Below are 57,671 nucleotides of genomic sequence, written 5' to 3'. Positions count from 1 at the left end.
GCAAATTCACAATGATCGGATAGAAGATGATAAAGAACATCCATATCGCAAGGCCGGCCAGCGCTGAAGTGGCCGCACTCCTTAACCGGACGGAAAATAATATCGCCAAGTTCAGCCAAAAAGCCACATATACAACGCTGACAAGCAGAAACAATATCATTCTTATAAATTCTTCGGGTGTCGGAACAATGCCCGTAACGATGATGCCTATCGCCATTACGAGCAGCCCCATCGCAAGAAACAACACCCCGATAACGAGCAAAGCTGCGGAAAACTTCGCGTTCAACACATAATCCCGGGGAACGGGCTGCGCGAGCGTCCTGCTTAGCGTACCCCTGTTTCGTTCGCTCTGAACGGCGTCGAATCCGAGCCCCAAACCGAGAATCGGGCCAAGGAAACCGACGAATGTGATGAAAGCGGGTACGGTCCCGTCCGTGGCGGTAAACATCTTCAAAAACAAATACTGCTTATAAGTTTCATCCGCCGATGCGGCCTCCCTCAGCCCGTTGATAACCGCATATATCGAACCTAAGCAAGTAAGGGCAAGCAACAGCAGCAAAATATTCGTTCGAAGACTTCGAATGTGATCCGACAATTCTTTATGCACCATCGCTTGAAACGGATGGAGACCGGTCTGCATTCGAATCCCTCCCCTCGAAGTAACGAAGATATATTTCGTCCAGTCCGTATTCTTTCGGATGCAGGGAATGCAAAGACGCTCCGCTCTGCACAACGGCGCTCGCAATCCCGGATGCGGCGTCTTTAGGCGCTTCGATATGAAGCGTGTTGCCGGAGAGGGTGGCTCCTCTCACCCCGGGAACGCTTCTGATCGCTTCGAGCAGCGGTTCGTCCAACGGGTCTGCCGACGCCTCGATCCATTCCGCTTCGTCTCCGAATAATTGCATGGATAAATCGCGCACCGTGCCGTCCGCAATGAGCTTCCCTTTCACGAACAGGCCGACCCGGTCGCAAATCGACTGTACTTGGTGCAGGTGATGAGAGGAGAGGAGGACTGTAATGTTTTGCTCGCGGGACAGCGTCCGGATCAAGTCCAGCAGCTGCTTCATCCCTTCGGGGTCGAGCCCGAGCGTCGGTTCGTCGAGAATCATCACTTCGGGATTTTTGATCAGCACGTCGGCCAAACCCAACCGCTGCCGCATGCCGCGTGAATACGCGCCGACCTTCTTCGATCCGGCATCCGCCAAGCCGACCCTCTCGAGCAGCCGGCCGGCCCTGTCTGCGGCCTCCGATTCGGGAATCCGGTTCAGCCTCGCCGTATAGAGCAAATTTTCCATTCCGGTCCGGTCTTCATAAAACCCGACGTCATCCGGCAAATACCCGACTTTTCGTTTCACCTGCAGCGGTTGGCGCACCGAATCGAGCCCGCAGACGCGAACCTGACCCGAGTCCGGTTCCGACAAGCCCAAGAGCATCAGTATCGTTGTGGATTTCCCGGCGCCGTTCGGTCCGAGCAAACCGAATATTTCACCTTGGTACACGGTTAAGTTCAACCGGTCGACCGCCGTCTGCTCTCCGTACGTTTTCGTGACGTCTGTAAGCGCAATAATCGGCTCGCGGTTATCCACGATTTATCGCCTCCCGTATTTGCGGAACAAGTAGAACAGGCCTCCCGCAACGGCTGCGATCATAAGAATGCCGATCCATCCCCACAATACGGACGTCTTTACGCTGACTCTGAATTGCGCATCGGACACCGCTTCCGGGGCCGACGCCTTCATTTGCACGACATAATCGCCGGCGATGGCTGATTTGGCGGAGCTGATCGTGGCGATCACTTGCTTCGATTCCCCCGGGGCAATCGTGTCGATTGTGGCGGGCTCGAACTCGACGCTCCAATCGACAGGCGTATCGGCCGTTAAATTGACGTCCGCCAATTCGGCGGTGCCGGTATTTTGCACTTGAAGCTCTAGCTTCCGCTGTCTTCCCGCCGTAATATCGGTGCTTAAAAGCCCTGAAGGCGTTGTCAGTTTGATGTCATAGCTTCCGGTTATTACGACTTGCAGGTTCAGCTTAGCGGAGGTGCCGCTTGTTTGCGCGGAGATCGGAATGTCGTATGTGCCGGCTTCCACTTGCTCCGGAGGATCCACCTCGACGGTCACCGTCTCCGATTGACCCGGCTCGACCTCTACGGAAGAAACGCGGTCGCCTCCTTTTTTAAACACGACTTCCCAGCCCTGAGCGGCCTGCGCGCGAAGCGCATATAGTTGTTTCTCGGCCGTGCGGTTGCGAAGCTCCGTGGAGAACGTAAAGTTGGAATCGGCATGGCCTTCCATATTCGATTGATCGGTCGTCAATTCCGTTTCGAACGTGCCTTGTTCCGTCACTTCCACGGCTAACGGCAGAACGTTGCCGTTGCCGGCGGATAATGTGAAACGGTATTCTCCTTTCGCAACCTTCAATGGGATCTCTACCCGCATAGATAAAGTTTCGTTCTCGCCCGGTTTGACGGAAAGCTCTTTCACTTTCCAACTTCCCGACGTGAGCTCGGTCTCCCAGCCTTCCGGCAGCCCCAAGACCGACAGACGCGCGGTTTGCACTCCGTTCGTCCGGTTGATGAGTTCGACGCTGTAGTCGATCGATTCGCCGGGGGTGACGGCGATGTAGGTTTGCGGCGTAAATAATGTCAGTTCTCCAGCCGCTTTCGCAGGGCTCACGGGAATCGCCGCATTAATCAGCAGAAGCGCGCACAATACGGCGAAACCTGCCCTTAGCACAAATGATTTCATATGGACCCTCCTTATACGGATTTGGAATTTTCCGATAAAAATCGTAGGGCGAAAACCTTAAAAAAAGCTGAAACGTTCCTTAAAAAATGATAAAATGTGACTAAAATGCGACTCTTTGTTGCGATTTCCTGGAAGCGTTTATATAATCCATATAAAGCGGTTTCATTTTTTTGTTCATAGAGAGGAGTCGGAGTAATGCAGGAAATGAATACTCAGCATGAGGTGTTGCGGAGTAAGGTAACCGATTCGAATTTGAAGTCCTATACGGAGACGTATGAACAGTTTAAGTGGGAGGATGTTCATCCCAATTTCAGTTGGCATGCGACAGGCAAGGTCAACATGGGGTACGAGTGCATCGACAAGCATACGTTAACCTCCCGCAAAGATAAGACCGCGCTCATTTACATCGACGAGCTGAGAAACGAACGATACACATTTGAAGAGATGCGAAAGCTGTCCAACAAGTTCGGCAATTTGCTTCGCTCTTTAGGGGTGGAGAAGGGCGACCGCGTGTTTTTCTTCATGCCTCGCGTTCCCGAAATTTATGCAGGTATATTGGGATCGTTAAAAATCGGAGCGATTGTCGGACCGCTGTTTGAAGCATTCATGGAAGGTGCGGTTCTCGACCGGCTGTCGGATGCCGAAGCGTCCGTTGTCGTAACGACCGCCGCGTTGAAAGGGCGCATTCCGAGAGACCAGCTGCCGAATTTGAAGCATATCGTGTTGATTGACTCGGACGGCAACCCGGGTCCGGGCGAGGTCGATTTCCGGAAAGCTTTCGATGCGGCATCGGAAGAGCTGGATATCGAATGGGTCGATTTGGAGCATCCGATGATACTGCATTATACGTCGGGCTCTACCGGCAAGCCGAAAGGCGTATTGCATGTGCACGGCGCCATGATTCAACATTACATTACCGGCCGCTGGGTGCTTGATCTGAAAGATGATGATATTTACTGGTGCACGGCGGATCCGGGTTGGGTAACGGGGACGTCTTACGGCATCTTCGCGCCGTGGTTGAACGGAGCGACGAACCTCATTCGCGGCGGAAGGTATTCCGCGGACAAGTGGTACGCTACGATCCAAGACAACGATGTCACCGTCTGGTACAGCGCGCCTACGGCGTTTCGGATGTTGATGTCCGCCGGAGACGAAGTGGTCGCAAAGTACAATTTGTCTACTTTGCGCCATGTACTCTCCGTCGGCGAGCCGTTAAATCCGGAAGTCATCCGGTGGGGGATGAAGACATACAAGCAGCGTATACACGATACTTGGTGGATGACGGAAACGGGCGCCCACATGATCGTAAACTATCCGTGCATGGATATTCGCCCGGGCTCGATGGGCAAGCCGCTGCCCGGCGTGCGCGCCGCCATAATCGACGACAACGGCAACGAACTGCCGCCTTACAGCCTCGGCAATCTGGCGATTCGCACAGGTTGGCCGTCCATGATGCGCCGCATCTGGAACAACCCTGGCAAATATAACGAGTACTTCCGTATACAAGGCTGGTATGTGTCCGGAGATTCCGCATATATGGACGAAGACGGCTACTTCTGGTTCCAGGGAAGAGTGGATGACGTTATCAACACTTCGGGGGAACGCGTCGGCCCGTTCGAAGTCGAGAGCAAGCTCGTCGAGCATCCGGCCGTGGCGGAGGCCGGCGTCATCGGCAAACCGGACCCGCTTCGCGGCGAAATTATTAAAGCGTTCGTTTCGCTGCGGGAAGGGTTCACGGCTTCGGATGCACTGTTGGAAGAACTGAAGCTGCACGTCAAGACCGGATTGGCGGCGCACGCGGCTCCGCGGGAAATCGAGGTTATCGATAAGCTGCCGAAGACGCGATCCGGCAAAATTATGCGCCGCGTACTGAAGGCGCGGGAGCTTGGCCTGCCTACAGGCGATCTCTCCACAATAGAGGACTAATACAATTATTGCTTCGGAGCGGGAACGCAGCGTCCCGCTCCGTTTGCGTTATATGGGGATGCAAGTATATTCTGAATATAACGAAGTCGCTTGAAAAGAGAGGAAGGGATATGCACTGGAGCGAAGAAAGATCAAAGAAATCGTAGCCCGTGGCGAACGAATCGTCTTCTTCGGCGGAGCGGGCACATCCACGGAAAGCGGCATTCCCGATTTTCGCTCGGCGGCCGGTTTGTACGCGCAAGAAACCGATTCCCCTTACCCGCCGGAAGTGATGCTGTCGCACTCGTTTTTCATGCGTCATACGGAATTGTTCTTTACATTTTACCGTTCGAAGATGATTTACCGGGACGCGCAGGCCAACGCGGCGCACATCGCATTGTCCAAGCTTGAACGGCAAGGACGGCTCAGCGCGGTAGTCACCCAAAACATCGACGGCCTTCATCAGGAAGCGGGCAGCCGGTCGGTGTACGAGCTGCACGGCTCCGTCCATCGCAACTATTGCATGGATTGCCGCACATCTTACGACTTGGATTATGTCGTCGCTTCCTCAAGCATCGTACCGAAGTGTTCCGGGTGCGGCGGTATCGTGAAGCCGGATGTGGTGCTGTACGAGGAGCCGCTTCATGAAGAGACGTGGGAGGGGGCGGCGCGGAAAATTTCCGAAGCCGATGTTCTCATCGTCGGCGGCACGTCGCTCACCGTGCACCCGGCAGCGCAGCTCGTTCGTTACTATCAAGGCGATTCGTTCATCATTATCAACCGGGACGAAACGCCGTACGACGCATACGCCTCGATCGTCTGCAGGGATTCAATCGGTGAAGTATTGAGGGAAGCGGTCCTTTAGGAACGATCGGCCAGCCATTTCACATGGCATTTGCGCGTGCGCGGGCCGTCAAACTCGCAGAAGTAGATTCCTTGCCATGTTCCTAAGATAAGACGGCCTTCCTGCACAAGCACCGTTTGCGACGTGCCGGTAAGCATCGCTTTCATATGCGCCGCCGTATTCCCTTCCGCGTGCCGGTCTTTCGGATGACGCCAAGGGAACAGCTCGTCCAAGCGCATAAGCGCATCCCGTTTCACATCCGGGTCGGCGTTCTCTTGAACGGCGATTCCGGCAGTCGTGTGCGGGCAATATACGATCGCCGCGCCGTCGCCATGCGCGCCTATTTCTCTCAACGCTTCCCGTACACGGTCTGTAATGTCGATCATTTCGTCCCTTCGGGACGTCTGCATAGTAAAAGTTCGGATCATGGCGCACCTTTTTTATAAATAGTATTGTACTTAACACTTTATAAGAAAAACTTCTATCGAAGTAGACTCAAGGACGAGCGACCGCGAATTTAGAGGAAGTTTTTCTTGGTAAAGAATTTACTCATTTCCTGACGAAGCAGAAAACTTATAAATTCTTTAACGTTCAGAGAGGGCGATTTCATGCAGCGCTACAGTCCCGAACGCGTGCGTCAAATGCGGCGAACCATACGGGCGCAGTTGATGGAGACGATATTTGACGATTTCGACGGCACATTGATGGAATTACCCGATGATGCCCGGGCGCTGAAGTATGCGAAAATGGCGGAAAACCCGTTTCGTTTCTTTCGGGGCAGCGCCTATTTGTTCTATTTCGACGTATCGCATTTACCGTTTCCGTATCATACTCCCCGTGAGAAACCGACTTGGATTCAAGGCGACCTTCACTTCGAAAATTTCGGCGCGTTCCAGGCGCGCGACGGACGAATCGTCTATGACATCAACGATTTCGACGAAGGGTACATGGGATCTTACCTGTACGATCTGCTCAGAATGTCGGTGAGCATCGCGCTTGTTTGCGAGACTCCGGAGTTCGACGGAAAACAAACGGAAGAGTCGATCAGGAGTTACCTTAAAGCTTATTATAAACAAATTCGCCGGTTCTCGTCCCGCAAAGACGATCCGACGTCGCTGTCGTTTACCGAAGAGAACACCTCGGGACCGATCCGTAAATTGTTGAGAAAGGTGAACAAGAAGCGCAAGACCGATTTTCTTGACGGCATTACGGAACAAACGCGCCATGCGAGGCGGTTCTCCCCGTCATCGGAAATCGTGCCGCTCGAATCGGATGAAAGCGGCCGACTTCAAGAGGTTTGGCCGGATTACTTATATTCGTTGGATGAGGAGTCGAAGCGGGAAGAGGCGTTCTACGCCATTAAAGATATTGCCGTCAAACACAGCTCCGGAACCGCTTCGATCGGATTGGACCGGTATTATGTGTTGATCGAAGGGCACCGCGATCCGGAAGGCGCCGACGATATCGTATTGGAAGCGAAGGAAGTGAGAGCTCCGGTTCCCGCGTACTTTTTGCCTGATCGGGAACTGTTCTGGAGCCGGTACGCCCATCACGGGGAACGGGTGACGGCGACACAACGGGCGATGCATCATGAGGCGGACCCGTTTCTAGGATTCTTTACCTTAGACGACCGGTGTTTTTACGTCAGGGAGCGGTCTCCGTATAAGAAGAGAGTGAAGGCGAGCCGCATACTTACGCTCGAAGATATGTGCGGCACTGTGAATCAGATGGGACGGATTACGGCGAAAATTCACGCCAGGGCGGACAACGAGCTGCAAAACGGCATCATCGATTATCATGCGGAGGATGAAATCGCGTCTGCGATGGGCGGCGATCCCGATAAATTTGCCGATACGATCTCGTTATGGGCGATGGGCTATGCGGCGCAGGTGCATCAGGACTATGAGTTGTTTGCCGAATGGGTACGGAAGCGGTTCTCGTGAGTGTACTCCGCCGCCGCCAACGCGGCGCTGCGCGCGCATGAACCGCGCGGCCAAAAGAAACCAACATCGATGGAGGGAGCGGAACCGGAATGGACGGTGCCGTAATAAGAATCGAAGATATCGTTGCCGCACACAATCGGGTGAAGGAACAAATCGTGGAAACGCCGCTGCAATATAACGAGGTGCTTTCCGACCGGTACCGGTGCAACGTGTATTTGAAGAGGGAAGACTTGCAGGTCGTACGTTCGTTTAAGATTCGGGGAGCTTACAACTTTATACGCGGTTTGCCCGAGGCGCAGTCGGAACGGGGCGTCGTCTGCGCCAGCGCCGGCAATCATGCGCAAGGAGTCGCGTATACTTGTTCCGCACTCGGCATTCCCGGCGCAATCTTTATGCCCGCGACGACGCCGAAACAGAAAGTGTCGCAGGTGGAACGGTTCGGCGGTCCGAACGTCGACATTCGGCTTGTGGGCGACACGTTCGACGATGCGCTGGCCGAGGCGCTTGCCTATGCGGAACGGGAACGGAAGACATTCGTGCACCCGTTCGATCATCCCGCGGTCATTGCCGGCCAAGGGACGCTTGGGGCGGAAATTGTGAGCGCGGCACCTGCTCCTGTCGACTATTTATTTGTCAGCGTCGGAGGAGGCGGTCTTGCCGCGGGAGTAGCGTCTTACATCAAGCGGTTAAGCCCGGACACGAAAATCATCGGCGTCGAAGCATCAGGCGCACCTACGATGAGCTCTTCTTTCGAAAAAGGGGAGATCGTTCCGCTTCAGGACATCGACCGGTTCGTCGACGGCACCGCGGTTAAACGCGCCGGAGAATGGACATACCCGATCTGCCGGAACCTGCTGGACGACATGATCGTTATTCCCGAAGGCAAAGTATGCACTACGATTCTGGAGTTGTACAATGAGAACGCCATCGTCGTGGAGCCGGCCGGCGCGCTGACCGTTTCCGCGTTGGACACCTATCGGGAACGAATCGAAGGAAAGACGGTCGTATGCATCGTCAGCGGCGGCAATAACGACATTGACAGGATGCAGGAAATAAAAGAGCGGTCGCTCATTTACGAAGGCTTGAAGCATTACTTCATCATCAATTTCCCGCAGCGTGCCGGCGCGCTGCGGGAGTTTCTCGACGGCGTGCTCGGTCCTGACGACGACATCACCCGGTTTGAGTATACGAAGAAGAGCAGCAAGGAGAACGGCCCGGCATTGGTCGGAATCGAGCTGAAACGGCGGGGAGATTATGAAGGGCTGATCGCGCGCATGCAGGACCGGAAAATCTCCTTTATGGAGCTGAGGGAGCATCCGGATCTGTTCCAATTGCTCGTTTGAGAATATTTTTAGGGAACCTTTTCCACTCCTGATGCGTTAACATTATGGAAACACAATCCAATTAGGGGTGGAAAAAGTGAAAAGTATCAGGAAATGGAGAGTTCAAACGGTCTTGCTGGTAACATCATTGGCAATGATGTTATCCGCTTGCGCTGCGACCGGTGGAGCCGAACAGGTGCTTCCGGAAATGGGGAAAGACGAGCAAGCGACGATTAAGGTCACTTATTGGGATGAAGAAAGCTTCTTTCGGGATCTAGGGAACTTGTTTCTAGTGCAGCATCCGAATATCGACATTGAAGTGGTGAGCACAAACCGCATCTATAAGGAAGGCAAAGATCCTATGGAAGCGATGAAGGAATTCATTGAAGAAGAGCAGCCGGACGTGCTGATGCTGGATACGTATAATATCAAGAAGCTCATCGATGAAGGCATGTTGTACCCGTTGGACCCGGTCATCGCTCAAGATGAATTCGACTTGGAGGGCATATTGCCCGCTGCGATCGAAGCGATCCGCAAATCCGGTGACGGAAAGCTGTATGGTTTGGCGCCGACTTTTTACAGCAGTGCGCTCTACTACAACAAATCATTGTTTGACAAGCACGGTGTTCCGTTGCCGTCCGACGGAATGACTTGGGCGGAAGTGCTGCAGCTTGCAGAGCGGTTTCCGAAGGACGGTTCCGAGAAAGACCGGATTTACGGGTTGGAATTGCCGGGATTCGGAGGCGGTAACGACTCATGGAGACTGATGCAGATGGGAGCGGAAAGAGGACTTTCGTACGTTGATCCGTCGGCCGGCAAAGTGACGTTGAACACCGATTCATGGAAAGAAGCGGCGAATCTGGTATTGAAATTATCGAAATCGGAGGCTATGTTCAAGCATGATCCGAATAAACAGTCGCAGCAATTTAAGTCGCATGAGGATTTCCTCTTGCGCGATCCGTTTATCGGCGGGCGTGTAGCGATGAAAATTGACGGCATGCATCTGATGCGCGAGTTGAGGGAAGCGACGGACGTGCTGAAGGAAAAATTCACGGTCGATTGGGATATCGTGACGGTTCCCGTCCACCCTGAAAACCCGACGGTTTCGAGTTCTTTCGGCATTCATCAAATATACGGTATCAATGCGAAGTCGCAAAATTTACGCGCGGCATGGGAATTCGTGAAATATATCAATTCGGACACAATGGCGAGAGTAACGGCGCGGGCGCCGGTCTGGGGCGGTCTCCCGGTGCGAACCGAATACATCCGAAACGAAGAAGGAAAGCATCTGGAAGCGTTCTATGCACTTGAACCAAGCACTACCGACACGTACTCGGCGTATCGTGAGTTGCCACAATCGTTCAACCAACAATTCCACGGAATCGTCTCAAAGCATTGGGAGAACGTGGTGAATGAAAAAGTGACGGTCGATGAGGCGCTGGCCTCCATCGAAACGGAAGCGCAGGCGGCTCTGGATCAAGCGTTGGAGGAAGAGGCGGCGAAGAAGGACGGGAAAGCGGATGAAGGCGGTCAAGCAGGCGGTGCGGAAGCCGAACCGGAATCTTCGGAGGATCAACCGGCAGCCGCTGAAGGTGATTCCGCAACAACGGAAGCTCAACCCGCGGCGCAATCGGAATGAGGAATCGGGCTGAATGATCCGGGATAACTTCGAAGTTTGTCAAAGTTGAGGCAATACGATGACTTGAGAGCCGTGAATGAACAATGTTCATTCGCGGTTTTTTTTGTATCCACACAGCCTGTTTGATATTTCGGAAGCCGCCTGCCGGCAATGCTTCCTGGATCCGTTTGACGGATTCCGGAACGATTATTCCAGTAGCTCGCTTCATACCCAAACAACTTCATTGTCGCTGAAAGTGCTGTACCGAGTGATGGGAAGTCGACATTGCGTTTTTTCTGCTTGTGCTCATATAAACAATATGGTAATTTGTTTAATGCAGGGCAAACATTATAATGATTTGTTGGTGGTTCGAAAGCTATGGATTTAGACCAACGGTTTTGGGGAGCAAGTGTCGAAGAACTGCAGCAAGGATATGTATCGCTTCCGGACGACGGCGGGTTTGTATGCCTCGTATGCGGCCATCATGCCGAGAACGGACGCATTTACCCGGTGCAAGACCGGTGGTATGAAGCCGAAGCATACATGCGCCGGCATATCGAGGAATTGCACCGATCCATGTTTCATTATCTTCTGGACATGGATAAAAAGTGGACCGGACTTACCGATGTACAGAGAGATGTCTTGCAAGCATATTACGAGGGAAAATCGGATGCCGAAACTGCGAAGCTGCTTGGCAGCAAGCAATCTACAGTCAGATACCACCGGTTCCATCTACGGGAAAAGGAAAAACAGGCGAAAGTGTTTTTGTCTTTGATGGGGCTGCTGGCGGAACGGTCGGAAAAGGATAGCGAGTCGTTCATGACGATTCATAGAACCGCCGCAATGGTGGACGAACGGTATGCGGTCACGAACGAAGAGAGAGAGAAGATTCTTAAAACATATTTCCCCTACGGTCTGCAAGGTCCGATGAGAGAATTTCCGTCCAAGGAGAAAAGAAAAATCGTTGTGTTAATGCATATTGCTGGACGATTTGACCGAAACCGCAAATACACGGAGAAGGAAGTCAACGATGTGCTTAAGGAAGCGCATTCCGACTATGTGACGCTGCGACGGTACATGATCGATTACGGATTTTTGGACCGGAAAGACGATTGCAGCGTGTACTGGGTGAAAGGAGAGAAGCAGAGTGATGAATAAAGAAAAGAAGAAAATGTTGTCCGCTCAATACGTCATGTCCGAACGGCCGGCCGGCGCCTTTCGCATCGTGCACCGTCCCAGCGGGAAATCGTTTGTAGGTGTGAGCCCTGACCTGAACGCGGCATGGAACAGCCAGAGATTCCAATTGACGATGGGCGTGCACCGAAACTCCAAGCTGCAGAAGGATTGGTCGGAGTATGGCCTGGACGCTTTCGAATACGAAATAATGGAGCGGTTCAAGCGTCCGGAAGACGGGCGGTACAATTTAAAGAAAGAGCTTGAACGTATGGAAACGGCATGGTTCGAGCGGCTTTCACCTTATGGTGAGAAAGGTTATCATGATCGAAAATCGGAAAATTGAGGAAGTAGAGGGTCCTATTAGCCGGTTTTTCGAGCTCTATGAGAAATAGAGGAACTGGAGGACTCTATTGCGACATAACACCGTCTCTCAGCGAGCAAAAACGCCGCATTAGGGGACTGTACTTCCTTAATTATTTTTATACGAGGCAAAACTGCGACAATAAAGGCCTGTACTTCCTCTATTTTTGACACCCATCCGGTGGAAGAGGTCAAGGTGGCGCTTACCACGAATACGGCGGCTCTCATAGAGAGCCGCCGCGTTCGTTGATCTGGTATTATATATTGTGATAGGGAGATGAGAGAAGGGGGCCGGTTATGGAGCAGTTAACGTTGCTGCTGTTGGAACGGATGGGGTTATTGCTCATCATCGCCTTTATGTTGACGCGCACTTCATTGTTCCGCCAGCTGATTGAGGGAAAACCGAACCTCCCGAACGTCTTCTATTTCTCGCTCATCTTCGGCATCTTTGGCATTGCCGGCGTGCATGCCGGCGTTGTCGTAACGCACGATCAAGTCGAATCTTCTTTTTGGGTGTATAACATCGGCGAAGATCAAGTCATTGCGAATTCCGCCCTTGTAGGGGTCGTTATCGGAGGTTTGTTGGGCGGCAGTCTTGTAGGGTTGGGAGCTGGAGTTCTCACAGGGCTTCATCTGTACCACCTGGATGGATTTGCGGCGTTGGCAATGGCGCTTTCCGCTCCTGTTACGGGTTTGGCGGCAGGCGGCATCGCGAAATTTTTTTCGGATGAACGGGTCATCTCGCCGGCAAAGGCGATGTTCGTCGGCATGTTTGCCCCGATCATTCAGATGGGTTTTATCCTCATTTTTTCTTCTCCTCCGCAACAGGCATCCGCCGCAGTTAACGCCGTCGGGATGCCGATGGTGTTAACGAACAGCATTGCTATTGCAGTGTTTACGGCAATGATCCATGTTGTGTTAAAGGAGGAGGAACGCGCTGCGGCATTTGAGACGAGGCGGGCGTTGAAGATAGCGGAGATGACGCTGCCGCATCTGAGACAAGGACTGACTCCCGCGACGGCGGACGCGGCGGCGCGTATTTTGCACAACGAGCTCAAAGCGGACGCGGTTGCCGTAACGGATACTCAGCGCATTCTCGCCCATGTCGGAATAGGGACAAGCAGCCGCATTGCCGGGGAAGAAATTCAAAGCGTATTATCACGCGAGGCGATTCGGACGGGGGAAGTGAAAATTTCATACGATAAAGCGGATTTTCAACCTCACCACCCTTCCATAGGCGCTGTCATCATCGTTCCCTTCAGTCAATCCGGCAAAGTTGCGGGACTCATTAAGCTGTACTTTAAACGCCCCGAGCAAATACGGAAAATTGAAGAAGTGTTAGCCAGCGGACTGGGCAACCTGATCACTTATCAATTGAATACGGCGTTGGCCGAAAAGATGGATAAGCTTATGAAGGATTCGGAGCTGAGGTTGCTTCAAGCGCAAATCAATCCCCACTTCTTGTTCAATACGTTAAATTCCATTGTTTCCTTGGTCCGCATCAACCCCGATCTTGCCCGTCATTTGACGGTTCAACTAGGAACGTTTATGCGCCTTAATTTAAAAATAACCCAACACCAATTGATTACGATCGCACAGGAAATACAGCATTTGACGACATACCTGGAAATTGTCAAAGTTCGTTTCGCCGATCAGTTCACGGTAAGCACGGACATTCAGGAGGGTCTGGGTTCCGTCCTCATTCCGCCTTCATGTCTTCAGCCATTGGTTGAAAACAGCATTCAGCACGGATTGAAAGGCATGACTAGCGGCGGTATCATACGAATAAATATTTATTCCTGGCGTGAAGATGTCCATATATTAATCGAAGATAACGGAACCGGGGTTCCGCCTGAAATCATCGATCAATTGGGTAAAGCTCCACTGCTCAAAAGTAGTGGCGCGGGGATTGGATTGTTCAACGTCAACCAACGATTGATCAGTATGTTCGGCCGGGGAATCGGCATTGAAAACAACACCGGCCGCGGCTGCCGGATAACTTTTTCAATACCTCTGCGAAGCGGAGAGTGAGGGAGGCAAGCAAGCATGAAAATAAAAGTGATCATTGCGGAAGATGAAAGATTTGCGCGCGAGGAGTTGATTTACCTGCTTTCCAAGGAGCGCGACATCGAGCTTCTGCCCAGCGCCGGCAATGGCCGCGAACTACTGGAATCGGTTATGCTGCATAAACCCGACGCTGTGTTTCTTGATATTCAGATGCCCGAATTGGACGGCATGGAAGCGGCCCGGCGCTTATCGATCCAAGGTAACGCCCCTTACATTGTGTTCACCACGGCCCATGAAGAATACGCGGTGGAAGCTTTTCGCATTCATGCCGTCGATTATTTATTAAAGCCTTATGATTCCGGACGATTGTCGGAGGCGTTGAACCGTATTCGACAAGCTGCGGCCCGCAATACGAAAGCTCCCAGAGTCAATAAGCTGCTGATTGACGACCGGGAAAAGTGGGTCGTTATCGATCCGAATCAGGTTATTTACGCGGTGAAAGAGGAAAAAAATACGATTATCCATCTGGCGGCCGGCGAAACCCGCTGCTCGCGGCTGACGCTTCAGGAGCTGGAGTACAAGCTTTCCGCTTATCCCTTCTTCCGTTCCCATCGCAGCTATTTGGTGAATTTGAATTATATCGACTCTATCGAGCCTTGGTTTAACGGGGCTTACAATATCATCTTGAAAGACGGCAAAAAAACGACAATCCCCGTCTCGCGCATTTCCGTCAAACCGTTGTTCAAGCATTTGAACGCGGAATAATTCATGCAGGATACGCACGAATAGTCTGATCGGTATCGTATTTTGGTTGTTTACTTCGGAATAACGACATTTCGCGACTAAAACGAAATATGTAATCAATCTTCCCGATATAATGAAAATAAAGCGCTTACAAATAGACTCCAGCCAAGGAGGCAATGTATGCAAGAACAAAAGATACGCTACCAGGAAATAGCCAAGTCTCCGGCATTCCGTCTGCTCATGGATCGGAAGAAGAGGTTCATCGTCCCAATGTCGTTGTTTTTCCTTGCATTTTATTTTGCTCTGCCTGTTCTAACGGCCTATTTCGACTTTCTGAATACGCCGGCCGTCGGATCGATTACATGGGCTTGGGTATTTGCTTTCGCGCAATTTGTCATGACGTGGTCGCTTTGCATCATTTACTCCAAGAAAGCCGAGGAGTTCGATAAAATGGTTCAACGAATTCAAGAGGATGCGAATAAGGCGGGCACGGTTGAACAGGGCACAACGGATGGAGGCAAAAGCGCATGAACACGGCATTTATACTTTTTCTTCTGATCGTGTTGGGAACATTGGTCATTACGTACTACGCCTCCAAAAAAACAAAAACGACGCATGAATTTTATACCGCGGGTGGCGGCCTCACCGGCTGGCAGAACGGATTGGCGATTGCCGGAGACTACATGTCAGCTGCATCGTTCCTTGGTATAGCCGGCATGATTGCTCTATACGGCTTCGACGGATTCTTCTACAGCATCGGATTTCTGGTCGCTTATTTGGTGGTGCTTTATTTGATCGCAGAGCCGCTGCGCAATCTCGGGAAGTATACGATGGCCGATATGATTGCCGCCCGCTTCAATAATAAGAAAATTCGGGGAGTTGCTGCTCTCAACTCCGTAACGATTTCCATCTTCTATATGATTGCCCAACTGGTCGGAGCCGGGGCGCTAATCAAGCTGTTGTTGGGGCTCGAGTATACGGCGTCCGTGTTGATTGTCGGAACCCTGATGACGGTATACGTCGTGTTCGGCGGGATGACGGCTACCAGCTGGGTGCAAATTATCAAGTGCGTTCTGCTAGTAACGGGAACGCTTATCATTTCCCTAATCGTCTTTGCAAAATTCGGCTTCAGCATCACAACCATGTTCGATCATATGAAATCGGCGACACCGTTAGGCGAAGCATTCTTGCATCCGGGGAACAGACTGAATAACGGCCTCGACAATATTTCCCTTAATCTGGCTTTGGTGTTGGGAACGGCGGGCCTGCCGCATATCTTGATCCGTTTCTTCACGGTGAAAGACGCGCCTACCGCAAGAAAATCGGTGCTGGTTGCGACATGGGTTATCGGGGCTTTTTATGTAATGACGATTTTCCTCGGGTTTGGAGCCGCCGCGTTCGTAGGCACGGAAGAAATCGTGAACGCGAACAGAGCGGGCAATATGGCGGCACCGCTGCTGGCTAAAGCTCTTGGCGGGGACATCTTGTTCGCCTTCGTGTCGGCGGTTGCTTTCGCAACAATTCTCGCGGTAGTCGCAGGCCTTGTGCTGTCGGCCGCATCGGCTTTCGCGCATGATTTCTACAGCAGCATCGTCCGGCGCGGCAAAGCGACGGAGAAGGAGCAAGTTACGGCGGCAAAATTGGCGTCCGTCGGCGTTGCGATCATCTCTATCGCCTTGGCTTTGTTTGCCCAGAAGCTGAATGTCGCGTTCTTGGTCGCTCTTGCGTTCGCCGTGGCTGCCAGCGCGAATTTGCCGGTGTTGGTCTTTACGGTGTTCTGGAAAAGATTCAATACGGCCGGGGCCGTCACCGGCATGTTGGTCGGGTTGTTCAGCTCGCTGTTTCTTGTGGCGATCAGTCCCAACGTATGGGCGCCGACAGCCGGTCAGGCCATCTTGGTAGGGGAACCGCTGTTTCCGCTGGCGAATCCCGGAATCATTTCGATTCCGATCGGGTTTCTGGCGGCATATGTCGGAACCTTGCTTTCTTCGCAAAAGGATGAAGCGAAATATTCGGAAATATTGGTCCAGGCGAATACGGGAATCAGAGACCCGCACACGGTATAGACCTTTGTTATTTACGGCCGGAGGATATCCTCCGGCTTTTAATCGTTTATAATAGGTATATTGCTGTTTACTAATATGCGAAGATGGCAGGGGCGAGCGAATGAACATATCGGGATTTGTTTTTTTTCTGGCCATTATTGCCGGCACCTTGTTCATCACTTATTCGGCGGCTCGCCGAACACATACGACCCACCAGTTTTATGCCGCCGGAAACCGGTTGACGGGATCCCAGAACGGGCTCGCGATAGCGGGCGATTATATGAGCGCGGCGTCGTTTCTGGGGATTACCGGCGCGATCTCGTTGACCGGCTTCGACGGATTTTGGTATTCGATAGGCTTTCTTGCTTCTTATTTGTTTGTGCTGTTTTTTATTGCCGAACCGGTCCATCATCTTGGGAGATTTACCGTCTCCGATTCGATTGCCGTCCGATTCGACGCGAAGCCGCTTCGCGGATGCATCGCGGTGAATACGCTTATCATCTCGATCTTATATATGATTGCGCAATTGGTCGGTGCAGGTACGCTGCTGCATGCGCTGTTGCATGTGGATTATGCCGCGGCGATCTGCATCGTAGGCGCCTTGATGACGGTGTATGTCGTATTCGGAGGCATGATAGCGGCGTCCTGGGTACAGATCATCAAGACGATTTTGCTGCTTGCAGGGACGCTTCTCGTCTCGCTGATCGTATTGGCCAGATTCGACTGGAGCTTGCTGCAGCTATTTGATCAAGCATCACAGGCCACTCCGCTGGGAGAAAAATTTCTTCTTCCGGGCAATTTGTTCGAGCATCCTCTGGAAACGTTGTCGCTTCAGCTGGCGTTATTGCTTGGTACGGCGGGACTTCCGCATATCGCCGTCCGGTTTTTCACGGTAAGTGACGCTGCCGCCGTCCGGAAATCGGTAGGCGTCGCCGTTTCGGCTATGGGCGCATTTTATTTGATGACGGTGTTCCTCGGTTTTGGCGCGGCGCTGCTGCTGAACCGGGAAGGGCCGCTAATCGGCGGCGGCACGGAAAATCTCGCGGTCATCTTTTTAGCGGAAAATTTAGGCGGGGAATTCCTAATGGCTTTTGTTTCCGCCGTCGCATTCGCAACCATCTTGGCTGTCGTTTCGGGGTTGGTCGTAACCGCGTCATCCGCTTTCGCGCACGACATTTACAGTCATATCGTACGCAAAGGCCACGCCACGGAGAAAGAACAGATGATTGCGGCGAAGTGCTCGTCGATCGGGGTCGGCGTTATTTCGATATTGCTTGCGTTAGGAGCGCAGCGCCTCAATGTAGCTTTTCTGGCTTCATTGGCTTTCGCCGTCGCCGCTTCGGTGAATGTTCCGGTCATGATTTGCACGATTTATTGGAGGAGGTTCACGTTGGCAGGGGCGATTACGGGCATGGCTACCGGATTGCTTGCATCCGTCTGTCTCGTTCTGATCAGCCCAAACGTAATGCATCCCGTAACCGGGTGGATTAAAGCGGATCCGCTGTTCCCGCTTATGAATCCGGGCCTCGTTTCGATCCCGCTGGGGTTTCTCGGAGCGATCCTCGGCTCTTTCTTCGGCCGTCCCGGCCCGGAAGCGGACGCTTCATACGATATGACCAAAGTTCAGGCGCATACCGGCATGCGGCAATAATTGCGGCGGCTCTCAAAGAGAGCCGCCGTTTTCGTTGTGACCGGCAAGGCGAAGCAATGTAAGGTGCGTGTAACCGGAGCAACTCCGGTTACAACGCTCAATTTCGACCCGTTGCACTCTCTTAGCCGGAGCAACTCCGGTTACAACCCTCAATTTCGACCCGTTGCACTCTCTTAGCCGGAGCAACTCCGGTTACAACCCTCAATTTCGACCCGCTGCACCCTTCTAGCCGGAGCAACTCCGGTTACAACGCTCAATTTCGACGCGCTGCACCCTCCTAACCGGAGTAACTCCTGTTACATAGCTTGAAACCGGCTTTTACGAGCGTTAAAGCGAACTTTTCTCGCTTACAGCTCCTGAATCCGGTTTACTGCATTTAAGTCTGTTGCTCACAATAAATCGACAGGCTCTAAATGTCCGTTAGTCAGCCGAATCGTGCAATTAGTCGGGAGAGGTCTTCTTATAAGTCAGGAAAGGCGACAAACGGGGCTTCAAAGTATATGTTCTTGAAGTAAGTGCCATGCGGATTCATAATGTGTGAGAAAATGTAACACATGATGTATTTGTGCATTATAAAATCAATTCGATTATTCATGAAATATAACCACGAGATGATGAAAGCGTTATTTTTCCGAACTATATCACGAAATATTTATAAATTCGTTCGTATTATCTATGAAATTATGTTTTCTTTATAAGAAAATAAACAAATTTTTGTTGATAAAAACGAAGACCTGAGTTACAGTAATAAAAATAGTCTATGTTAGATTACGTGACGCTAAAATAGTCCTCGTTGATGAGTTTTTATGTGTCCAAGTGAATACCTAACATAAAATGTAACAATTACATCCGACGAAGGTGCGTGAATCACTATGAAGAAAAAATTAGTTCTGATAGGAAACGGAATGGCCGGAGTCAGCTGTATCGAGCAGCTGCTTAAGCTAGCGCCGAACCGCTACGATATTACTATCTTCGGCAAAGAGCCGCATCCGAACTATAACCGCATCTTGCTTTCGTCGGTATTGGCCGGCGATGCCGATATGAAGGACATCGTCATTAACGATTGGTCTTGGTACGAAGAGAATCACATCACGCTGCATACGGGCCATACGGTTAACAAAATCGATGCGGAACGGAAGCTCGTCAGCACGGACGGCGGAATCAGCGTTCCATACGATGAATTAATTATCGCAACGGGATCGCTTCCTTTCATGCTTCCGCTGCCGGGCGCGGACAAGGAAGGCGTGATCGCCTTCCGGGACATTAAAGATTGCGAGGCGATGATCGAAGCCGCGAAGAAATACAAGAAAGCCGTAGTTATCGGCGGCGGCCTTCTAGGCCTTGAAGCGGCTCGCGGGCTGCTGAATCTTCATATGGACGTAACGGTCGTTCACATTAACGAATACTTAATGAATCTTCAGCTTGACTCGACGGCGTCTCTCATGCTGCAGCAAGAGTTGGAGCGCCAAGGCATGAAGTTTCTGCTCAAGAAAAACAGCGAAACGATTCTCGGCAAGAAGCGCGCAACCGGCCTTCGGTTCACGGACGGCTCGGAAGTCGATGCCGACCTGATAGTCATGGCGGTAGGAATCCGGCCCAACATTGCGCTTGCGAAGAGCAGCGGCATCGAGATCAACCGCGGCATTGTAGTAAATGACTACCTGGAGACGAACATACCTAACATCTACTCCATCGGCGAGTGCGCCGAGCATCGCGGCGTAGCTTACGGTTTGGTCGCTCCGCTGTACGAACAAGGGGCGGTGCTGGCCAAGCGGCTTGCCGGGGTAGAGACGGCGGGTTATCAGGGCTCCGTCGTATCGACCAAGCTGAAGGTATCGGGCGTCGACGTATTCTCGGCAGGCGAATATGCGGATAAGCCGGGCACTCGTGCCGTTCGCGTTCAAGACGATTTCGAAGGAGTATATAAGAAAGCCGTCATCAGGGACGGCAAAGTGATCGGCGCCGTATTGTTCGGCGACATCAGCGACGGTTCGCGGTTGTTTGCAATGATCCGAAGCGGCGAAGACGTTACGGGCAAAGAAAAGACGGTGCTCCTCGGAGAAGGCGGGGGCAAGGCGAAGTCCGGTGCGGAATTGGTTGCGGCAATGAGCGACGACGAGATCGTGTGCGGCTGCAACGGGGTATCGAAGGGCGCTATCGTGCAGGCTGTTCAGGAGAAGGGCTGCTCCAGCGTCAACGATATTAAAGCTTGCACCAAAGCGTCAGCTTCCTGCGGAGGCTGCAAGCCGCTGGTGGCAGACGTGCTGACTTACGTGCTCGGAGCGGACGGCGTGAAAACCGTCAAAGAAGGCATATGCGCCTGCACGACGCTCGGACGCGACGAAGTGGTGGAAGCGATCCGCAGCATGAGACTGACAACCTCGAAGGAAGTCATGAACGTGCTCGAATGGTCCAATCCGGAAGGCTGTTCCAAGTGCCGCCCGGCGCTGAACTACTACCTCGGCATGGCGTGGCCGGAAGATCATGAGGACGAAAGAGAGTCGCGCTTCGTGAACGAGCGCAATCACGCGAACATCCAGAAGGACGGCACGTACTCGGTCGTTCCGAGAATGTACGGCGGCGTGACGACACCGAAAGATTTGAAGAAAATCGCGGAAATCGCCGAGAAGTACGAGGTGCCGCTCGTGAAGGTGACGGGCGGACAGCGTATCGACCTGTTGGGCGTGAAGAAGGAAGACCTGCCCGCCATGTGGGCGGATCTCGACATGCCGTCAGGCTACGCATACGGTAAAGCGCTGCGGACGGTCAAAACATGCGTAGGCTCGACGTTTTGCCGCTTCGGCACCCAAGATTCCATCGGAATGGGCATAACGCTCGAGAAGAAGTTCGAGCGTTTGAATACTCCGGCGAAGGTGAAGATGGCCGTATCGGGCTGTCCCCGCAACTGTGCGGAAGCGACGATCAAAGACTTCGGCGTCGTGGCGATCGACGGCGGCTGGGAGCTTCATGTCGGCGGCAACGGAGGCACCAAGCTTCGCGGATCGGATTTGTTGTGCAAGGTGAAGACCGAGGAGGAAGTTCTGGAATGGTCCGCCGCCTACCTGCAGTATTACCGTGAGACGGGGAAATACAACGAACGGACATCGGAGTGGGTGGAGCGGGTCGGCTTGGATACGATAAAAGCGGCCTTGGAGAGCAAGGAAGATCGTGCGGCGCTTGTGGAACGGATCGAGAAGACGCTTTCGCTTACGAAAGATCCGTGGAAGGAAATCATTGAACAAGATGAGCTGCGCAAGACGTTCGCCCCGATGGAAGAGCAGTCGGCAGCAACGATTACAAAATAGAGGGGATGCAGGCATATGGCGAGGATCTATATCGGGAACATTTCGGAAATTGCAGAAAAGAGATCCAGAGTGATCAAGCTCGGAGCGCTGGAAATCGCGGTGTTCAAATTGACGGGAGGCGCGATCAAAGCGATTGAGAACCGATGCCCGCACAAAGCGGGTAAGCTTTCCGAAGGAATCGTCTGCGATCATCACGTATTTTGTCCGCTGCACGACTGGAAAATCAATTTGGATGACGGACTCGTTCAAGCGCCGGATGATGGTTGCGTAACGACCTTTCAGGTTGAAATCGACGAAAATAGCGGCGATATGCATCTGCATGTAGCAGAAGACAGCATTAAGGCATCCTAGCCTGAGGAGAGTGCTTGCGATGCGCCAAAATGGTTCATTCCTTGCTTTAGGGCTATCAACTATGGCTATGACGGCCTCGTTCGTAATCTGGAACGTGTTTCCTCCGATAGCCGGACATATACAAGAACTGTTCAGTCTCACCGCCACACAGAAGAGCGTGCTGATCGCCGCGCCAGTGCTGCTTGGATCGATTTTGCGAATCCCGATGGGGATCTACACGGATCGCTACGGCGGCAAACGCGTTTTCGCCGCAACGATGCTGTTCCTTATTTTTCCGCTGCTGATGGCCGGATTGACGCAATCCTATTGGATCATGCTGCTGTGCGCGCTGTTTATCGGCATGGCGGGCACAACGTTCGCCATATCCCTCACCTATGTTTCCAGGTGGTTCCCACCGGATAGACAGGGATTGGTGCTCGGATTGGCCGGACTTGGGAATGTGGGCGGCGCCGTGGCGAGCTTCACGCTGCCGACCGTGTTACACGGCTATGGCTTGCAATGGGTGTTCTGGGGCCCCGCCGTCATGATTGCGATCGTCACCGCCGTCTTCTGGATCGGAACGAAGGAGTTGCCCGCGCCGGCCAATGTGAAGACGTTCAAGCAATCTATGGTCGTGCTTCGGGAACGTTCTACCTGGTTATTGTCGGCCTATTATTTTGTCACCTTCGGAGGCTTCGTAGCATTCGGGGCTTATTTGCCGACATTCCTGCAGGAGCTGTTTCATTTGCCGGCAACGGACGCGGGGATGAGAACGGCCGGATTCGTCGTAGTCGCCACGTTCATTCGCCCATTGGGCGGATATATGGCGGACCGTTTCGGTTCGCGCAAAGTTCTCGCAATCGTATTTGCGGGAATCGTCATCGCGTCGTTGTCGATGGCGCTTTCCCTTGATCATTTCGCATTATTTAGCGCCAGTTGTCTTGCGGCCGCGGTTTTTCTGGGAACGGGGAACGGCGCCGTGTTCAAAATGGTGCCTGAGGTTTCCTCGAGCAACACGGGTGCGGTAACCGGCATCGTCGGCGCCGCGGGCGGCGTGGGCGGGTTCTTTCCGCCGATCGTACTCGGCATTATTAAAGATTTGTCCGGCGCGTATACGCTTGGATTCGTGCTGCTTACTCTCTTTGCATTCGTTTGTCTTTGTGTAAATCACGCGACCGAACGAGCAGCCATCCGCAAACAAGAGGCGGCTGCATGAACGGATAGGCATCGGCGGCAGGACGGAACTTCAGCATGGGAACAAGGCAACCGCAGGTTGTCCGCGATAACTAAATAATTGGCAGAGGGGGGTCGAGCATACATGGGGAAACAAAAGCTTGTCTTAATAGGGAACGGTATGGCCGGAGTGCGCTGTGTGGAAGAGATTTTGGCGATTGATCCGGACCGGTTCGAGATAACGATATTTGGCGCGGAACCGCACCCGAACTATAACCGGATCATGCTGTCGAAGGTGCTGCAGGGCGATACGGCTGTGAATGACATTACGATTAATGACTGGCAGTGGTACAAAGACAATAACATTACCCTGCATGCAGGCGATCCGGTTGTCGGCATCGACACGGCGGAGCGCAAGGTCATAAGCGAAAAGGGGCTTGCCGTCAAATACGATAAACTCATCCTCGCCACAGGCTCATTGCCGTTCATGCTCCCGCTGCCCGGAGCCGATAAGCCGGGAGTGACGGCATTCCGGAATATTAACGATTGCAACACATTGCTGGAAGCGTCCAAATCGTATAAGAAAGCCGCCGTCATCGGCGGCGGGCTGCTCGGCTTGGAGGCGGCGCGCGGTTTACTGAATCTGGGCATGGAAGTTCATGTGGTGCATATTTTCGATTACTTGATGGAGCGGCAGCTGGACCCTACGGCAGCGAGCATGCTGCGAAGGGATTTGGAAAAGCAGGGCATGCGGTTTTTGCTCGAAAAACATACGGAGAAAATTATCGGCAAGAAGCGGGCGGAAGGGCTCCTGTTCAAAGACGGAAGCAAGCTGGAAGCCGATTTGGTCGTCATTGCTGTCGGCGTGCGCCCGAACGTCAAGCTGGCTGCGGACAGCGGCATAGAGGTCAACCGTGCCATTGTCGTTAACGATTTCTTGGAGACGAGCGTGCCCGGGGTTTATGCGGTCGGGGAGTGCGCGGAGCATCGCGGCATGGTGTACGGTCTGGTGGCGCCGTTATACGAACAGGGTAAAGTGCTGGCGAACAAAATTTGCGGCGTCGAAACCGAAGGTTATCAAGGCTCGACCCTGTATTCGCAATTGAAAGTATCCGGCGTAGAGGTGTTCTCGGCCGGAGAAATTCGCGATTCGGAAATTGCGACATCTCTGAAAGTGTACGACGGCATCCATAACAAGTATAAGAAGATTTCCATTCGCGACAACAAAATCGTCGGCGCCGTGTTGTACGGCGATACCAGCGAGGGCAACAAGCTGCTTGGTTATATCAAGCAGCAACAGGATGTTTCCGTGCTGGAGGAAGAGGCGGCGCCGGGCGGCGGAGCGGATGAATCGTACGCGGCATCGCTTTCTCCGAATGCAACCGTGTGTTCCTGCAACGGCGTTACGAAAGGCGCGATTATGGACGCGGTCGCTTCAAGCGGCTGCGAGACGGTCGAAGACGTGCGCGCTTGCACGCGGGCGTCGAGTACGTGCGGCGGCTGCAAGCCGCTCGTGGCCGCGATGCTGCAGCTGGCGCTTCAGAGCAAGGATGCGCCGGCGGCGCCGAAAGAGACGGTGTGCGGCTGTACGGCCTGCAGCCATGACGAGCTTCGCGCCGCGGTGCGCGCCGGCGGCTACGCCACGGCGGGCGAGGCGATGAGTGCTCTGGGCTGGAGCAAGGCGGATGGCTGCGCGGTATGCCGTCCGGCCTTGACGTATTATGTCGGCCAGGCGCGAAGCGCGGCGGAAGCCGCGTCTGGCGCTCAAGCGGCTGCCGCACCGGCAGCTTCATCGGTGAGCTTGCTCGCCGACGGCACGTTCGCCGTCTCGCCCCGCATGTACGGCGGCGTTACGAGCGCCGAGCAGCTGCGCCGGATCGCGGATGTGATCGATAAATATAGCATCCCTTTGGTTAAGCTTACCGGCGGCGCGCATCTTGATCTTCTGGGCGTCAACGCGGAGCTTGTGAACACCGTCAGCGCGGAGCTCGGACAGCCGGAGGCGGTGAATGCGGATTCAGCTGCAGCTGAGGCTTACGGTAGAACGATCGCCTCGGTCGCCACTTGCGAAGGCATCGGGTACGACCGCAGCGCTCTGCAGGATTCCGTCCGTTTGGGCGCGAGTCTTGAGCGGAGATTGGAGCGCCTGCAAATGCCGGCCGCCGTCAGCGTCGCCGTCTCTGCGAGCCCTCTGCACCGCGCAGGGACGCTTGTCAAGGATGTCGGGATCGTCGGCGCGCCGGGCGGCTGGGAAATATACGTAGGCGGCTGCGGAAGAATAAAGCTTCGGCAAGGAGAGCTGCTGTGTACGGAGCCGACGGATGAGAAGGCGTTGGAGCTGGCGGCGGCCTTCCTCCAGTGGTACCGCGAAGAAGCGAATTACAGCGAGACGACGGGGCAATGGGTCGAACGCATCGGCATTACGCAGCTGCGGGAACGGCTGTTCGATCTCCCGTATCGCTCGGAGTTGATCGCGAGAATGGCGCTGGAGCAGCGGTTTTCCGGACAGCGGCAACAAAATTCGCAGCCTGCGGCTGCCTTGATAAGGTGACTGGCTTATGAGCAAATTATTGGAGAAAGAGCAGCGGGATATTCAAACCATAATGGATACGCAGTGCCCCTTCTGCAGTGTGCAATGCAAGATGCAGGTGATCGAAGAGAGGGATTCCGCCGGAGGCCGTCCGGCGTACACCGTCGTACCGGCGCCGAATCTCGCTTCGGAAGGGCGCCTCTGCATCAAAGGCATGAACGCTTACCAGCACGTTCTGACCGGGGAGCGCATCCTGCACCCGATGGTCAAGAAGGACGGCGCGTTTATCCGCATATCGTGGGAAGAAGCGTACGAGATCATCGTCAACAAATTCACCGAGCATCGCAGAACGTACGGAAACCATGCGATCGGTTTATACGGCGGCGGTTCGCTGACGAATGAATCCGCCTATTTGCTGGGCAAGTTCGCCCGTGTCGCGCTGCAGACGAAGTACATCGATTATAACGGCAGGTTTTGCATGTCGGCGGCGGCTTCGGCTGGCGTCAAGGTGTTCGGCATCGACCGCGGACTGACGAATCAGCTGTCGGATATTGAGCTTGCCGGCTGCATCATTCTGGCAGGTACGAATATCGCGGAGTGCCAGCCTACGCTTATGCCTTATTTTACGAGAGCGAAGGAAAAGGGCGCCTATATTATTGCGATCGATCCGAGGGAAACCGGAACGACCCGGATCGCGGACTTACACTTAAGAGTGAAGCCGGGTATGGATGCGACGCTTGTTAACGGGATGCTCAAGGTATTGCTTGAGGAAGGCCTAATCGACCAAAATTTCGTTCAGCAGCGCACCGCAGGCTTCACCGAATTGAAAGCTCACTTGGACTCGCTCGATATGCAGGAGATCGCCGAGCTGACCGGAATATCCGGCGAGCTGATCCGCAAAGCGGCGCTGGCTTACGGCAAAGCGGCGACGGGCATGGTATTCACGGCGCGGGGCGTGGAGCAGCAGACCGACGGCCACATGTCGGTTCGCAACTTCTTGAACCTCGTTCTGCTTACGGGGAAAATCGGCAAGCCGGGCTGCGGCTACGGTGCCGTAACCGGTCAAGGGAACGGCCAGGGCGGCAGAGAGCACGGCCAGAAGGCCGATCAGCTTCCCGGCTACCGACTGATCGAGAATCCCGAGGACCGCGCTTATGTCGCAAGCGTGTGGGGCATTGATCCGGGCGAGCTGCCGGGCAAAGGGGTTTCCGCATATGAGATGATGGTGAAGGTGTACGAGCAGGAAATTCGTTCCTTGTTCGTTATGGGCTCCAATCCGCTCGTTTCCAATCCGAATGCGAATCTCATCGAAGAAGGGCTGAAGAAGCTCGATTTCCTCGTCGTTGCCGATTTCTTGATGTCGGAGACGGCGCAGCTTGCCGATTTGATTTTGCCGGTAACGGCATACCTCGAGAACACAGGGACGCTTACGAATCTGGAAGGCCGAGTGCTGCTTAGGGAAGCCGCCTGTCCCGCGCCGGGCGAAACAAAGGATGACTGGCTTATTCTGAGCGAGTTGGCCGACAGGCTGGGCAGAGGCGGTTATTTCAAATATACCGGCGTCGAAGACATATTTAACGAGCTCCGATTGGCAAGCCGCGGCGGCATTGCGGATTACTACGGCATCACCTATGATCGGTTGCGGATGGAGGAAGGCGTCTATTGGCCTTGTCCGGAGCCGGATCATCCCGGCGCGAAGCGCCTGTTTGAAACTTCGTTTCCGCTGCCCGGCGGCAAAGCGCTGTTGACCCCCGTCGACAATCATCTGCCGAAGGAGCAGGTTAGCGCGGAGTATCCGCTGTACCTGACAACCGGCCGCGTGCTGACACATTACTTAACCGGTGTGCAGACGAGAAGAAGCCATTCATTGGCCGCTCGCGACGTGGAATCGTTCGTGGAGATTCATCCGAAGACAGCCAAAAAATACCGCATTGAAGATGCAACGCTGGTAAAGCTTGAATCGAGACGAGGCGTCATCTACGTGCGCTGCCGGTACAGCGCCGACATCCGCGAGGACACGGTATTCGTGCCCATGCATTGGGGCGATACCCAGAACGTCAACAAAATAACGCATGACGCGCTGGATCCGACCTGCAAAATGCCCGGATTTAAGGTTTGCGCGGTGAGCGTCAGCCCGCTCGTTACGGAATACGCTTAAGAAATATAAAACCGACCCTCACGGACCGTGATTTTGCCGCCTTCGAGGGTCGATTTTTTGTCCGGATATATAGCCTTTCTTGATTTACACCGGCGATCCGAAAATAATAATAAGCGAGACACCTCATATGGAGGTCGGCGCCAGCAATTGTTATCGGAAAGGAGAAGCGAGACCATGGGCATGTTTTTTCGCTTACAGCGTCTGAAATCGGCTTTCGGGACCGTGCAACCGAAGTTTTTTCGCTTACAGCGTTAAAACTCTGACAGCCTATATTGACCGTTAAGCGCCAATCGAACAAGCTGCCTGATTGCCTGGCGTAGCGGGGGATTTGGGTTGACAAACGACTCATATGAAACTATTATAGTTACATGTAACTCGCGCGGTTACAACAATGAGGCTAGTATTAGATATCGGTTTTTATATCATGAGGGGGATATCGAGGTGGGGATCAGCAGTCGTTTTGCCGTTGCGATTCATATATTGTCCTTGCTGGAAGTGAACAAAACAGGCGTTAACACTTCCGATTTCATTGCAGGCAGCGTAAATACGAATCCTGTCGTGATTCGCCGGATTATGGGCATGCTTAATAAAGCGGGGCTAGTCCAGGTTCGTCCGGGAGTTGCGGGAGCAAAGCTTTCGCGGGACGTGTCCGACATTACGCTGCTGGATATTTACAAGGCTGTGAGCGCGGTTGAACAAGACGAACTGTTTACGATACACGGAGCCCCAAACCCCGATTGTCTGGTAGGACGAAACATTCACGCCGCGATCGTTCCTTTGTTTTCCGCGGCACAACAAGCTATGGAGGATGTGCTGGGAAAAGTAACGATGCAGCAAGTGGTGTACGAGATTGCCAATAAAGAACGGTAGAAAAGAAAAAAATTTAGACAACATGTAACTAATTTTGTTACATGTTTGAACACTTAAGAATGGAGGGAAAAGGAAGGTTGACGTTAAAAATCAAGGTTTATTCCGATTACGTTTGCCCCTTTTGTTACTTAGGCAAAGCTCCCTTGGAACAGGCGATTCGAGGAAAAGATGTCGAAGTGGAATGGATGCCGTTCGAATTGCGGCCGTTTCCAGCCGAACCGCTCGATCCTGTAAACGATCCGTCCAAACGAAACATATGGGAATCAACAATAATCCCTTATGCCGAAAGATGGGGGGTCAACATGAGGCTGCCTAATGTGTCGCCCCACCCTTACACGCATCTTGCTTTCGAAGGATATCAATACGCGAAAGAGCATGGGAGGGGAAATGAATATAATTCCAGGCTGTTTGACGCATTCTTTCAGGAAGAACAAAATATTGGGAACATAGACGTCCTTGCCGGGCTTGCCGGTGAAGTAGGGCTGGATCAAAAGGATTTCAAATCAGACTTAGAGTCAAGAAAGTATAAAGAAGTCCATAAGCAAGCGCTGCATCACGCTTATCACGAAGCGAATATTGCCGCGGTCCCTACTTTTGTAATTGGGGATAAGGTTGTTCAAGGAATTGCGAGCGAAGAAAATTTTGAACAAATGATTCAAGACGAGTTAAACAAACAATTAGAGAAGGAAGGTAAATGAACATGAAAATTGGAATTATCGGGGCAAGCGGAAAAGCGGGTAAAGCTATTCTAAAGGAAGCCGTCAGCCGGGGACACGATGTAACGGCAATCGTAAGAGATGCATCGAAAATCGATGATAACAATGTCGCAGTTATAGAAAAAGACATATTTGATCTGTCCGCACAAGATATTCAAGGATTTGACGCCGTCATCAATGCGTTCGGCGCCGCACCGGGGCAAGAACAGCTGCACGTGGAAGCGGGGAGAGTGTTGATTGAAGCGATGAAAGGAGCTCCTGCATCGAGATTGATCGTTGTCGGCGGCGCGGGCAGCCTGTTCGTTGACGAAGCAAAAACGAGCCGCTTGATGGATACGCCCCAATTCCCAAAGGAGTACTACGCTACTGCGTTTAATCAAGGCAAAAATCTTGAAGATTTACAAAGCACGAACGATATCAAATGGACTTTTGTCAGCCCGGCTGCGTTTTTTAACCCGGAAGGAAAGAGAACCGGCGCTTATCAAAAAGGAAAAGACAACGTAATTGTAAACGCCAAGGGAGACAGCTACGTAAGCTATGCCGATTACGCGATTGCGATTGTCGACGAAATCGAGCATCCGCAGCATATCGGCGAGCGGTATACGGTTGTCTCCGAAGCAGAGTGAGTCGGCAATGACGGCGGATTAGCATAGGAAAGTTCCACAGCGGTTACGCGAATTAACGGCAAAGACGATGTTCACGGCAGTTACCCGATTTAACGGCAATGGTGACGGTTACATTGGAATTAATTAGGTAAATAAGGGAAAATAACGGTCCGCAAGATCGTTAATAAAGGTTTTTAGCGTGGAAACAGCGCATATAGACCTTATTAACGGCACTGCGGACCGTTGTTCGTTACGGCACATTAGCTGTGGACGTTATTAGCGGCAAAATTGATCGTTAGTCGTCACCGAGTGCGGGCTTACACTACGCAAGAGCCGCAAGCGCAGTTCAGCACCGGCTTCCGGGCGGCCGTCGCTTCGTCGAGGCGGCGAACCTGTGTCGTATACGGGGCGTTCTTCACGAGCTCCGGATTCGCCTTTGCTTCTTCGACGATGCGAATGAGCGTATCCGCGAACGCGTCGAGCGTTTCTTTGCTTTCCGTCTCCGTCGGCTCGATCATGATGCATTCCTCGACGTTAAGCGGAAAGTATATGGTCGGCGGATGATAGCCGAAATCGAGCAGCCGCTTCGCTACGTCCAGTGTGCGAACGCCGCCGTACTGCTTCAACGGTTTGCCGGAAAGCACGAACTCGTGCTTGCAGATGCGGTCGAACGGCACATCGAAGTGAGGCGCCAATCTGCGAAGCAAGTAGTTCGCGTTTAGCACCGCGCATTCCGACACGCGGCGCAGCCCGTCCGGTCCGAGCGTGCGGATGTACGCGTACGCGCGCACGAGAATGCCGAAGTTACCGTAATAGCCTTTCACGCGTCCGATCGAAGTCGGGTTGTCGTATTCCAGGTAGAACGTTCCGTCCTCGCGCCGTTCCACCAGCGGCTTCGGCAGGAACGGGATCAGACGCTGTTTCACGCCGACCGGACCCGCGCCGGGTCCGCCTCCGCCATGTGGCGTGCTCATAGTCTTATGAAGATTAAGATGAACGACGTCGAAGCCCATGTCGCCCGGGCGGGCAATGCCGAGAATGGCGTTCGAATTCGCACCGTCATAGTAGAGTAATCCGCCGGCTTCATGTATAATGCGCGCGATTTCTCCGATTTGCTCCTCGAAGAGGCCGAGCGTGTTCGGATTTGTAAGCATCAGTGCCGCGGTATCCGGTCCGACCGCGGCGCGGAGCGCATCCAAGTCTACGAGCCCCCGTTCGTTCGAAGGAATCGTTACCGTCTCGAAGCCCGCGACGGTAGCGCTGGCCGGGTTCGTGCCGTGGGAAGAATCGGGAACGATGACTTTCGTGCGCTTCTCGCCGCGGCTTTCGTGGTATGCGCCGATCATCATCAAACCGGTGAACTCTCCGTGAGCGCCGGCAGCGGGTTGAAGCGTCACTTTATCCATTCCGGTGACGGCGGCCAAATCGTCCTGAAGCGTATAGAGAAGCTCCAACGCTCCTTGGACCGACTCCTCCGGCTGGTACGGATGAATTTTCGCAAAGCCGGCGTAACGCGCCACGTCTTCATTGATTTTCGGATTGTATTTCATCGTGCACGAGCCGAGCGGGTAGAAGCCGTTGTCGATGCCGAAGTTGCGGCGGGAGAGCGACGTATAATGGCGAATGACGTCCACTTCAAACACTTCCGGAAGCGCCGCTTCCTCCGAACGCAGCATCGAAGCAGGAATAAGCTCCGACGCTTCCGTCTCGGGAACGTCGCATGCAGGCAGCGAATACGCGACCCGACCCGGACGGCTTAATTCGAAAATAAGCGCCTGCTCATGCTTCGGTTCCGGGGAGCGGGATGCTTGCGTATTTTCATGATCGACACTTGCAGTGAATATAGGATTGTCTACACTCATGCGCGTACAGCCTCCAATCGCGACGCCAACGCGTCGATTTCCTCTTTGGTCCGTTGCTCGGTGACGGCGACAAGCATATGTCCCGACAGCTCCGGATATTCGCGGCCTAAATCGTAGCCGCCTATGATGCCGTGTTTCAGCAGTTCTATGTTCAAAGCTTGTACGTCCTTCAAGCCATCGGGCATCTTAATTACGAATTCATTGAAAAACGGCGCGGAAAAAGCAATCGTCACGCCCGGCACTTGCGCAAGACGTCGAGCGGCATAGTGCGATTTCTGCAGGTTCAAGCTGGCGATGTCCTTCAGTCCTTGACGCCCCATAACGGACAAGTATACGGATGCGCATAGAGCGAGCAGCGCTTGGTTCGAGCAAATGTTGGACGTCGCTTTCTCCCGGCGGATGTGCTGCTCGCGCGCCTGCAGCGTCAGCACGAAGCCGCGCTTACCGTCGCGATCGACCGTCTGTCCGACGAGCCGGCCGGGAATGCGCCGCATGTGCGCTTCGCTCACGGCGAAATACCCGCACGTCGGTCCGCCGAACGCGGGGGAAATCCCGAGCGGCTGCGCGTCGCCGACGACGATATCCGCGCCGAGCTTGCCCGGCGCTTCCAACAGCCCGAGCGCGAGCGGGTTCGCGCTCACGATCAAGAGCGCGCCCGCGCCGTGCGCCGCGGCCGCCAACGCCGCCAAATCTTCCACGCTCCCGAAGAAGTTCGGGTACTGCACCATGACGGCGGCGGTGTTTTCATCAATGGCGTTGTTCAATTGCGCCAAATCGGTTACTCCTTCGGCAACGGCGGCCTCGGCGATCTCAAGCCCAAGCCCCTTCGCCGTCACGGCAAGCACGGCCCGCGCTTCCGGATGCACCGCGCGCGACACGACCAAGCGCTTCCGCTTCGTCGCGCCGTATGCGAGCGCGCCGGCTTCCGCGAACGCGGTCGCGCCGTCGTACATGCTGGCGTTGGCCACGGCCATCCCGGTCAGCTCGCAAATATACGACTGGAATTCGAATATGGCCTGCAGCTCGCCCTGCGAAATTTCCGGCTGGTACGGCGTATACGCAGTATAAAACTCCGAGCGCGAGACGATGTGATTGATGACAACAGGGATATGGTGGTCGTACAATCCCGCTCCGAGAAAGCTCACATGCGAATCCGAATCCGCGTTCTTGCCCGCGAGCGTGCGCATATGCCGCAGCAGAGCCCCTTCGTTCAGCGCCTCGGATACGTTCAATCGGCCTTGATAACGAACCGAAGCCGGTATGTCGGCAAACAGCTCGTCGATCGAACCGACGCCGACGGCTTGCAGCATTTCCTTCTCGTCTTGTTCCGTCATCGGAATATAACGGTGCTTAAATTGCGCATTAGCCATGGTTTAGCAATTCCTCCCGCGATATATTAAGCATTGCCCTTGCTTCTCCTGTAGAAAGGCGCCTTCACGATCTTCGCGCGAAGCTGTTTGCCGCGGATATCGACAAGAACTTCGTTGTCGAGAGCGGCATGCCGGCTGTCTATCAACGCGAGACCGAGGTTCGTCTTCAGCGTAGGCGACTGCGTGCCGGTCGTCACTTCGCCGATCGCCGTACCGTCCGGCGCGTAAACTTTATAGTGGGACCGCGGGATGCCGCGGTCGATCATCTCGATGCCGACGAGCTTTCGCGGCACGCCTTGTTCCTTCTGCGCGGCGAGAGCTTCCCGGCCGATAAAATCGCCCTTGTCCAGCTTTACGAACATGCCGAGCCCGGCTTCCAGCGGGGAAATGTCGGCGGACAGCTCTTGTCCGTACAGCGGCAGCCTCGCTTCAAATCGAAGCGTATCGCGAGCGCCGAGTCCTGCGGGCGATAACCCGTACTCCCCGCCGGCTTCGAGCAGCGCCCGCCACAGCGCTGCCGCGTCTTCTGACGAAACATACAGCTCAAACCCGTCTTCCCCGGTATAACCGGTACGGGAGACAAGCGCCTTCACGCCTGCAACCGCAACTCCTTCGACAAACCGGAACGGAGCCAAGCCGCGCACGTCCGCATCTGCAGCCTTACTCAAAATGTCCGGCGAATGAGGTCCTTGCAGCGCCAACAGCGCAGTGGCATCGGACACGTCCGTTACTGTAACTTCGCCTTCGGCATGCTTTTGCATCCATTCGACGTCTTTGTCGATATTGCCGGCGTTGATTACCGCCATGTAGCGGTTTTCACCGAGCATGTAGACAAGCAGATCGTCCACAGTGCCGCCGTCGGGGTAGCACATCAACGAATATTGCGCCGCGCCGGGCGCGAGCTTCGTCACATCGTTCGTGGTGAGCCGCTGCAGGAACATTTTCGCATCCGGTCCTTCGATCATCACTTCACCCATGTGGGAAACGTCGAACAACCCGGCCCGTTCCCGAACCGTTTCGTGCTCCTTCAAAATTCCTTCGAACTGCACCGGGAGCTCCCATCCTCCGAAATCGATCGTCTTCGCTCCGTATTCAGAGTACACAGGGTGGAGGGCGGTCCGTTTCAAATCCGGCATCGTAATCCATTCTCCTCTCGAAATCGTTGCTGCCATACAAAAAAAGAGACACAGCTAAAAGCACGTATTGATCCCAATACATCCCCTTAGCTCTGTCCCTTTTACCTGAGAGTTACCTTGCCGGCAAACATAATGCGCTCGCCGCAAGTTTCTCCTTTGGTGATCCGCGTTTGCTTTACGCAAGCGGCGAATGCTCTCCAGAGTCGCGTCCGGTAAAGGTCCTTTTGCCTGAGAGATTCACCCTGAGACGGGCTTACTCCTTCGGCGTTGCCTGCAGCTTGCTTCGTGACGGCAATCTCTCCCTATACCCTCATTCGCTTATAGTATGTTTTTCACACTTTACTATTATCCGCCAATTCGCGCAACTGTCAAGAACATAAATTATCGCCGTTAAAAATGTTCCCGTTAATCCACACTATGATAAAATACCAGACATTGACACGTTTCGAATGACCCGATGTATGATGGAAATAAGAGGTCTTGCATTGTGAAGCGATACGAGGTGGAACAGGATGAGGTTTAAAAATGTGTTCTCGATCATCGGACCGGCTATGGTCGGACCGTCCAGCTCGCATACGGCGGGAGCGGCGCGAATCGGTCTTGCGGCACGCCTGCTGCTCGGGGGAACGCCTTCCCGCGCAGTGATTACGCTGTACGGTTCGTTCGCGGAGACGTATGAAGGGCACGGGACGGATTTGGCGATAGTAGGCGGTTTGCTGGGAATGGCTACCGACGACGACCGGATAAAAGACGCGCTTAGGGTTGCGGAGGAGCACGGCATGGAGGTTGAGTTTCGAATCGGGAAAGGAAATCCGCCCCATCCGAATACGGCGAAGATCGCCGCAACAGGGCCGAACGGCTCGGTCGAGACGGTCGGCGCATCGATAGGCGGCGGGAACATACGCATCTTATCCGTCGACGGATTCGACGTCGAATTCGGGGCTGAGCTGCCGGTTATCGTGTTGAGGCATGAGGACCGCCCTGGCGTGATCGCGGACGTCACCCGGATTTTAAGCGTGCACGGCATTAATATCGGATATATGGACGTCGACCGGAAAAGCAGAAGCGGGGAAGCGATGACGGTGATCGAAATCGACGGTGACGTGCCTCGTGCGGCCGAACGTGAGCTGCAAGCGGCCGCCCGTATCCGGGAAGTGCGCGTGATCCGTTGGGATGAGTCGGTGGAAGCGGTGGAGCGGGAGGGAGCACAATGAGATTTCGCACGTTGCGTGAGTTGACGGATATTTGCGAGCGGGAAGGGCTGCGTATTTCCGAGCTGATGGTCCAAGACCAAGCGTCGGAATCGGGACGGGCGCCGGAAGCGGAGCGCGAGACGATGCTTCAGTATTACCGCGTGATGAAAGAGGCGGTGCGGCGCGGCCTGACGGAGGATACGACGTCGCGAAGCGGATATACCGGCGGGGACGCTCAGCGCGTCATGCAGTGGATGTCCCGGGAACAACCGTCCTCCGGAAACTGGTCCGCGACCGCGATGGCGTATGCCTTGGCCGTATCGGAAGTGAACGCGTCCATGGGCCGCATCGTGGCTACGCCCACGGCGGGCAGCTGCGGCATCATCCCCGGCGTGTTCGTAAGCTCTCAAGAGAGGTTCGGCTGGGAGGACGATACGCTGGCGGACGGTTTGTTCGCTGCCGGCGCGATCGGTTACGTCATCGCCAACAATTCGTTCATTTCCGGGGCGGAAGGCGGCTGTCAAGCCGAAGTGGGCTCGGCGATCGGCATGGCGGCAGGCGCGCTCGTCGAGCTTCGCGGCGGCACGCCGGCGCAGGCGGCGCACGCGGTCGGATTGGCGCTTAAGAATACGCTCGGATTAATTTGCGACCCGGTAGGCGGATTGGTCGAAATCCCGTGCATTATCCGCAACGGTCTCGGCGCGGTCAACGCGCTTGCCGCGGCGGACATGGCGCTGGCCGGCGTCCGCAGCGTCATCCCGTCGGACGAGGTGATCGGAGTCATGTACGAGGTGGGCAGCGCGATGCCGGAGAAGCACCGCGAGACCGCGAAAAGCGGACTTGCAACGACACCCACGGGCAAACGCATCATGGAAGAGCTCCGGTCGCGGAAGAGGACGGCGGCAAGGGAAGAGGATGACGAATGATCGATATGTACCAGAGAAGCGATAACAAGGACGTGAACGACAGCCGGCAACCCGGGAAGTTGGAGCGGACCGGGTCGCCGGAGTCTTCGGAACCGCCCGTGTCCTCCGAGCCGCTGCAGCCGATCCCCGATCATATACTGAAAGAGCTGCGCATTTTGTTCGTAGGTTACAATCCGAGCATCCGCTCGAGCCGGACCGGCCATCATTATGCGAACCCGAGCAACCGATTTTGGAAGATGATACATCTTGCCGGCATAACGCCGAGATTGTATGCGTCTCACGAAGGCGACGAGCTGCTTGAGCTCGGTTACGGTTTCACGAATATTGTACCGAGGCCGACGCGGACTGCGGAGGAAATTACGAAGGAAGAATACGCCGAAGGCCGCAAAGTGCTGCTGCGGAAGCTGGAGCATTACCGTCCGAAGATCGTTTGTTTTGTAGGAAAAGGTGTATACGAGCAATTCTCGGGCAACAGGGGCAGACAATGGGGGTTCCAGCCGGATGAGACGGTGCCGGGCGTGCGGGAATTCGTCGGCCCGTCGTCGAGCGGCCTCGTCCGGATGAAGCTGGAAGAAATGGCGGACATTTATAAAGAGTTGGCTCGTGAGATATAGCGGAAAATTGACTATGCTTATGGAATAATTTACAAATTGATTAATTTATTTAATATATCATCGTCGAAATATGCACTATGATATAATGATTTTTAAGTGCGGCAGGCACTAAGAATGGCTTCACTAATAGACTGTAAGCCTTTACAAGGGAGGTCTATTTCTTTTATGGAGTGAAAGGAAAGCTATAAGTGTGTTCACAAGGGGGCAATCTGACATGTTGCCAAATCCATCAGAACAAGGTCCTTATATATATTCAGATATTTCCGATCTCCATGATTTAGTTGAATTTATTAGCGATAAATTAGGAAATCCCGTTACCATTGAGGCTCATGATTTTGAATTGATTGCTTATAGTTCCAATCATATGGATTTTGACGTCGCTCGCAGGGAAACGATTCTCGGAAAACGTGTACCTTGTTACATTGTAGACAACCTTGTCCAAAAAGGTTATGTGAATCAGATAGAATCAACTAGAGAACCTGTACGTATTCCGGAGATAGAAGAGGTAGGCCTTTCCCAACGAGTAGCAACACGGATCGAAGACCAGGGGGTTATATTAGGTCATATCTGGGTGCAGGAAACGAACCGCAATCTAACAAAAGATGATTTTTCCTTTTTAAAGCAAGTCGTTCATACAGCTGCAAAAATTATTATCCAAAAGAGTTTGGAGCGAAAATCAAAAACCGTTACAAAGGATCATCTTCTCCTAAAGATCTTGCAGGGGCAATATAACAATGAACGGTTATTAAGGATGGAGGCAGACTTAGCGGGTCTGAACATCCCATCGCTTTTTTCTGTAGTAATCTTTTACTATCCTGACCAAGTGGATCCCGACCGACTGCGTAACATCATTAAAATTTATTGTATTTACACCGGGAAAACCACATATTTGATCGAAAAGGACCGGCTGTTGATCGTATTCGTCGGAAGCCCTTCCCTCATAGAAGGGTCTTCGACGAAATTGGCGTTGGAATTGGTTGAAAATATATCGAAAAAGCTGGATTCCTCCCTGGAAAAACATATTCACGTGGGAATTGGGAAAGAGTATGATCAACTGATCAACGCAAAAAACAGTTTTGCCGAAGCTTTAGAAGTCATCAATCTGTCCAAATCTATTCACAAGAGTTCGTTAACAATTCCAAGGATGTATACAAAATTAAGCGTTTACAGACTTCTTCCCGTCATCTATGAAAAAAATAAAGAAGACGGGTATCTGAACCCGGATATCGAAAGGCTCAGGAAGCATGATCAAGAAAACAATGCAGAGCTTCTTCATACCCTTCACATGTATTTGGTGAACCATTGCAAAATAAAAGAAACGGCCGCAGCCCTTCATATCCATCCGAATACACTGAATTATAGAATCAAGAAAATCACGGAGTTGACATCGATTAGTTTTGAGGACATGGACCAGCGGGTGATGCTGCATATCGATCTGCTGTTATTAAATTATAAGTAGCATAATAAGTGAATGAATGTAGGACAATTCCAAGAAGGGATTGTCTCTTTTGTTGTTCATACACAAACATTCATACAGAATCTCATCTGTTTCGCACAATGATTATTAAGAATTTGTGAACTATTATTAAGAGAATAAATAAACCCAGCTTGGAGGTGATGAAATGTCACTCGATGTCGCAGTAGAGAAAGTGATGAAGCAGTATGGAAATTTCAGCGCTTTAATGCCAACTTCCGTGGAAATTAGAAACGGGGAGTTTTTCACCATCTTAGGGCCAAGCGGCTCCGGGAAAACAACGCTCCTAAAATTGATTTCCGGCTTTGAAACGCCAACTAATGGAAGTGTTTACATCGGCTCTGAGGATGTTACCAATGCTCCTCCTCACAAGCGTAATATCGGAATGGTATTCCAAAATTATGCTTTGTTTCCTCATATGACGGTTCGAGAGAATATTGCCTTTCCATTACGGATGAGAAAGGTGCCAAAAGCTGCGATGAAAAAAAAGGTGGATGAGGCGCTGGAGCTGGTTCAATTAAAGGCTTATGAGAATCGCTATCCTGCCCAATTGAGCGGAGGTCAGCGACAACGCGTTGCGTTGGCGCGAGCCGTTGTATTTGACCCGCCCGTTCTATTGCTGGACGAACCGTTAGGGGCATTAGATAAGCAGCTGCGATTGCAAATGCAAATGGAAATAAAGAAGCTTCAGGAAAAGTTGAAAATAACCACAATCTCGGTCACCCATGATCAGGAAGAAGCTCTTACCATGTCGGACCGAATTTGCATTATCAATGAAGGGAAAGTAGAACAAATTGGCACCCCGAGACAAATTTACGAACATCCGGATAATCAGTTTGTGGCTGAATTTATAGGAGAAACGAATCTCATTCATGGACAAGTGGTTGGCTGGGATCATGGAATCGCTGCAATTAAAACCATGACAGGCGAGATTTTTCATGCCGTGTCGGCAGATAAGGATCTGACAAAAGTTACCTTTGCGATTCGTCCGGAAACGATTTCCATTGTCTCCCCGCAACATGCTATAGATACGAGGTGGCGCGGAAAAGTCCATGAGATTGTCTATATAGGTGAGTCATGCCGCTGCAAGCTGATTACGGAAAAAGGCGGAGAGTTGAAAATCAAGCTTAGTCACAAAGAAATTCCATTTGTAAGCGAGGGGCAGGAATTGGTTGTCGGTTGGGAAGTGAACGAAGGCATTTTATTAAATAAATAGGGAGGGTTCGGAATGAAAAATTTCGTCAAAACCATGATAAGTGGACTCGCAAGCGTTGCATTGCTCATGACCGCAGTCGCTTGTGGAAGCAACACGGCAGCTCCTGCAGTTGAAAGTGGGGAAAAGACGGAGGGGGCGAAAACGTCAGTTGAAAAGAAGCTCGTTGTGGTCAGTTGGGGAGGGGATTATCAAGCTGCCCAGAAAAAAGCGATGTTTGAGCCTTTCATGAAAGATACGGGTGTCAAACTTGCAGAAGACAGTCCGGTAAATATTGGGAAGTTAAAAGCCATGATTGATAATGGAAATGTGCAATGGGATGCGGTGGATGTATTAGGTCAGGATATCCCGAAACTTGTGGCGCAAGGACTCCTGGAACCCATTGACTATAATGTGGTGAAAAAGGACGATTTGCTTGAAACGGCAGCCAGGGAGTATGCAGTGGATATCGACTACTATTCGACAGTCCTTTCCTATAACAAGGATAACTTCAAAGAAGGAAATGTTCCTGCGAATTGGAGCGATTTATTTGATACGCAGAAATTCCCGGGAAGCCGCGCATTGTACAAGTCTCCGATCACAACTTTAGAAATTGCCTTATTGGCTGATGGAGTAGATCCGAAACAGCTCTATCCGTTAGATGTTGAGCGGGCCTTTAAGAAGCTGGATCAAATAAAAGATCAAATTGTTTGGTGGGATCAAGGTGCTCAGCCGGTTCAGCTGCTTGCCGACAACGAAGTCATCTTGGCGGCGGCGTGGAACGGTCGAATTGCAGGTGCAGCCAACAAAGGTCAGCCGCTTGAATATTCATACGAACAGGGAATTCTCGATGCTGAATCCTGGGTAGTGCCCAAAGGAGCGCCAAACAAAGAAACCGCAATGGAATTTATTAACTATGCTTCCCAAGCGAAACCGCAGGCTGATTTGCTCTCGGAGATTCCGTACGGACCTACCAATAAGAAGGCCTTTGAGCATATGGATGCAGAATATGCCAAATCGCTACCTACGTATCCGGAAAACTTAGAGAAGCAAATCATGCTTGATATTGATTGGTGGTACGAGAATTTTGCGCAGGTAAACGATCAATTCCAGGAATGGCTTTTAAAGTAGACAGATGCGGGGCCTTCCTCGCATCTTCCTACATTCCTTTGGACTGTAAAGGAGGCTTTAATTGAAACTAAACCGCAGGATTCCCATAGTCAACCTGTTGATCTGGCCTTCTATCATTTTTATTCTTGTTTTTCTGATGTTCCCATTGGCTAAGGTGATTCTAAACAGCTTTCTTGACCCTGAATTTACCTTGAAACATTATCTTCGTTTTTTTCAGGAGCCGGCTTATCTGCAAGTGCTTTGGAACACCATCAGAATAGGCTTGCAGGTTACCTTGATTACCCTTCTCTTGGGATATCCGGTGGCTTATATGATCGCATCCGTTCCGAACAAATGGCAGAATCTCCTGCTCATATGCGTGCTCCTTCCTTTCTGGACCAGCTTCCTGGTCCGAACCTATGCATGGATTGTTATTTTGCAAAAGGAGGGGGTTGTGAATAAGACGCTGATGTACTTAGGACTTATTCATGAGCCATTAAAGCTTGTTCATAATACAACAGGGGTGTTGGTCGGTCTTTCCCATGTTTTATTGCCTTTTATGATTTTGCCGTTGTACAGCATCATGAAAAATATCGACATGGACTTAGTGAAAGCAGCCCAGAGTTTAGGAGCGCCGCCGGTTCAAGCCTTTGCCCGCGTTTTCTTTCCCTTATCCATTCCCGGGATTGCCGCCGGTTCGATTCTTGTATTCATTATCAGTATCGGATATTATGTCACCCCCGCTTTATTGGGTGGCAGCAAGGATACGATGATTTCTCAGCTCATTGCCCAACAAATCGGAGAGCAGCTCAATTGGGGCTTCGGTTCCGCGATTGCCCTTGTTCTCTTGCTTGTTGTCTTGATCCTGTTGTATTTGTTCAATCGTTTCGTCGGGATCGATAAAATCTCATTCGGTTCATGAAAGGAGGGGGAAGATGAAGAAGAGGAATGCAGGGACAATATGTGTTTATGTTTTTGCTAGTATGGTACTGCTGTTTCTTATGCTCCCGACATTTATTGTCATTCCGATTTCCTTTAGCTCATCCCGGTACATGGAGTTTCCTCCGCCTGGATTTTCCTTACAATGGTACAGATCCTTCTTACTTGATTCCCAATGGATGGATGCCTTTTACTTCAGTATCAAAGTGGGCGTGTCCACCATGATTATTTCCGTCATACTGGGGACCATGGCTGCGTTATCCTTGGCCAGGGGGAAGTCTAAGCTTAACACCTTGTTTTACTACTTGCTGCTGACGCCTATGATTGTTCCTTTAATTATTATCGCCGTGGCTGTCTATAACCTGTTTATCCGGGTCAATTTGCAGGGTTCTTTTGCGGGCATCGTGATCGCCCATTCAATTGTAGCTACTCCCTATGTCATCACAACCGTGCTGGGCGCCTTACGCAGTTTTGACATCCGAATTGAGCAAGCTGCCATAAGTTTGGGAGCTCATCCAATGAAAGCTTTTATGATGACGACGGTGCCGATCATCGCCCCTTCCTTGATATCCGGAGGATTGTTTGCTTTCGTTGCTTCTTTCGATGAGTTAATCATCTCCATCTTTGTGTCAGATACGTTCAGCAAAACGTTGCCAGTGAAGATGTGGGAAGGGATCCGTTTAGAGATAGACCCTACCTTGGCGGCGATCGCATCGATTCTAATCGTCATATCCGTATTTCTTCTTTTATCTGTGGAATTCACGAAGATGATCAGTAAAAAACGAGGGTTATCGAATTAGGAGGTCTGCCATGCTTCAGTTTTCCCGCTATATACAAACGGTGGATTCTCATACGATGGGAGAACCGACCCGGATTGTCACGGGAGGCGCTCCTCGGATTTTGGGCAAATCGATGATGGAAAAAAAGAACCATATGGAAACTCGTCTTGATTGGCTGAGAAAGCTGTTGATGAATGAACCGCGCGGCCATAAGGATATGTTCGGGGCCGTCATAACGGATCCATGTATAGAAGATTGTGATCTAGGCGTCATTTTTATGGACTCTAAGGGATATCTCAATATGTGCGGACATGGAACGATTGGAACCGTGACGACCGCCATCAATCTTGGCATCGTCGAGCCCAAACCGATCATTCGCCTCGATACTCCGGCGGGAGTCATTGAATGCCGAGTGGAGATGGATAGCCATTGCGTAAAACAAGTAACATTTACGAATGTTCCATCCTTTGTCTTTAAGCAAAATGCCGAGATCGAAGTAGAAGGGATCGGAACAGTCACGTTGGATATCGCTTTTGGCGGGAGTATTTTTGGGATTGTGGATGCCCGTCCGTTTCATCTCAGGCTGGTCCCGCAGGAACAGCAAAAGTTGGTTTCACTGGGCATGTCGATCAAAAAGGCAGCAAATGAGCAACTCTATTATGAACATCCGTTGATACCCGAGATTCATAAGATCGATTTGATAGAATTTAGTATTCCTTCGGCAACACCCGGAGTCCATTACCGGAACGCGGTTGTTTTTGGCAATGGGCAAGTGGACCGTTCTCCATGCGGAACGGGGACCTGTGCGAAGATGGCATTATTGCATCAGCAGGGCAAGTTAAGCATTGGTGAGAACTTTGTCCACGAAAGCATCATTGATTCTTCCTTTATCGGACGATGCCTTTCTGTAACAAGCGTAGGGGAATATCCGGGTGTCATTCCGGAAATTTCAGGATCTGCATGGGTAACTGGAATGCACCAATTTATTATTGAAAAAGATGATCCTTTTCAAGACGGATTTCTTGTAGGGTAGGGGTGAGTGAATGAGATGGAAGTATTGATGAGAAATATGTTTCAGGCATTGGGGAAAAATCGTTACGCCAACCGGTGGGCGAAAAAATATGGCCTCAAATTTGGCGCGGGTCGTTTCGTTGCTGGAGAATCCATCGAACAAGCGATTAAAGCCGTACGTGAATTGAATAAAGAGGGAAGAGCGGCGACCCTGGATCACCTGGGCGAGTTTGTGTTTACCCCGGAGGAAGCAAATGAATCGGCCGACATGTGTATTCAAACGCTTGATGCGATCGCCGAAGGGGGAGTGAATTCAAATCTTTCGTTAAAGATGACTTCACTCGGTTTGGATATCAGCAAGGAGTTGTGCATGACGAATATGTGCCGAATTTTAGACCGGGCCAAAAGTCATGGAAACTTTGTTCGTATTGACATGGAAGATTTCGCGCATTGTCAAATCACCCTTGACATCTACCGCGAGCTGCGCAAGAAGTACGACAATGTCGGAGTAGTCATCCAGGCTTATTTGTATCGTTCCGAACAAGATATTATGGATCTCAATGAAGATCATGCCAATATTCGTTTAGTTAAAGGAGCATACAAAGAGTCCCCGGAGGTCGCCTTCCCGGAGAAAGCGGATGTTGATGAAAATTATAAAAAGAACATAATAATGCATCTGCTCAATGGAAATTATACAGCAATTGCCAGTCATGATGAGAACGTGATTATGTACACCAAGGGCATTGTCAAGGATCACCGGATTTCCAAGGATCAGTTTGAGTTCCAAATGCTATACGGCATATGTGTCGATCTTCAGAAGCGTTTGGTGGAAGAAGGATATAAAGTAAGGGTTTATGTTCCGTTTGGTGTGGACTGGTTTGGGTACTTCATGAGACGCTTGGCTGAACGTCCTGCCAATGTTTGGTTTGTACTTAAAAATGTATTGAGATAAAAAACGAGGAGTGAAGGAAGATGACCGCTTTTATGAAAATTGCCCCATTTTCAAACGAACCGTTTACTGATTTTTCTAAGGAAGAAAACAAGCAAGCGATGCTAGCCGCATTAGATAAAGTGAAAAAGGAACTAGGGCGGGATATTCCCCTTCATATCGGTTCCGATAAAGTTATGACCGATGAGAAAATCGTTTCCATCAATCCTGGGGAAGTGAATCAAGTCATCGGCCGTGTAAGCAAAGCTTCGCAAGAGTTGGCGGAACGTGCGATGCAAGCGGCATTACAAACCTTCGAAACATGGAAGAAGGTACCTGCCCAAGAACGGGCGGCATATTTACTTAAGGCAGCTGCATTGATGCGCGGGCGCAAGCATGAGTTCTCTGCATTGATGGTGTATGAAGCGGGGAAGAACTGGGCTGAAGCGGACGCAGATACAGCGGAAGCCATCGATTTCATGGAATTCTATGCACGTGAAATGATCCGGTTGAGTGAAACGAATGAACATCGACCGCTAGTCAAACTTGCCGGCGAAGACAATAAATTAACTTACATCCCGCTCGGCGTCGGCATTGTTATTCCGCCTTGGAATTTCCCGTTGGCGATTTGCGTAGGGATGGTCACGGCTGCTGTCGTTTCCGGAAATACCGTATTATTGAAACCTTCTTCCATCACTCCGGTCATTGCTTATCGATTTGTTGAGCTTATGGAGGAGGCGGGTCTTCCGGCGGGAGTCATTCAATATATTCCGGGAAGCGGAGCGGAAATAGGAGATTACTTAACTGCACATCCGAAATCCCGTTTCATCAGCTTTACGGGTTCCAAGGAAGTCGGATTAAGAATCAACCGGTTGGCTTCAGAAACGGCGGAAGGTCAGATCTGGATTAAGCGCGTTATTGCGGAAATGGGAGGAAAAGACGGGATTGTCGTTGACGAAACAGCGGATCTCGATGCTGCCGCCTCAGCGATTGTCGCCTCTGCCTTCGGCTTCCAGGGACAAAAGTGCTCTGCCGGTTCCCGTGCGATTATCGTTGAATCGGTCTATGACGAAATGGTAAGCAAAGTAGCGGAACTTACTCGCCGGCTCGAAATCGGCTTACCGGAACAAAATTATGCGGTAGGTCCTGTATCGGATAAGAATGCGTATGAGAAAATACTGGAATACATTGAGATTGGAAAAAGGGAAGGGCGCTTAATTGCCGGAGGAGATAAAGCCGAAGGAAACGGGTATTACATTCAGCCTACCGTCTTTGCAGATGTAGACGGCAAAGCGCGGATTATGCAGGAAGAAATCTTTGGACCCGTTCTTGCTTTAGCGAAGGCAAAGGATTGGAAAGAAGCCATTGACATGTACAATGATACGGAGTTTGGACTGACAGGCGCCTTCTTCTCCGTGAATGAAGAGCGCATAAATGTTGCTCTGGAAACCATGCACTGCGGAAATTTATACATTAACCGCAAGTGTACAGGAGCTCTTGTCGGGGTTCATCCATTCGGCGGATTCAACATGTCCGGGACAGATTCCAAAGCGGGCGGTTATGATTATCTCCTTTTATTTACGCAAGCGAAATTAACATCCATAAAGAAGTAATTCGCTTCTCAATGAGTAGGATTCCTTTCTTGGCGATCTCATCAGTCCCGAGAAAATCCTACTTTTTTTTGCGCCAAATCCGGGAGCCGCCGGCTCCCTTTATTCTGCGCTATTGAAAAATGGATACATGAATTGTAGAAATGTTACATTTGTAAGCGTAATCATTCCTGCTATATTGGAGGTGTTCATACAAGATTGCCGGGTGAAGCCGGCGAAAAATGAAGAGGGGGAAGAGTCAGGTGAAAAGAATCGTTCTATTAACTCTGAGTGTGCTTCTCATGTTTTCCATGCTTCTCATCGGTTGTTCCCAACGAACGGGAAATTCTGCCGCTCCGGCAGGGGAAACGACGGCGCCCAGCGATTCGGCTTCGAAGGAAACGATCGGCGGCGACGGAGCCAAAGTGAAATTGACCGTATACAGCACGACGAACGATAAGCCCGTGCAAGAGGTGTTCAAGCAAATTGCCGCCGACTTTACCAAAGAAAATCCGAATATCGCAGTGGATCTTCAATTCCCGGGCTCGGAATATGAAAATATTATGAAGGTTAAGATGGCAGCCAACGATTTGCCGGACGTCTTCGATACGCACGGCTGGGCCGTCATGCGATACGGCAAGTATTTGGCGGATTTGAGGGATGAAGCGTGGGTGGCGGATCAGACGGACACGATTAAGGATGTCGTCACGGATAAGGACGGGAAAGTCCATGCGCTCGTCATGAGCGAAGCGAAGGACGGATTGACGTACAACGTCGACTTGTTGAAGAAGTACAACATCGAACCGCCTAAGACGTTTGACGAATTGATGGCCGCCGCGGAAAAAATCAAAACGGAAAGCGGCGGAGAGGTGACCCCGTTCTTCTTCTCGGGCATCGACGACTGGATGATCGGCCAATTTTTCGACTATTTCGCCACTTCGCTGCTGATCAGCCCGGCGCAAAACGAAGCCGATAACTTGCTGAACAAGACGTTCGACTGGAGCAAGTGGACGCCGCTGCCGGAGAAGTTTCTGGAAATGTACAACAAAGGGTATATCAACAAAGATGTGCTGACGGCCAAGTACAGCGATTTGCCGCAGCAATTCGCCGACGGCAAAGTCGCGTTCACGCTGCTCGGACCGTCCTTCGCGGATGAAGTGCACAAGATCAACCCGGATTTGAAAATCGGATTTATGCCGGTACCTTCCATGGTAGAGGGGGACGAACCGAACTTCTCCGGCGGGGAACGGTATACGTTCGGCGCGTGGAAGGACAGCAAGCACCTGGAGGAAGCCAAGAAGTTTATCGCTTATTTCGCCAAACCGGAAAATATCGAGAAGATCGCCAACGTGACGAAGCTTCCGCCGGGACTGAAAAATATTAAAGCAAGCCACGAGTTCACCGAATATTACGAGAAATATGCAGATATCCGCGTATTCCCTTATTTCGACCGGGTGTACCTGCCGAGCGGCATGTGGGACGTCATGTGCAAAACCGGCAGCGCGTTGTTAGGCGGGCAGGTAACGCCGGAGCAGTATTCGGAAAAAATGAAGTCGGAAGCGGAACGTCTCAGCAATAAATAAACGGTGAAGGAGGAGATGGGGAGGGAGACTCCCCATCTCCTGTTTACGGAAGAAAGGGGCTGACAGGACGCTATGCAAACACAAATCGAGCGGAGGCATGCGGAACCGGCAGCGAGGCGAATCGGCAGCATCCTGAATTCGCCCGCTTGGCTTAATTTGTTGTATGTGCCCGCGTTGGTTTTGTTCGCCGTCTTTATTTTTTACCCGTTTGCCAGAGGGATTGAAATTTCGTTCACGAACTGGGACGGCTATTCTCAGGAATACCGTTGGATCGGGGCGGGCAATTACAAGCGGATGCTGACCGATCCGGATATCGCCAACGTCATCAAGAACACGTTGATTTACGGCGTGGGCAGCACGTTGTTTCAAAATATCGTCGGACTCGCTTACGCCTTGTTCCTGAACCAAAGCATCCGCACCCGAGGGTTGGCCCGGACGATCATCTATTTGCCGGTCATCATCAGCCCGCTCATTATGGGGTACATTTGGTACTTCTTCTTCCAATACCGCGGCGGGGCGTTAAACGACATCATTTTGCTGTTTCAAAACGATCCGGTCAACCTGCTCGGAGATCCGGGCATTAACGTCTGGATCATTACATTTGTAAATACGTACCAGTTTCTCGGCATTGCCATGGTCATTTATCTTGCCGGCCTGCAGGTGATTCCAAAAGATTATTACGAAGCGGCTACCATTGACGGCGCCAACGGGTTCGCCAAATTTTTTCATGTGACCTGGCCGCTGCTTGCTCCTTCGGTGACGGTTGCCGTCGTATTGAATTTGATCGGCGGATTGAAATTGTTCGACGTCGTCACCGCGATGACGAACGGTGGACCGGGCTACGCGTCGGCTTCGTTGTCGACCTTGATGTACCAGCTGTATTTTGCCCGCCAGGATGCCGGATATGCCGCATCCATGGGCAATCTGATGTTTGTGATCATTACCGTCATCAGCATATCCATCCTATTCATTCTGAGGCGCAGGGAGGTAGGGCAATGAAAAGGAACAACGCGCTGAAAATGTGCATATCGCTGCTTATTTGTTTGATTCACGTGCTCCCTTTTTACGTCCTGCTCACTTCGTCCTTCAAAGCGGTCGACGATCCGAGCTCCAAGTGGATTATGCCGGGATACTTGTATGTAGACAATTTTACGAACGCTTGGCACGAAGCCCATCTCGGCACGGCGTTTGCAAATAATATCGCGATTACCGCAGGTGCTATTGTTCTTGTCGTCGCCGTCGGTTCGATCGCCGCTTATCCGTTGGCGAGATTTAAGACAGGTTTAAACAAGTTCATCTATGCGCTGTTCGTATCCGCGATGATCGTGCCGCCGCTCACTATACTTGTGCCGCTCTACAAGTTTATGGTCGATCTGGGCGGGATGAATTCGTATTGGGGCATCATTTTGCTTCATGTGACGTTTAATTTGCCGGTGACGATTTTTTTATACACGGGCTTTATCGACACAATTCCGAAGGAGCTGGACGAAGCGGCCATGATCGACGGATCGGGAAGGCTGAGGATGTTCTTCTCGATCATCATGCCGCTCTTGAAGCCGATTACGGCGACCGTTATTATATTGACCGGCGTAGGCATCTGGAACGACTATCAGTTTTCCGTATTCTTCCTGCAGCAGCCGGATGCGCGCACAATCACCGTGGCGCTGTCGGCCTTCTTCGGCCAATACAACAACAATATCGGCTGGGTGGCTGCCGGTTCGCTGATGGGAGCGGTTCCTGTCGCTGCAGTGTATTTGTTTCTTCAGAAATATTTCATCCACGGATTGTCGTCCGGAGCGGTCAAAGGGTAGGTCCGGAGGTTCCCAAATATGCCTATAGCGTCCTTGCGGCGTTCTAGGCATTTCCTGTTTTCATCCCGAGGAACAGCAGATATGATTAAAGTAAACGCTTTCTCCAGCAGCTGTTCTTGATAATAGGGGGGCCTTATGAGACTGAGAAGCAAGCTGTCGCTGCTGTTTTTGACGACAATCCTAATACCGGTGTCCGTCATTATCGTTGCAGTGCCGACTTTTTATCATCATTCCATGAAAAAACAAATGACGGACATCGCCATGGGGACGCTGGCCGTGGCTGCGCAAAACATCGAGATGTATTTGGACGATCTGGAGCGGCTGACGATCACGCCTTATTTTCATCCCGACGTGATGGAAGCGTTGAAGCTGAAGGCGAGCGACCGGTATAAGGATCTCGAACCGTACCAAAAGATGCTTAACGAGAAATCGCTCACATTCACACTGCCTTATCAGACGAAAAATGTCCGCAGGGACATCATGGGCACGGTGCTGCTGCCGTTCGACGGTTCAGTGTATATCGTGACGCCCGAAGGCATTCTCGATCCGGTAAAGGACTACCCGTATGCAAAGCAGCCATGGTACAAGAAGGCGGTTGAAGCGGACGGCAAAGTCGCGTTCGTCGGCACGCATTCCCAAGATTACTTCCCTTTGTCAACAGGGAAAGAAGCGTTCTCCGTCGCGAGGCTCATCAAGGATCCGGATTCGGGCAAGCCGCTGGCCGTCATGATGGCGGATGCGGACACGATCGTGCTGGAGCGCATTATTCGGGAAATACGGTTTAACGTCCGGTCCAAAGTGGTCATTCTGGACGAAAACCGGAAGCTGGTTTATGCAAACCGCCCGATTTCATCGGAAACGTTGGATCAGCTCACGGCAAGCGGCGGGACGGTGAACGGCGACAACGACACGTATGCTGTCGTTGCCGAGACGTTGGACCGGTCCAATTGGATCATTGCCGTCCTGCTGTCTACCGACGACATCAAGTCGCAGGTTCGTTGGATTTACGCCGCTTGCTATACGTTCGCGCTCGGGGGAATTATTGTCGTACTGCTGCTATATTTTACGCTCTCCCGTTGGATGATCAGCCCGTTCAAGCGAATGATCCAGTTGATGAAGAAGGTGCAAAAAGGCGATCTTCACGGAAGGCTGTCCGTCCGCGGCAAGGATGAAGTGGCGCAGCTCGGACAAGCGCTCAACACGATGGTCGAACGGCTGAGCGAGTTGATCGACAGGGAATACATTGCGGTCCTGAACAAGAGGGATGCCGAATACCGGGCGCTTCAGTCGCAGATCCAGCCGCATTTCCTGTACAACACGTTGAACGGGTTTGTCGCTTTGAACCGCCTCGGGCAAGCGGACAGGCTTGAACAGGCCATCTTCTCGCTGAGCGATATGCTCCGGTATACGCTCGGACACAGCGAATGGACGACCGTGCGCGAAGAATTCGATTTTCTTGCCCGCTATTGCGAGCTGCAGCGGATTCGTTTCGAGGAGCGGTTGCAGGTGACGATCAACGCGCAGAAAGAAGCGGAGAACATAGCCATTCCGAAGCTGCTCCTGCAGCCGCTTGTTGAAAACGCAATTATTCATGGTATTGAACCGAAGGACGGTCCGGGATGTCTTGAAGTTTCCGCACGGCTGGAGGAGCATGCAGGCGGCCGTCGGCTGAGAGTTCGGATTGCGGATGACGGTGTGGGATTTTCCGATACCGGGCGGCCCGGAGGAAATGTCGGTCTGACGAATGTCAGGGAAAGATTGAAGCTGGCTTACGAGAACGCTTCGTTCACGATCGACTCCGTTCCCGGCTCCGGGACCTTGGTGACGATTGATATTCCGATAAAGGATGTGAAAGCATGAAAATCGTGCTGGCAGACGATGAACGCTTGTCCCGCCTGAATCTGGTCCAGATGATTGAAGGAATGCCGGTTCCTTGGGAGGTTGCGGGCGAGGCGGTCAACGGCGAACAACTGCTGCAGCTTGTCGAAGAGCATAAGCCGGTCATCGCCATTGTCGACATCCGCATGCCGCGCATGGACGGGCTGGAAGCGATTCAGGCGGCCGTCGCCCGGAACGTGTCCCCTGCCACCCGCTGGATTATTCTTAGCGGATTTTCGGATTTCGCATACGCACAGAAGGCGATACAGCTCGGGGCTTCGGAGTACCTGCTCAAGCCGGTTCGCTCGGAGGAATTGGAGCGGGCTTTGGACCGCGTGTCCAAGGACAACTTCCGGTACAAGCTGCTCTTGAACAAACAGTTCGAGAACGATTTGATTGCGCTGTATCACGGGCTTGCCGGCATGGAGCACGAGCGAGAGGACAGCGTCATGAGAATGGGTACGTTTTATGCCTGCCTGTTCCTAATCGACGGGAGCTGCACAGCATCGCAAATGACGGAGTGGCAGCGTCGATTCAGCCGGGACGTCCGCTTATGCTTGGAAGAACTGGTCCGCTGCGGCTGGTACACGGCTTTGTTGGCGCTGCCCGGCGGCGAGTTTGCCGTTGTGGCCGCAAGCGAGCCGGGAGGAAGCGCACAAGCGGCGGGGAGCATCGGCGGGCTTCGCGGCAAGCTGGAACGGCTGATTCGGCAATACGGCGGCAACCCCGTACAATTCACGGCTTTGGAAACCGGTCAATGCGACGGGTACCATGCACTATATGAGCAGCTTGAAAAGCTTCGCGACCTTGCTTGCCTGCGGCCGGTTGCCGGCATCAACCGGCTCTGGCCGGCAAAAGACTTTATCCCGATGTCAGATGACGAGCTGCTGAAGGAAATAGGCAAACAGCTGCTCGACCTGGCCGCGGCATATAAAGCGAAGTTATATTTGCCGTTCCAGAACGGGGCCGCAAATTTGGAAAAGAAGCTTGCACTTTGCAAGGGAGAAGGGCGGACCAAGCTCATTGGCAATATCGCCCGTTTCCTGGCGTGCACGGTTTCGGTTACCGAAGAAGCGATCGCCGGTTCCGGCGACATCGTGGAACAGTTGAAGCAGTGCGGAGAACGGATGCTAGGGGAGCACCAGAGCGGCGAAAACCGGCTGACCGGTCTTGTGGACCAGGTGATTGCCGTGATCGAACGCAAATACATGGAAGATATCGGCTTGTGCCAAATTGCGGCGGAGCTGGACATCACGCAAAATTATTTGAGCTACTTGTTCCATAAGCGGACGGGAACGACTTTTATGAAATACTTGACCCGGATCCGTATCTTGAAAGCGAAGGAGCTGCTTTGCGATCCGAATATGCAGGTGCAGCAGGTGGCCCAAGCGGTAGGATATTACAGCACGCGGTACTTTTCCAAATTGTTTAAGGAGGCGGTAGGCTGCCATCCTTCCGAGTACAGTAAACGATACAAAAAAGGAGAGCAAAGAGCTCTCCTTCCGGATGCCGCGGGACGATTGCCGCCGATTGCCGAATGACGAATTCCTTACAACAAATAAAATCCGATGCCCATGATAAGGTAGGCTCCGAACATCGTCAGCCCCTCGAACCAGTTCGTGTCCCCGTCGTTGGTGATGACGACGGTCAATAGCACGGCCGACGCCATCGCAACGAGCTCGGGCAGCGAGAAGACGAGCGGCATTCGGTAGTCGAAAAACAAGGAAATGAACACAAGCACGGGCGCTACGAACATCGCGATTTGCAGGGTCGATCCGACCGCAATTTCCACGGCGATGTTCATTTTGTTTTTGTAAGCGAAGATGATCGCCGATGCGTGCTCCGCGGCGTTGCCGACGATCGCCACGATGATAACCCCGATGAACAGCTCGCTCCATCCGAACCGTTCCGCCACCCCTTCGAACGTATGCACCAAGCTTTCGGACACGTATGCGACGGCAATCGTGGCGAGCGCTAAAATAGTGATGGACAACCCTTTGCTCCACTCAGGCTTTTCATCATGATGGCCTTCGTCGTCGCCGGGATGCGCGTACACGCCGCGATGCGTCACAAGGCGGAAAAACAACGCCGCCAAGTACAGCAAGATAAGAACCCCGGATACGCCAAGGCTCAAGGAGAAAGTTTCTTCCTCCGGCATATTTACCGAAAATACTTCCGGGATGACGAACGCGACGATGACGGCGAACATGAGCAGCCCGGAATTGTGGCGCGCGTCGTACACGTTAAACTCCTGCCGCTTGAACCGCAATCCGCCGACGAAGAACGACAAGCCGGCGACCAGCAGCAGGTTGCCGAGTACGGAACCGGTAAGCGAGGCCAGCACGACCTCGACCAGCCCCGCCTGCAGCGCAAAGATGGAGATGATCAGCTCGACGGCGTTGCCGAACGTGGCGTTAAGCAAGCCGCCGATTCGCGGTCCCGCAACGATCGCCAAGCTTTCCGTCGCCCGGCCCATATAGGAAGCCAAAGCGATTATGGTGAGACAATAGATCAAGAACATCAATGTCTCGGACCAATGGAGCACGCTGCCCGCAATCGATAACGGCAGTCCGACTGCAAGCAGGATGAGAAAAAACCGGTTCGCCATGTGTGTGAAAGGCACCTCTCCCGTGTAATGTTTGAATTCAACTCGATAGCGGTTTGCATACTTCTCGTATTATAATGGTTTCGCCACAACTTTGGAAGAATATAACTGTTATGCATTCAATCATCGTACATTCACTAGCGGAGGCGAGCAATTTGAGTCTTGACCCGAAAGAACAAAGGTTGGAGGAACGGCAGCTTGATGAGGTGCTGGGACTGATCGACCGCGAGATTGAAGAGGCGGCGGGAGCTGCCGGCGGCCGGAAGGAGGAGCTTGTTTCCGGCAAACGCGATTTATGGGACGATCTCGTATACGATACCGACGATTGGTTTGAAGCGGCGGTGCAGTTGACGCAGCAGGCGCAAGAGCTGTCTCAGCACGCCAGAAGCTACCGGCTGGCGCAAGGCCGTGCGGAAAAGCTCGAGCGGCTGAAGTCGTCGCCGTACTTCGCGAGGCTCGATTTTCGGGAGGACGGCGAAAATACGCCGAACCGGATTTACATAGGCACGATGTCGCTGACGGATGACGCGACGCACGAGGTCATCGTCTACGATTGGCGCGCTCCGATTGCGGGCATGTATTACGATTTCGGGCCGGGTCCCGCCGAATACGAAGCGCCGGAGGAAACGATCCGCGGCGAAATTACGCTGAAGAGGCAGTTTGTTATCCGCGGAGGAAGGCTGCTGTCGGTTTTCGACACCGGCGTCACGATCGGCGACGATATGCTGAAGCAGATGCTCGGCCGCAATGCCGAACCGAAGATGAAATCGATCGTTACGACGATCCAGCGCGAACAAAATCAAATCATACGCGACACGAAGCACCGCTTCATATTCGTGCAGGGCGCGGCCGGCAGCGGGAAAACATCCGCCGCGCTGCAGCGTATCGCTTATTTGCTGTACCGGTACCGCAACGTATGGACACCCGAACAGCTCGTGTTGTTTTCACCGAACGACGTGTTCAACGATTACGTCTCCAATGTTCTCCCGGAGCTCGGAGAAGACCGCATTCCGCAAACCACGTTCTTCGATTATGTGCGGAAGCGGCTTGACGGAATACGGCGGATCGAACATCCGTACGATCAGCTGGAGTTCGTGTACTCCCCGGAACAACATAAGGATTACGATGACCGGATGGCCGGCATCCGGATCAAATCGTCGATACCGTTCGCCGACGTCCTGGATCGATACGCGGCGTCATTGGATAAAGGAGGCGTACGGTTCCTCCCCCTGAAACGCAAGGACAAAACCGTTATTGGCGAAGACAGGCTCGGAATGATGTTTTACGAAACGTATGCCGGAAGCCGAATGCCGGTCCGGCTTGCAAGCATGCAGGAGACGCTGCTTGAAGAAGTGAAAGAATTGGAACGCAAACGCGCCGTCGCCTTATATAAAAAGATGATGAAGGAACCGAAATATTTGGGCACGGAGGACGAATTGAAGCGGTTAAGCCGCGTAAAAGCAAGGAAAGCGTACGAAGGAATGCGCGAGGATATTAAGAATTTCCGATTCGTCGATATCGTCGGCACGTACAGGCAGCTGTTCGAACAAGAAGGCCTTTATCGGCAATTGTGCCGGGATTCCGGAATTGAACCGTCAACCGAGTGGGAACGGGCGGCGAAAGACACGCTGCGCAGATTAAGCGCAGAGTCTCTTCCATACGAGGACGCGGTACCTCTCCTATACCTGCTGGAAGCGCTGCACGGGGCGTCCCGCATGAACCGGATCCGGCACGTCGTCGTGGATGAAGCGCAGGACTACACGCCGCTCCAATGGGCGTATTTACGCAGGCTGTTCCCGAACGCCGGCATTACCGCATTGGGGGATATGAATCAAGCGATTCACGGAACGGGCGTCGAACGCGGACATTTGGCAAGCGAAGCTTTGTTTCCGGCGGAAGAGACGATCGCGATCCGGCTGCAAAGAAGCTACCGTTCTACGAGGCCGATCGTCGAATTTACGCGCGCAATCATTCCCGGGGGCGAGGAGATCGAACCGTTCGAGCGCGAGGGAGAACATCCGGCAATCGAATGCGTTGAAGACGGCAAATCGCTCGCCGCTAAAGCGGCGGCAGTCGTGCAAGCGCTCAAGAAGGAAGGTATGCACTCGTTAGCGATCATTACGAAAACCGCATATGAATGCGAAGACGCTGTCCGCGAGCTGTCCGGACGATTGGACATTCAACCGATCACGAAGCATTCCCAATCGTTCGTCTCCGGCGTCGTCGCGCTTCCGTCCTATTTGGCGAAAGGCCTTGAGTTCGATGCGGTCGTCATATGGAATGCCGGAGAACAACGGTACGGCAGAGAAGAAGAGCGAAAATTGTTTTATACCGTATGTACCCGTGCCCTCCATAGACTTCATCTGTTCTATCAAGGAAAGCTGACCCCTTTTTTGAATCGCGAGGTGAGCGTTATTCGATGATGAGCTCGTCGACGGGGAGCGAACCCTTTCCTTCCCGGTATTGCATTGGAGTGACACCCACGATACGGCGAAATACTTTGCCGAAATAACTGCCGTTGTCGAATCCGCAGGCGGCCGCCACATGCGCGACCGGACGATCCGTCCGGCGCAAGTCGAGCGCGGCCGCCTCGATTCTTTTTTTCGTCACGTATTGGGTTGGGGGGAGCCCGTAGTAACGCTGGAACATTTTGCAAAAATGATATTTCGAAACACCGGCCGCCGCCGCTATTTCTTCCAAGGTCAGCGGGCGGCGAAACTCCGCGTCGATATAACGCTTGGCATCCTCGTACGGCTTCGGAACGACGGACTTGCGGTGCTTGCCTTCCGCCAGCCCTTCCCACGACAGCAGCCACTCGTACACGCGCACCGACAGCTCGTACGGATCGCGCAAGCCCCCTTCGGAAATATCCTTGTACAGCCTGTGCCACTGCGCAATCGGCGACGCATCCGGTTTCAACTCCACGACCGGCCCGAAAGCTCCGAGCAATCGGTCCCAATGAACGGCGGTATCCGTACCCTGCAGCATGATCCAAATAAACTCCCACGGCTTCTCCGACGACGCATCGAAATAATACCGGTTTCTGCCCGGAAAATATAAGAGAAACCCCGTGTCTTTCCCGACGGTGTAAACCGTGCCGTTCGCTTCAAGCCGTCCTTCCCCTGAAAGCGTGTATTGGAACAGCGCCCCGCGATCCTCCCTCCGGAGGCCGTCCCAGTCATATGACGGGTCTTGAATGTCTTCCCACCCGATGCCATGTAACGTCATGATATGCGGAGGAAAATCCGGGAAGCGGAAGCCGTAAGTGGTTCTGCGCAATTTTTTACTACTCCCTTCGAAAAACATTCCTATTGAAAGCGGTAAACTACAAATTTAATCTTATAAGTAGATATCGCAGTGTGCGATTATATACCGCAATATTGTATCATAACAAGGAGGAATGCCGAAATGGCGAAGGTGGCATTTATCGGCGCGGGAAGCGCCGTATTTACACGCAACTTGGTTGCGGATCTAATGACGTTTCCGGAATTGGACGAAACGCGCTTTTGCTTTATGGACATCGACGAAAAGCGTCTCGAACTGGTGGACCGGTTGGCGAGAAAAATGATCGAACAGACGGGTTCGCGCATGACGGTCGAATCGACAACCGATAGGAGACTGG

47 protein-coding genes and 1 riboswitch (2 of these 48 cut by a window edge) are annotated in these 57,671 nt (G+C 52.5%); of the genes, 38 read left to right on the top strand and 9 right to left on the bottom strand.

Translation table 11 applies throughout. The features are described from left to right. The 3 genes in view from JET16_RS04245 to JET16_RS04235 are tightly spaced (at most 3 nt apart) and all read right to left on the bottom strand, a layout consistent with a single transcriptional unit that may run on beyond the window. On the bottom strand, window positions 1-640 hold the 5' portion of the coding sequence (locus JET16_RS04245; protein ID WP_199614393.1) for an ABC transporter permease subunit. Its footprint begins 302 nt before the window's first position; the window shows 640 of its 942 coding nt (coding positions 1-640); it begins with the start codon at window positions 638-640; the stop codon falls past the left edge of the window. Continuing rightward, window positions 600-1,586, bottom strand: a complete 987-nt coding sequence (locus tag JET16_RS04240) for an ABC transporter ATP-binding protein (protein ID WP_199614392.1) — start codon at window positions 1,584-1,586, stop codon at window positions 600-602. Before JET16_RS04240 ends, JET16_RS04245 begins: the two co-directional genes overlap by 41 nt. 3 nt (window positions 1,587-1,589) lie before the next feature. Continuing rightward, entirely contained in the window at window positions 1,590-2,747 is a 1,158-nt protein-coding gene (locus JET16_RS04235) for a COG1470 family protein (protein WP_199614391.1), read from the bottom strand. Between the two features lie 204 nt (window positions 2,748-2,951). Here JET16_RS04235 and acsA point away from each other — a divergent pair, with 204 nt between their 5' ends. Both acsA and JET16_RS04225 read left to right on the top strand, forming a co-directional pair. After that, window positions 2,952-4,673 (top strand): acetate--CoA ligase, encoded by a 1,722-nt coding sequence (acsA, locus tag JET16_RS04230; protein WP_199615003.1) that lies wholly within the window; start codon window positions 2,952-2,954, stop codon window positions 4,671-4,673. 115 nt (window positions 4,674-4,788) lie between these two features. Continuing rightward, window positions 4,789-5,517: an NAD-dependent protein deacylase gene (locus JET16_RS04225; protein ID WP_199615002.1), complete on the top strand. Its 729-nt coding sequence runs from the start codon at window positions 4,789-4,791 to the stop codon at window positions 5,515-5,517. Here JET16_RS04225 and JET16_RS04220 read toward each other — a convergent pair. After that, window positions 5,514-5,924 carry a secondary thiamine-phosphate synthase enzyme YjbQ gene (locus tag JET16_RS04220; RefSeq protein ID WP_199614390.1) on the bottom strand — a complete coding sequence of 137 codons (411 nt, stop codon included), beginning with the start codon at window positions 5,922-5,924 and terminating at the stop codon, window positions 5,514-5,516. The two genes, JET16_RS04225 and JET16_RS04220, sit on opposite strands and share 4 nt — an antisense overlap. Before the next feature lie 180 nt (window positions 5,925-6,104). On the opposite strand from JET16_RS04220, the gene JET16_RS04215 reads away from it, so the two are divergent. The 18 genes from JET16_RS04215 (at window position 6,105) to JET16_RS04130 (ending at window position 30,070) form a co-directional block, all read left to right on the top strand. Further along, window positions 6,105-7,439 (top strand): DUF2252 domain-containing protein, encoded by a 1,335-nt coding sequence (locus JET16_RS04215; protein WP_199614389.1) that lies wholly within the window; start codon window positions 6,105-6,107, stop codon window positions 7,437-7,439. Between the two features lie 89 nt (window positions 7,440-7,528). Next, the gene (gene ilvA, locus JET16_RS04210) at window positions 7,529-8,782 is read left to right on the top strand and encodes a threonine ammonia-lyase IlvA (RefSeq protein WP_199614388.1); all 1,254 of its coding nucleotides are present in this window, start codon (window positions 7,529-7,531) and stop codon (window positions 8,780-8,782) included. A gap of 76 nt (window positions 8,783-8,858) precedes the next feature. Further along, on the top strand, window positions 8,859-10,400 hold the full coding sequence (locus JET16_RS04205; protein ID WP_199614387.1) for an ABC transporter substrate-binding protein: 1,542 nt from the start codon (window positions 8,859-8,861) through the stop codon (window positions 10,398-10,400). 357 nt (window positions 10,401-10,757) lie between these two features. Then, entirely contained in the window at window positions 10,758-11,537 is a 780-nt protein-coding gene (locus JET16_RS04200) for a DUF2087 domain-containing protein (RefSeq protein ID WP_199614386.1), read from the top strand. Continuing rightward, window positions 11,527-11,898 carry a GIY-YIG nuclease family protein gene (locus JET16_RS04195; RefSeq protein WP_199614385.1) on the top strand — a complete coding sequence of 124 codons (372 nt, stop codon included), beginning with the start codon at window positions 11,527-11,529 and terminating at the stop codon, window positions 11,896-11,898. Before JET16_RS04200 ends, JET16_RS04195 begins: the two co-directional genes overlap by 11 nt. A gap of 314 nt (window positions 11,899-12,212) precedes the next feature. Then, window positions 12,213-13,946, top strand: coding sequence for a LytS/YhcK type 5TM receptor domain-containing protein (locus JET16_RS04190; RefSeq protein WP_199614384.1), 1,734 nt, complete (start codon window positions 12,213-12,215; stop codon window positions 13,944-13,946). Between the two features lie 15 nt (window positions 13,947-13,961). Next, on the top strand, window positions 13,962-14,687 hold the full coding sequence (locus JET16_RS04185) for a LytR/AlgR family response regulator transcription factor (RefSeq protein WP_199614383.1): 726 nt from the start codon (window positions 13,962-13,964) through the stop codon (window positions 14,685-14,687). Between the two features lie 159 nt (window positions 14,688-14,846). Further along, window positions 14,847-15,197: a DUF485 domain-containing protein gene (locus tag JET16_RS04180; RefSeq protein WP_199614382.1), complete on the top strand. Its 351-nt coding sequence runs from the start codon at window positions 14,847-14,849 to the stop codon at window positions 15,195-15,197. Next, a complete protein-coding gene (locus JET16_RS04175) occupies window positions 15,194-16,732 on the top strand; it encodes a solute symporter family protein (RefSeq protein WP_199614381.1) in 1,539 nt (512 codons plus the stop codon). Before JET16_RS04180 ends, JET16_RS04175 begins: the two co-directional genes overlap by 4 nt. Before the next feature lie 100 nt (window positions 16,733-16,832). After that, window positions 16,833-18,362 (top strand): solute symporter family protein, encoded by a 1,530-nt coding sequence (locus JET16_RS04170; RefSeq protein ID WP_199614380.1) that lies wholly within the window; start codon window positions 16,833-16,835, stop codon window positions 18,360-18,362. A gap of 872 nt (window positions 18,363-19,234) precedes the next feature. Continuing rightward, on the top strand, window positions 19,235-21,667 hold the full coding sequence (gene nirB, locus JET16_RS04165; RefSeq protein ID WP_199614379.1) for a nitrite reductase large subunit NirB: 2,433 nt from the start codon (window positions 19,235-19,237) through the stop codon (window positions 21,665-21,667). Window positions 21,668-21,682: 15 nt separating this feature from the next. Beyond that, window positions 21,683-22,018: a nitrite reductase small subunit NirD gene (gene nirD / locus JET16_RS04160; protein ID WP_199614378.1), complete on the top strand. Its 336-nt coding sequence runs from the start codon at window positions 21,683-21,685 to the stop codon at window positions 22,016-22,018. A gap of 19 nt (window positions 22,019-22,037) precedes the next feature. Continuing rightward, window positions 22,038-23,213 carry an MFS transporter gene (locus JET16_RS04155; protein WP_199614377.1) on the top strand — a complete coding sequence of 392 codons (1,176 nt, stop codon included), beginning with the start codon at window positions 22,038-22,040 and terminating at the stop codon, window positions 23,211-23,213. 102 nt (window positions 23,214-23,315) lie between these two features. Continuing rightward, window positions 23,316-25,721, top strand: coding sequence for a nitrite reductase large subunit NirB (gene nirB / locus JET16_RS04150; protein WP_199614376.1), 2,406 nt, complete (start codon window positions 23,316-23,318; stop codon window positions 25,719-25,721). Window positions 25,722-25,728: 7 nt separating this feature from the next. Then, the gene (gene nasC, locus JET16_RS04145) at window positions 25,729-27,858 is read left to right on the top strand and encodes an assimilatory nitrate reductase catalytic subunit NasC (protein ID WP_233531066.1); all 2,130 of its coding nucleotides are present in this window, start codon (window positions 25,729-25,731) and stop codon (window positions 27,856-27,858) included. Window positions 27,859-28,299: 441 nt separating this feature from the next. Further along, on the top strand, window positions 28,300-28,728 hold the full coding sequence (locus JET16_RS04140; protein ID WP_199614375.1) for an Rrf2 family transcriptional regulator: 429 nt from the start codon (window positions 28,300-28,302) through the stop codon (window positions 28,726-28,728). 77 nt (window positions 28,729-28,805) lie between these two features. Further along, window positions 28,806-29,426 carry a DsbA family oxidoreductase gene (locus JET16_RS04135; protein WP_199614374.1) on the top strand — a complete coding sequence of 207 codons (621 nt, stop codon included), beginning with the start codon at window positions 28,806-28,808 and terminating at the stop codon, window positions 29,424-29,426. Between the two features lie 2 nt (window positions 29,427-29,428). Further along, window positions 29,429-30,070 carry an NAD(P)-dependent oxidoreductase gene (locus tag JET16_RS04130; RefSeq protein WP_199615000.1) on the top strand — a complete coding sequence of 214 codons (642 nt, stop codon included), beginning with the start codon at window positions 29,429-29,431 and terminating at the stop codon, window positions 30,068-30,070. Window positions 30,071-30,366: 296 nt separating this feature from the next. On the opposite strand, the gene gcvPB is transcribed toward JET16_RS04130, so the two are convergent. Genes gcvPB through gcvT form a run of 3 tightly spaced genes read right to left on the bottom strand, consistent with a single transcriptional unit; the run spans window position 30,367 to window position 34,417 of the window. After that, complete coding sequence (gcvPB, locus tag JET16_RS04125) at window positions 30,367-31,911, bottom strand: aminomethyl-transferring glycine dehydrogenase subunit GcvPB (RefSeq protein ID WP_199614373.1); 1,545 nt, start codon at window positions 31,909-31,911, stop codon at window positions 30,367-30,369. Further along, on the bottom strand, window positions 31,908-33,281 hold the full coding sequence (gcvPA, locus tag JET16_RS04120) for an aminomethyl-transferring glycine dehydrogenase subunit GcvPA (protein WP_199614372.1): 1,374 nt from the start codon (window positions 33,279-33,281) through the stop codon (window positions 31,908-31,910). The genes gcvPB and gcvPA overlap by 4 nt, the downstream gene beginning before the upstream one ends. Window positions 33,282-33,307: 26 nt before the next feature. Then, complete coding sequence (gene gcvT / locus JET16_RS04115; RefSeq protein ID WP_199614371.1) at window positions 33,308-34,417, bottom strand: glycine cleavage system aminomethyltransferase GcvT; 1,110 nt, start codon at window positions 34,415-34,417, stop codon at window positions 33,308-33,310. Window positions 34,418-34,623: 206 nt separating this feature from the next. Beyond that, a riboswitch (glycine riboswitch) is annotated at window positions 34,624-34,731 on the bottom strand. 198 nt (window positions 34,732-34,929) lie between these two features. Between gcvT and sdaAB the strand changes: the two genes are divergently transcribed. From sdaAB to JET16_RS04035, 16 genes are all read left to right on the top strand, one after another. Then, window positions 34,930-35,631, top strand: coding sequence for an L-serine ammonia-lyase, iron-sulfur-dependent subunit beta (sdaAB, locus tag JET16_RS04110; protein ID WP_199614370.1), 702 nt, complete (start codon window positions 34,930-34,932; stop codon window positions 35,629-35,631). Beyond that, window positions 35,628-36,536, top strand: coding sequence for an L-serine ammonia-lyase, iron-sulfur-dependent, subunit alpha (sdaAA, locus tag JET16_RS04105; RefSeq protein ID WP_199614369.1), 909 nt, complete (start codon window positions 35,628-35,630; stop codon window positions 36,534-36,536). Before sdaAB ends, sdaAA begins: the two co-directional genes overlap by 4 nt. 113 nt (window positions 36,537-36,649) lie before the next feature. Next, entirely contained in the window at window positions 36,650-37,150 is a 501-nt protein-coding gene (locus JET16_RS04100; RefSeq protein ID WP_199614999.1) for a mismatch-specific DNA-glycosylase, read from the top strand. Between the two features lie 214 nt (window positions 37,151-37,364). After that, the gene (locus JET16_RS04095; RefSeq protein WP_199614368.1) at window positions 37,365-38,609 is read left to right on the top strand and encodes a PucR family transcriptional regulator; all 1,245 of its coding nucleotides are present in this window, start codon (window positions 37,365-37,367) and stop codon (window positions 38,607-38,609) included. Window positions 38,610-38,772: 163 nt separating this feature from the next. Beyond that, entirely contained in the window at window positions 38,773-39,840 is a 1,068-nt protein-coding gene (locus JET16_RS04090) for an ABC transporter ATP-binding protein (protein WP_199614367.1), read from the top strand. Between the two features lie 12 nt (window positions 39,841-39,852). Continuing rightward, on the top strand, window positions 39,853-40,947 hold the full coding sequence (locus JET16_RS04085; RefSeq protein WP_199614366.1) for an ABC transporter substrate-binding protein: 1,095 nt from the start codon (window positions 39,853-39,855) through the stop codon (window positions 40,945-40,947). Window positions 40,948-41,008: 61 nt separating this feature from the next. Then, window positions 41,009-41,848, top strand: a complete 840-nt coding sequence (locus JET16_RS04080) for an ABC transporter permease (protein WP_199614365.1) — start codon at window positions 41,009-41,011, stop codon at window positions 41,846-41,848. A gap of 13 nt (window positions 41,849-41,861) precedes the next feature. Then, window positions 41,862-42,665 carry an ABC transporter permease gene (locus JET16_RS04075; protein ID WP_199614364.1) on the top strand — a complete coding sequence of 268 codons (804 nt, stop codon included), beginning with the start codon at window positions 41,862-41,864 and terminating at the stop codon, window positions 42,663-42,665. A gap of 10 nt (window positions 42,666-42,675) precedes the next feature. Next, window positions 42,676-43,677, top strand: a complete 1,002-nt coding sequence (locus JET16_RS04070) for a proline racemase family protein (protein WP_199614363.1) — start codon at window positions 42,676-42,678, stop codon at window positions 43,675-43,677. 15 nt (window positions 43,678-43,692) lie between these two features. After that, window positions 43,693-44,607 carry a proline dehydrogenase family protein gene (locus JET16_RS04065; RefSeq protein ID WP_199614362.1) on the top strand — a complete coding sequence of 305 codons (915 nt, stop codon included), beginning with the start codon at window positions 43,693-43,695 and terminating at the stop codon, window positions 44,605-44,607. A gap of 20 nt (window positions 44,608-44,627) precedes the next feature. Then, on the top strand, window positions 44,628-46,196 hold the full coding sequence (gene pruA, locus JET16_RS04060; protein WP_233531065.1) for an L-glutamate gamma-semialdehyde dehydrogenase: 1,569 nt from the start codon (window positions 44,628-44,630) through the stop codon (window positions 46,194-46,196). Window positions 46,197-46,435: 239 nt separating this feature from the next. Next, a complete protein-coding gene (locus JET16_RS04055) occupies window positions 46,436-47,755 on the top strand; it encodes an ABC transporter substrate-binding protein (protein ID WP_325176612.1) in 1,320 nt (439 codons plus the stop codon). Between the two features lie 72 nt (window positions 47,756-47,827). Continuing rightward, window positions 47,828-48,754, top strand: coding sequence for a carbohydrate ABC transporter permease (locus JET16_RS04050; RefSeq protein WP_199614361.1), 927 nt, complete (start codon window positions 47,828-47,830; stop codon window positions 48,752-48,754). Continuing rightward, on the top strand, window positions 48,751-49,566 hold the full coding sequence (locus JET16_RS04045) for a carbohydrate ABC transporter permease (RefSeq protein WP_199614360.1): 816 nt from the start codon (window positions 48,751-48,753) through the stop codon (window positions 49,564-49,566). The genes JET16_RS04050 and JET16_RS04045 overlap by 4 nt, the downstream gene beginning before the upstream one ends. 135 nt (window positions 49,567-49,701) lie before the next feature. Further along, window positions 49,702-51,426, top strand: a complete 1,725-nt coding sequence (locus JET16_RS04040) for a cache domain-containing sensor histidine kinase (RefSeq protein WP_199614359.1) — start codon at window positions 49,702-49,704, stop codon at window positions 51,424-51,426. Continuing rightward, window positions 51,423-52,985, top strand: coding sequence for a response regulator transcription factor (locus JET16_RS04035; protein WP_199614358.1), 1,563 nt, complete (start codon window positions 51,423-51,425; stop codon window positions 52,983-52,985). Before JET16_RS04040 ends, JET16_RS04035 begins: the two co-directional genes overlap by 4 nt. Before the next feature lie 8 nt (window positions 52,986-52,993). Here JET16_RS04035 and cax read toward each other — a convergent pair whose 3' ends face one another. Next, window positions 52,994-54,052: a calcium/proton exchanger gene (gene cax, locus JET16_RS04030; protein WP_199614357.1), complete on the bottom strand. Its 1,059-nt coding sequence runs from the start codon at window positions 54,050-54,052 to the stop codon at window positions 52,994-52,996. A gap of 152 nt (window positions 54,053-54,204) precedes the next feature. On the opposite strand from cax, the gene helD reads away from it, so the two are divergent. Further along, window positions 54,205-56,472, top strand: coding sequence for an RNA polymerase recycling motor HelD (helD, locus tag JET16_RS04025; protein WP_199614356.1), 2,268 nt, complete (start codon window positions 54,205-54,207; stop codon window positions 56,470-56,472). On the opposite strand, the gene JET16_RS04020 is transcribed toward helD, so the two are convergent. Then, the gene (locus JET16_RS04020; protein WP_199614355.1) at window positions 56,462-57,328 is read right to left on the bottom strand and encodes a helix-turn-helix transcriptional regulator; all 867 of its coding nucleotides are present in this window, start codon (window positions 57,326-57,328) and stop codon (window positions 56,462-56,464) included. The genes helD and JET16_RS04020 overlap by 11 nt on opposite strands. 129 nt (window positions 57,329-57,457) lie before the next feature. Here JET16_RS04020 and melA point away from each other — a divergent pair, with 129 nt between their 5' ends. Next, on the top strand, window positions 57,458-57,671 hold the 5' portion of the coding sequence (melA, locus tag JET16_RS04015) for an alpha-glucosidase/alpha-galactosidase (RefSeq protein WP_199614354.1). 1,118 nt of this gene lie beyond the right edge of the window; the window shows 214 of its 1,332 coding nt (coding positions 1-214); its start codon is at window positions 57,458-57,460; the stop codon falls past the right edge of the window.

This window comes from Paenibacillus alkalitolerans, from assembly GCF_016482785.1.
Lineage (GTDB): Bacteria > Bacillota > Bacilli > Paenibacillales > YIM-B00363 > Paenibacillus_AE > Paenibacillus_AE alkalitolerans.
This window is presented reverse-complemented; position numbering and strand designations above follow the sequence as displayed.

Bases quoted from the DNA above. Each gene is read 5' to 3' on its own strand.
- JET16_RS04045 (WP_199614360.1), top strand. From the start codon at position 48,751: ATGAAAAGGAACAACGCGCTGAAAATGTGCATATCGCTGCTTATTTGT.
- gcvPB (WP_199614373.1), bottom strand. From the start codon at position 31,911: ATGAGTGTAGACAATCCTATATTCACTGCAAGTGTCGATCATGAAAAT.
- pruA (WP_233531065.1), top strand. From the start codon at position 44,628: ATGACCGCTTTTATGAAAATTGCCCCATTTTCAAACGAACCGTTTACT.
- JET16_RS04215 (WP_199614389.1), top strand. From the start codon at position 6,105: ATGCAGCGCTACAGTCCCGAACGCGTGCGTCAAATGCGGCGAACCATA.
- nirB (WP_199614379.1), top strand. From the start codon at position 19,235: ATGAAGAAAAAATTAGTTCTGATAGGAAACGGAATGGCCGGAGTCAGC.
- JET16_RS04070 (WP_199614363.1), top strand. From the start codon at position 42,676: ATGCTTCAGTTTTCCCGCTATATACAAACGGTGGATTCTCATACGATG.
- cax (WP_199614357.1), bottom strand. From the start codon at position 54,052: ATGGCGAACCGGTTTTTTCTCATCCTGCTTGCAGTCGGACTGCCGTTA.
- JET16_RS04095 (WP_199614368.1), top strand. From the start codon at position 37,365: ATGTTGCCAAATCCATCAGAACAAGGTCCTTATATATATTCAGATATT.
- JET16_RS04085 (WP_199614366.1), top strand. From the start codon at position 39,853: ATGAAAAATTTCGTCAAAACCATGATAAGTGGACTCGCAAGCGTTGCA.
- acsA (WP_199615003.1), top strand. From the start codon at position 2,952: ATGAATACTCAGCATGAGGTGTTGCGGAGTAAGGTAACCGATTCGAAT.
- sdaAA (WP_199614369.1), top strand. From the start codon at position 35,628: ATGAGATTTCGCACGTTGCGTGAGTTGACGGATATTTGCGAGCGGGAA.
- JET16_RS04155 (WP_199614377.1), top strand. From the start codon at position 22,038: ATGCGCCAAAATGGTTCATTCCTTGCTTTAGGGCTATCAACTATGGCT.
- JET16_RS04200 (WP_199614386.1), top strand. From the start codon at position 10,758: ATGGATTTAGACCAACGGTTTTGGGGAGCAAGTGTCGAAGAACTGCAG.
- JET16_RS04065 (WP_199614362.1), top strand. From the start codon at position 43,693: ATGGAAGTATTGATGAGAAATATGTTTCAGGCATTGGGGAAAAATCGT.
- JET16_RS04050 (WP_199614361.1), top strand. From the start codon at position 47,828: ATGCAAACACAAATCGAGCGGAGGCATGCGGAACCGGCAGCGAGGCGA.
- JET16_RS04130 (WP_199615000.1), top strand. From the start codon at position 29,429: ATGAAAATTGGAATTATCGGGGCAAGCGGAAAAGCGGGTAAAGCTATT.
- sdaAB (WP_199614370.1), top strand. From the start codon at position 34,930: ATGAGGTTTAAAAATGTGTTCTCGATCATCGGACCGGCTATGGTCGGA.
- JET16_RS04190 (WP_199614384.1), top strand. From the start codon at position 12,213: ATGGAGCAGTTAACGTTGCTGCTGTTGGAACGGATGGGGTTATTGCTC.
- JET16_RS04220 (WP_199614390.1), bottom strand. From the start codon at position 5,924: ATGATCCGAACTTTTACTATGCAGACGTCCCGAAGGGACGAAATGATC.
- nirD (WP_199614378.1), top strand. From the start codon at position 21,683: ATGGCGAGGATCTATATCGGGAACATTTCGGAAATTGCAGAAAAGAGA.
- ilvA (WP_199614388.1), top strand. From the start codon at position 7,529: ATGGACGGTGCCGTAATAAGAATCGAAGATATCGTTGCCGCACACAAT.
- JET16_RS04035 (WP_199614358.1), top strand. From the start codon at position 51,423: ATGAAAATCGTGCTGGCAGACGATGAACGCTTGTCCCGCCTGAATCTG.
- gcvPA (WP_199614372.1), bottom strand. From the start codon at position 33,281: ATGGCTAATGCGCAATTTAAGCACCGTTATATTCCGATGACGGAACAA.
- JET16_RS04185 (WP_199614383.1), top strand. From the start codon at position 13,962: ATGAAAATAAAAGTGATCATTGCGGAAGATGAAAGATTTGCGCGCGAG.
- JET16_RS04180 (WP_199614382.1), top strand. From the start codon at position 14,847: ATGCAAGAACAAAAGATACGCTACCAGGAAATAGCCAAGTCTCCGGCA.
- nasC (WP_233531066.1), top strand. From the start codon at position 25,729: ATGAGCAAATTATTGGAGAAAGAGCAGCGGGATATTCAAACCATAATG.
- gcvT (WP_199614371.1), bottom strand. From the start codon at position 34,417: ATGCCGGATTTGAAACGGACCGCCCTCCACCCTGTGTACTCTGAATAC.
- nirB (WP_199614376.1), top strand. From the start codon at position 23,316: ATGGGGAAACAAAAGCTTGTCTTAATAGGGAACGGTATGGCCGGAGTG.
- JET16_RS04170 (WP_199614380.1), top strand. From the start codon at position 16,833: ATGAACATATCGGGATTTGTTTTTTTTCTGGCCATTATTGCCGGCACC.
- JET16_RS04090 (WP_199614367.1), top strand. From the start codon at position 38,773: ATGTCACTCGATGTCGCAGTAGAGAAAGTGATGAAGCAGTATGGAAAT.
- JET16_RS04075 (WP_199614364.1), top strand. From the start codon at position 41,862: ATGAAGAAGAGGAATGCAGGGACAATATGTGTTTATGTTTTTGCTAGT.
- JET16_RS04235 (WP_199614391.1), bottom strand. From the start codon at position 2,747: ATGAAATCATTTGTGCTAAGGGCAGGTTTCGCCGTATTGTGCGCGCTT.
- JET16_RS04040 (WP_199614359.1), top strand. From the start codon at position 49,702: ATGAGACTGAGAAGCAAGCTGTCGCTGCTGTTTTTGACGACAATCCTA.
- JET16_RS04175 (WP_199614381.1), top strand. From the start codon at position 15,194: ATGAACACGGCATTTATACTTTTTCTTCTGATCGTGTTGGGAACATTG.